Source organism: Methanobrevibacter sp. (genome assembly GCF_045539575.1).
Classification (GTDB): Archaea; Methanobacteriota; Methanobacteria; order Methanobacteriales; family Methanobacteriaceae; genus Methanocatella.
This window is the reverse complement of sequence record NZ_JAZQFM010000049.1, coordinates 1-52,438: the sequence shown is the minus strand read 5'-3', so window position 1 is coordinate 52,438 and position 52,438 is coordinate 1. Positions and strand designations below refer to the sequence as shown.

Sequence of the window (52,438 nt, the reverse complement as noted above, 5' to 3'; positions counted from 1 at the left end):
TTTAATATCGATATTAAATTAAAAAATTTTTTTACTATGACAAATTGTTTTCGAGCAATTTAATTAATGAACTTAAACGAGGATTTTGATGAATAAAGAAACTACTATGACAATAGTTAAGTCAATAATAATCATAGCGATTTTATTAGCTGTTGTCTTTGCATTAAAAGTCCCTGCGGCTGATTTGCATCTTTCCGATGATCTCAAAGCAGAGTACACTGATTCATCCGGTCTTCCTTATTTCAGTGAAATGGATTCATATTATAACTTAAGGTTGACTGAGGACTATGCAGATCATGGTTATGTAGGAGACGAAATGATAAATGGTAGTGAGTGGGATATGCACAGGTACGCTCCTACCGGAAATGAGATTAATTACGAACTGGGTATTGTATACCTTACGAACTTTATACATGACACCTTCTGCGGTGACATGAACTTAAGAGAAGTTGCATTCTGGACAGGTGCTGTAATTTCCACATTAGCGGTTATTCCTGCATTTATCTTTGCAAGAAGACTGACCAACGATTACGGTGCTATTGTAGCAACTCTGATTATTGCGCTTGCTCCGAACTACTTTGCGCACACATTCCCAGGATTTTTCGATACAGATATGTTTTACTACATATTCTCCCTGTTCTTTATATTCTTCTTTGTAGAGACAATAAGGGCCAAAAATATAATATTCAAGGTTATATTTGCTATATTGTCAATTATTGCAATAGGTCTGTTTTCACAGTCCTGGACAGGTTATATCTTTTACATAGGTCTTATGGGAATATTCGCAGTTGTTTACTTGATTGTAAGTTACTTCTTCAATGTCGGAGAAGACACTCAAGACGAATACTCAAACAAGCTCATGTGGTTCCTGCACCAAAATGAATTCCTCTCAATTGTCATTTTGGGAGTTGTAGGATTTGTCGGTCTTGCTATTTTCCAAGGTCTTGAAGGTGTTACAGGAATATTTGGAAACTTACTTGGATTACTTTCCCTGCAATCTGCATCCAGGGTCGTTGGCGGTTTCCCTAACGTTCTTGTTTCTGTTGCAGAGATGCAAATGCCAAGTTTGCTTGGTAAAGGAATGACTTCTGCATTTTTAGCAAATACCAATGGTGTAATAAACGGTATTGGTGGTATTGCAGTTCTATTCACAGGTTTAGCAGTATTGTATGCATTAATTAAAAGGGCATTAAAATTCAGAACTGCTAAAGTCAAAACCCCTGGAAGCACTACTAAAAAACCTCCTAAAGGCAAAAGGTTATCTTCCGCTAAAAAAATCGACAACAGTTTCAGATCCAATATTAATTTTGGCAGTTTCAATTTCGGTTCAGCTGATGAACTCTTGTCTTCAAAACACTTGACAATTCTTTACGCAACCTTATTTGTTGTTTGGGTAGTTGTCACAGCTCTTGCGGTAAGTAGAGGTTCAAGGTTCATTACCACCATTGTATTGCCATTCGGTCTTATGGCTGGTATATTTGTAGGATTTGCAACCGATTACATCAAGAATAAATTGAACAATGACAAATGGATTATTGCAATTGCAGTATTATGCGGATTCCTTGCAGCAGTTCCTTTGGCTCAAGTCAATGTCATATTTGGAGTCCTGCTCTTCATCGCAATTGTTGCATGCGCTTTAATTACAGTTTACGGTATCAAGAATACCGCATCCAAAAAAGTTCCACTTAAAAAGTATGTTATAATCATAGCTATGGTAATTGCATTGATTACTCCAACAGTATGCGGTGCTTATATGACTTCATCCACTGTTGTTCCTGGTACAAGTGACCCTATGTGGAATTCAATGGAATGGATTAATGAAAACACTCCTGAAGACACTGTAATCACATCCTGGTGGGACTTCGGGTACCTCTTTGAGATTGCTGCCGACAGACAGGTAACATTCGATGGGGGTTCTCAATCAGGTGACCGCGCATTCTGGCTGGGTCAGGCGATGACAACTGATAATCTGGAATTGTCTGCAGGTATTTTCAGAATGTTGGATTCAACAGGTACACTTGCTCAAAACACATTGATTGAATACACAGGAGATTCAGGTAAAGCTACCGATATCCTTATTGATATCTTACCGAAAACAGCAAGCGACGCTGAAAAAGACTTGACAAGCAAGTATCACTTGACTGCTGATCAGGCTAAAACCGTAGTCAACTACACTCACCCTGATGATGTGCGTCCTGTAATATTTGTAGCATCTTCAGATATGCTCGGTAAGGCAGGCTGGTGGACATACTTCGGTGCATGGGACTTTGAAAACCAAACTTCCGAAAACTACAACTACTACGTTCCAACACAGCAAGTGGAAGTAAAACCTGGAAGCACTAACAAGTTGTCAATACTTGACGACCAAGGAATGACAGTCAATGCGGTTATTACTCGCGGTACAGGAAACAACACCACTTCAGCTTACACTGAAGCGGTATACACAGAAACCGGTGAGCAGATTATGATTAACGACACTCCATACAACCCATTGAACATTTCTCACATAATCGTAATTGAAGACGGTTATGTCATGAAAAACGAGTCTGTAAGCGGTGTCAAAGACGCTAACTTCACTATGTTCCTTATGGGTAGTGAGAATCAGTACACACCTATCCTGATTAGTAATGAGCTGTCCAATTCAATGTTTACCCAACTCTTCCTCTTAGGTGGAGCAGGTCAGGACATATTTGAAAATGTGCACACCGAAAGCGGTGTAATGCTGTTCAACGTAAACTTTAACAATACAGTTGCCGGTGGAGGCTCAGGCAGTTCCAGCAGCAACTCAACAAACACTTAGATTAGGTTTCACCTAATCTCTATTTTTTTATTTTTTCAATAATTCTTTAAAATTCTGCTGTTTTTTCAAAGTATTTATATGATATTAACAACATAAATTTAGTCATAATATATACTTTTTATTAATGATTATTGTGGCGATTTTATGGGTATAGAAGAGAAAATTAAAGATATTGAAGAGGAAATTCAAAAGACTCCATATAATAAAGCTACTTCACACCATATTGGTAAACTTAAAGCAAAATTATCAAAATTAAAAGAGGAATCTCTGCAGCGTAGCAGTGGAGGATCAAAAGGCCAGGGATTTCATGTAAAAAAATCCGGTGACGCTACCGTTGTGCTTGTAGGTTTCCCTTCTGTAGGTAAATCTACATTGTTGAATAATATTACTAATGCTGAAAGTAAGGTTGGAGCTTATCAGTTCACAACATTGGACATTGTTCCGGGTGTAATGGAACATAAGAACGCTAAAATTCAGGTTTTTGATATTCCTGGAATTATCACAGGTGCAAGTAGCGGTAAGGGAAGAGGTAAGGAGATTTTATCCGTTGCAAGAACAGCAGACCTGATACTGGTTGTTCTCGACACTTTCAATCCGCAGCACATCAAGGTTATCCTTAATGAATTGAGGGCCATTGGAATCAGGCCTAACGAACAGCCTCCGGATGTCACTGTCAAAAGGAAAAAGCTTGGCGGTGTAAAGGTATCATCAACCTGCAAGCTGACCCACATGGACGAAAAGACAATCAGGTCAATCCTAAATGAGTACGGATATATTAATGCGGATGTTCTTTTCAGGGACGACGTGACAATGGATCAATTTATTGACGTTCTTGACAGAAATAAATCATACGTTCCGATGCTGGTTCTTTTAAATAAGGTGGATCTTGTAGATGAGGCATACCTTGAAGAGCTTAAGAAATACATTCCCGATTTCATTCCGATTTCCGCCGACAAGAATACCAATATCGATGAGCTGAAAGACATTATCTTTGACAATCTTGACTTGGTTCGTGTTTATCTAAAGCCGCAAGGCAGAAAAGCGGACATGGAAGATCCGCTGGTTATCAAGAAAGGCTCTACAGTAATAGATGCATGTGGAAAACTCCACAGGGAATTCGTGAAAAACTTCCGTCATGCAAAAATCTGGGGAACCTCAGTTAAGTTTCCGGGCCAAAAGGTTGGTCCCGACCACGTACTTGAAGATGAAGATGTTTTAAGAGTTATTTTGAAAAAATAATTCTTACTTTTTTGATTTTTATGAGCGAAGCTATTTTTATAACAGGCACTCCGTGCACTGGAAAAACCACAGTCAGCGAAAGGTTATCCTCTAAACTGGGCTGCGGACTGATTAAGATTAACGATTTGGCAATTGAAAACGATTTCGTTTTGGGAATTGATGATGAGAAAGGATATAAGGTCATTGACATTCCCAAATTGAATGAAAAGGTCTCTGAAATCATTTCCGGCAGCAATGAGCTTCTTATTTTTGAAGGGCATCTGGCACATTTGTGTGACGGTGCCGATAATGTGATTGTTTTAAGGGTAAGGCCTGAGATTCTGCGCTCAAGACTTGAAGGGCGTGATTATTCAGAGTCTAAAATTCATGAAAACCTTGAAGCTGAAGCTATGGGGGTCTGCACTGCGGAAGCCTATGACATTTATGGTGAAGAAATCTCCGAAATCGATGTAAGCGACTTGACAGTTGATGAGATTGTAGATGAGCTTTCAGGCATAATCTCCGGTGAGAAAACCTATCCTGTCGGTGAAGTTGATTTTATGGACTGGCTGATTTCAAATTCATAATTATTTTTTCACAACAATTTTTTATTATGAAAGCAATTTTCCTAAATAATAACAATTTTTCTTATTTAGGTCAATAATTGATTTATGTTTCTCTTTTTTTATATTGCACACTTGTGCTTTTGCGTATTCCAAAAATATTTATATATGTTGGATTTCAATATTAAAATAATTGTTCTAGCTAGTTCAAGCACTAAAAAAGTTGCAACATTAAATCTTTTAAGTGCTTTAAATTGTAATCATGTGATACTATGGTGCGAATTACATTAGATATTGATGAAAAGCTACTTGAAGATTTGAAAAAACAAGCATTAAATTATAAATCTAGTTATTCAGATTTGTGTTGTAAATTCATTAAGCAAGGACTTGATAATATGTCAACAGTAACTATTAGTGATGAAGTGATGGAAAAAGTTAATATAAAATGTAGACGTTCTAATAAAACTCCATTTGAAGTCATTAATGAAGTTTTATGGGATGCATTGGGCAAAATGGAAGAAATTCCGGATGATATCGATGGAGACAAAATCTGGAATTTGCTTGAACATGACAAACCTGAAGGTGATGATATTTTAGATAGGATCACTGATATGTTTGATTAAAAATTCAAAACACCCCGGAGGATAAAATGATTTTTTTAGACTCTTCATATATTAAAGGTTTGATTCTAAAAAATGATGATTATAACCAAAAATCAGGGTTTTGAAAGGATTGGTTAATAATTCTTTCTTTTTTAGATTTTTGTGAAAAACTATTTTAGTTTGTGTCGTGGCATTATGGTTAAAATATGTTTAGATATTGATGATGAGGTACTTGCAGAGTTAAAAAAACGAATTTCTAAAAATGAATTAAATCTTGATGATTTGATTAAAAAATATGTCAGAAAAGGATTTGAAAAAGAAAAATTGGATGATACTATGTTAAATGTAACTTTAAATGATGCTGTTGTGGAAAAGGTTAATATAATGTCAAAATTAACTGATAGAACTCCTGAAGAGGTGGTCAATGATACTCTTTGGGATAATCTTAGAAAAATAGAAGATGTTCCTGATGAAATTAATCATGAAAAAATTTGGAGCATGTTGGAGCATGACAATCCAGAAGGCGATGACATTTTAGATAATCTCATCCGTCTGGGTAAAGAAGGTTGGGATTAATTATTAAATAAACACCACTTGATGATTTTCTTAGACATTACTTATGTTAATGGTTTAATAATTAAAAAAGATCCATATAAAAGGTTTTCAAATAATATTAAACCTTTTTTAGATAATGAGGCAAAAGCAACCAACATCACTGTTCTAGTTGAGGTATTAAACAGTTTAAAGAGAAATAATTTCACTGGAAATTTTAAGGATATTGTAAATCAGTTGTTAAATGTTCATGTTTTTGATTTTTTGTCCGAAGACGACTATGAAAAAGCTATGAATTTGTTTAGATTTTACAACCATAGTATTAATTTTGCAGATTGTACCATATTGGTATCTATGCAAAAGCATGGGATTACTAGAATAGCAACATTTGATTCTGATTTTGATAAAATCAATTGGATTAATAGAATCTACGGGTTTTATTAACCATTTATTTTTCCTCCAAACTTTATTTTTTTTAAAAATATTGAAAAATCCATAACCTTTATAAATAGTAATAAACATATTTATTCTTAATATTCATATTAACCTAAGGTTAGCTTTTAACTATGGTTTTTGTTTTAATTTGCGCAAATCATTTTAATTCAATTTTGAATATTATATCCTATTTTCATCATTTATGAGGAGGATATTTTGAGTAGAGGAAAACGACCAAAGTGGATGATTGAAATAGCGATTGAAAGAATGAACATTCTTTTTGAGCGTGCCGAGATGGAATTCATCACCCATCCGGAAAGGTCCGATCGCTATGTTGAGTTAGCATTGAAGTTGTCCACCAAATACAATACCAAGGTACCTGAGAAATGGTCCAGAAGATATTGTAAGAAGTGCAAGCGTTTCCTTTATCCTGGCCATAATTGCACCGTCCGGCTAGTTAACTCAGAGGTTAACATTTTTTGTGGTGAATGTGGTCATGTAATGAAAATTCCTTATCACAAGGAAAAAAAGTTAAAGAGGAGAGCTAAATATGAGTCAAAGCAAAAAAGAAATGATGAATAGAGCTCTTGGTGCGATGACAATCAACATTGGTAAAAGCGGTGTCAACGATAATGTTATCGAAGAAATCAAACGCCAGCTCAAGGCTAATGAGATTGTTAAACTTAAATTTGCAAAAAATATCGCTAGAAATAAAGATGATTACATAGATGAAATTGTCTCTAAGACTAAAGCACAGCTTATAGACGTTAGAGGCCATGTTGCTGTAATCTATAAGAAAAAGCCTTAAACATTTTAAATTTAGAGTTACAGGCCCTATTTTTTAGGTCTTAAATTTACAGTGGATTAAGCTACAATTATTTAATAAAATATTGGAGAATTAATATGACTACTGTATTTGATGTACCTGCAGATTTATTAATTGAAAAAGTCGCAGAAGAATTTAAAAACAATGAGAAAATCAATTCCCCTGCATGGTCCAATTTTGTTAAAACCGGTGTTCACAAAGAAAGAAAACCGGAAAATGCTGATTGGTGGTATGTAAGAACTGCTTCTATCATCAGAAGAGTTTACATGGACGGTCCTGTAGGAGTTATGAGTTTAAGAACTTTCTACGGTGGTAAAAAAGACCGTGGTGTACGTCCTGAAAAATTCATGAAAGGTAGCGGATCTATCGTCAGAACCGCTTTACAACAATTAGAAGACGCAGGATATGTGGAAAAAGTTGAAGGTGGAAGAGTTGTCTCCCCAGCAGGAAGATCATTCTTAGATAAAATTTCTGCTGAAATCATTAAAGATATTCCTGAACTTGAAAAATACTAATTATAATTCGGAGAGTTTGATATGAGCGATTTAGATGAAATTCGTCAAAAAAGAATGGCTGAATTACAAGCTCAACAAGCTGCTATGCAAAATCAGGCACAGCAACAAGCTGCTGCTCAAGCTCAACAGCAAGAAGCACAGGCACAATTTGAAGCTCAGAAAAAACAGATTCTAGCTCAAATTATGACTCCTGAAGCTCGTAATAGGCTAGGAAACCTTAAATTAACCAAACCTGAACTGGTCAATAACATTGAACTTCAATTGATTCAATCCGCTCAGGCTGGAAGTTTAAGGGGTAAGGTCACTGATGAGCAATTGAAAGTCCTTTTAAGACAAATTGCCGGTCAGAAAAGAGAAATTAAAATTACAAGGAAATAATGTCAATGAAAGCAGCCGTATTATATAGTGGAGGTAAAGATTCATCTTTCATGGCAGTCATGCTCAAAAGATTGGGTCTTGACGTTGAATTGTGCACTGCGAATTTCGGTGTTTATGATTCATACATTCCGGCTAGCAAATCAGCGGCATCACTCGGATTCGACCATAAGGTTTTGGACATGGACTTTGCTATCCTGGATAAAACCTGTGACATGATTCTGGAGGACGGATTTCCCAATGATGGGATAAAGTTCATCCATGAAAGTGTTGTTGAGTGTGTTGCAGAAAAATATGACATTATTGCTGATGGGACAAGACGTGATGACAGAACTCCCAAATTAACAGTCAATCAGATAAGAAGTCTTGAAGATAGGAAAGATGTTCAATATATAAATCTGGACAGTTTTGGTCACAAATCTGTCAAGCTGATAACCTCTGGCCTGTTTGAAATTTCACATGAAAAGTCAAACAAGGACAATAGCTCAGATTATGAAGTGGAAATCAGGACTTTGATTGATGAGAAAGGGGGAAATTCACTGGATATATTCCCGGAACATTATCAAACTCGTGTTATTGGATATAAAAAATAATTATTATTACAGGTGAGAAAATGAGTAGAAATAAACCATTAGCTAAAAAATTAAGAATGGCAAAAGCAAACAAACAAAATAGGAGAATTCCAATCTGGGCTTATGCTAAAACTAATCGTAAACTTAGATACAGACCAAAACCTAGACATTGGAGAAGAAACAGTCTTAAATTATAAGAGGGGTTAATATGGAAAGAGTTTACACAATTCCACTTAGAAATGTAAAAAATGTCAAAAGGACCATCAGAGCTCCTAGAGCTATCAGAGAAGTACAAAACTTCTTAACTAAACACATGAAAGCTGAAGAAGTTAAACTTGATGAGTCTATCAATCATGCAATTTGGGAAAGAGGTATTCAAAAAATACCTTCTAAAATTACTGTAAAAGCAGTTAAAGATGATGATGGTGTTGTAAAAGCTACTTTAGCAGAATAGGCTATAGTACCTTCGCCATAATATTTGATTAATGTGAGGTAACAATATGTTGAAAAGAGTTGATATTGTAGGAAATCCTAACATAGGAGTCTTCATTCTTGCAACTGACGATATAGCTATTGTTCCTTATAATCTCCTGGACGAAAAGGCCGAAATTATTAAGGAAACATTAGAGGTCGACGTTGTCAAGTCTTCTATTTCCGGCAGTAATCTTATAGGATCTTTAGCTGTGGCTAATTCAAATGGTATCGTTGTTTCCCCACATGTTTTGGATAGAGAAGTTAAACAATTTGAAGAATTAGGATTGAATGTTGCTGCAATTCCTTCCCAGTACACTGCTGTTGGAAATATCGTTGCTGCAAATGATGCGGGCGCTATCATTAGTCCGTTCTTATCCGAAGATGCAAAAAACATAATCGAAAACGCTTTGGATGTCGACGCTGAGGCTCATGCAATAAGCGGAAGCGACATCATCGGTTCACTTGTTAAAGTGACCAACAAGGGATTTCTGATTTCAAGCAATGCAACTTCAAGTGAAATTAACTTAGCTCGTAAAGTATTTGGTGTTGAAGGAGATATTGGTACTGTCGGTAAAGGTATTCCTTTGGTCGGCGCTTGTTCCATTGCAAATTCCAATGGCGCAATTGTAGCTAAAGGTAGTACTGGTCCTGAAATGGCTAGAGTTGAAGAAGCATTAGGCTTTTTGGATGATAATTTTTAATTAATATATCATGAGGGATTTTATATGATAACAAAAATTTACAGAGTTAAAGGTACTTTTGTAATGGGCGATGAATATCATAAATTCACTAAAGAATACAAAGCTACCAGTGAACAAAACGTTGAAGAAAAAATCTACGCACGTTTCGGTAGTAAACATGGTATTAACAGGAATCAAATTTCTATCAAATCCATTGAAGAAATCGCTCCTGAAGATGTTCAAGACCCAATTGTAAAAGAAATTTTATAGACACGTAGGTGTTACTATGGAAGATCAGCAAAGATTAAACAGTCTTCTTAATGAAATCAATGCATACAGACAACAAGCTGAATTAATTCAACAGCAAATTGAAATGATTCAGGCTTCCATCGCTGAAGTTGATTCATTATTTTCCACTTTAGAAGATATTGAAGGTAAGGAATCTGTCGAAGCATTTGTGCCTGTAGGTGCTGGTTCTTTCATTAAAGGAGAACTTAAAAGTACTGACGAAATTATTGTAAGTATTGGTTCAGGGCTCGCTCTTAAAAAAGATGCTGACGGAGCTCGTGAAATACTCACAGGTCAAAAAGAAGATTTAAAAGATAGCTTAGACAAAATGCTGGCTAACTTGCAGCAATGCACCGACATTGTTGGATCTCTTCAGGCTCAGGCTGAGCAAATCGCTGCTGCAGCTCAGGGTGGAATGACCCAAATGAGATAAATATTTTACAATTTTTTCTTTTTTCTATTTTTTTTAAAACATTTTTAATTAATTTTTAGCCTTATTTTGACTTCTTTTTTAAATACTATGAAAAATATAAATATTAATAATTAAATTTTTAACTAACTAACAGGTTGGATTATTTTGTTTGAATCATTAAAGAAGAAATTTTCACGTACAAGTGAAAAACTAGAGGAAGAGCTTATCGAAGAGGCGGAACAGGAGGACAACCTTAAAGAGGAAAAAGGTACCAGGTTCTCATTTTTCTCATTCGGTAGGAAAAAAGAAGAAAAAGAGGAAGAAAAAGAAGAGGATGATTCCAATTTACTTCCTGAAGCAGAAGAAGAAACTGCAGAGGCTCCTGTAGAGGAAATTGAGGAAGTCGACGAGGAAGAGGATGAAGAAGCTCCTGAAGAAGTCGAAGAAGATGAAGAGGACGAGTTGGAATCAGAAGATGATGAGGAAGAAATTTCTGATGACGAAGAAGAGGAAGTCAAGGAAGAGAAAAAGTCTGGTTTACTCTCCAGACTGATGGGCCAATCCAAAAAAGATGAATCCGAAGAAGAGGAAGAATCTGGGGAAGCTGAAGAGCCTGAAAGTGAAGATGAAGAGGAAGAAAAAGAGGAAAAATCTCACTTCTGGAGCAGGAAAAAAGATGAAGAGGAAACTTCCGAGGAAGAGTCTGAAGGTGAAGATGAAGAGGAAGAAAAAGAGGAAAAATCTCACTTCTGGAGCAGGAAAAAGGATAAAAGCGATGTTTCAGCAGACGGCGAAGCTACCGGTGGAATCTTCTCATTCGTTCGTGAAAAAACCATTCAGGAAAAGCACGTTGAAGATATCCTATTCGAACTTGAAATGGAACTCCTCCAGGGGGATGTGGCTATGGAAGTGGCCAGTGAGGTTGTTGACGGTGTAAAAGACAATCTTGTAGGTAAAAAAATCAAAAGAAGCAATGACATTACCGAGCTCACCTTCAACGCATTAAGGGACACCGTAGCAGAAATCATTGACGTTCCTGGAAAATCCATGACTGAAATGATCGAGGAGAAAAAGGCACAGGGAGAACCTTTGGTTGTAATGTTTGTGGGTATCAACGGAACCGGAAAAACCACAACTATCGGTAAACTGGCAAATTATTATCTCAATAAGGGATACACTCCGGTTATTGCCGCTTCAGATACATTCAGGGCAGGAGCAATCGAACAGGTTACACATCACGCTGACAATGTGGGCGTTAAAATCATCAAGCACCAGAAGGGTTCAGACCCTGCAGCTGTTGCATTCGATGCAGTTGAACACGCTAAGGCTCAAGGCAAGGAACTGGTCTTAATCGACACTGCCGGAAGAATGCAGACCAACACTAACCTTATGGATGAAATGAAGAAAATCAAGAGGGTTTCAAAACCTGACCTTGTTATTTTCGTTGGTGATGCTCTAACAGGTAACGATGCAACCGAGCAGGCTAAAAAGTTCAATGAAGCTATTGACATTGACGGTGTAATCCTGACCAAGGCTGACGCTGACAGTAAGGGAGGAGCCTCCCTGTCCATTGGTTACGTAATCCAAAAGCCTATAATGTTTTTAGGAGTCGGTCAAGGATACGATGACATCATGGAATACGATGCCGAATGGATGTTGAACCAATTATTCAGTGAAGATGAAGAAGTTGCAGAGCTAGCGGATTAATATCCAAATAGCTCTAAAAATTCTTTTTTTTAGAAATTACCTATTCTGAATGATTTTTGTAGTAAAGTTTATATGTGTTAAAAAAGTCAAATTAATAGTGACGAGTGATTTAATCCAAAAAAATTAGGGTGATTAATATTAAATACAAATCGGTTTTAATCATTTGCATTTTTTTGGCTGTATTGTCTTTAAATGCAGTCTGTGCAAGTGATGTTAACCAAACAAGTGATCAAATAGCGATAGATAATGATTCAAATATTCAAACAATTGAAAATGGTGCAGATGTTGAAACTGCACAGGATAATGAGATTCTAGCTGTCGATTCCGAGGATAATCCGGTCGCCAGCAGTAAGAGTAGCGTTGTTGCTACTAGTTCTAAAACTTCTTCTAACAGTGTTTTCATTAAGAACACCAACTTTGTAATTCGTATTTTAGATGATAATGGTGTGGGCATTGCAAACAAACAGGTTCAGGTAGACTTCAAGACCGCCACCAAGAATCTGACAACAAATTCCAAGGGATATGCTTATTTCAATCTCTATGCATTGGGAACCTACACTCTCAAATATTCCTTTAAGGCTGACGGATATGAGCCTGTTTCCGGTTCTAAGAAAGTTACCGTTGTCGGAGACTCAACATCCAAGATTACCGGATCATCCAAGTATACTGCATATGTGGGCATAAACAACCCTTACGTCGTCACATTGAAAACCGGCGGAATCAAGATGCAGGGCAAGAAAGTTGTCTTTAAGGTAAACGGCAAGACATACAGCAAGAAAACCAATTCCAACGGTAAGGCAACACTCAACATCGACCTGCCTAAGGGAACATACACCCTTAAATGCATCTTTTATGGAATGAAAAATGCCAAATCCGCAACCAAATCCGTAAAGGTAACCGTCAAGAAGGGCTCACCTACAAAACTGGTATTGCAGAATTCAGTTGAGTATGTCCATCAGGTTTCAGCTCCTTTCATACTCAAGTACAAGGACGCTCATGGAAATCCGATACCGTCCAAGACAATAGTATTTAAAATCAACGGAAAAACTTATACCAAAAAGACAGACAAGAACGGTATGGTAACATTCAACATCAAGCAAAAGCGAGGTATCTACAAGGTCAGCGTCAACTCATACAACACAGAGTATCTGAAACGTACCAGCAAAACATATTCCGTTGCGGTCAAGTCAGATTCAACCAACAACAACGGTTTCTGGCTCTTCGGGTCTGACATGAAGGATGTCGACCTGTCTGAGGTTGTCAAGTACGGTACAAACCACATATTCCTGAACTATTATGCCATTGAGCATTTCGGAAAGAGTGCCGTTGCCGATTTTGCCACTGAAGCCAAATCTTTAGGCATCAAGGTCCATATCTGGATGCAGGCATTCAATGACGGAGGATGGATTTCTCCTGTAAACAGTGACGGAACCTACAAGTACACCCTCTTCAATTCAATAATCAAGAAAGCCAAGGAATATGCGGCCATTGATGGTGTTGCAGGAATTCACTTTGACTATCTGAGATTCCCCGGAACAGCATACAAGCACACAAACGGTGTTGCTGCAATCAATTACTTTACAAAAACAGCATGCACTGAACTGCACAAGATGAATTCTGATTTGATTGTCTCAGCGGCAATAATGCCTGAACCGTCTTCAGACAAGTATTATTACGGTCAGGACATTCCTACCTTGTCCAAATACCTTGATGTTCTTGTCCCTATGGTATATAAGGGAAATTACGGTAAGGATGCTTCATGGATCAAGTCAGTGACCGCCACTTTCGTTTCACAATCCAACGGTGCTGACGTCTGGACAGGTCTTCAAGGATACGTTTCAGACAGTAATGTCAAGAAACTTTCCGCTTCAACACTGAAAAACGACGCAAAGTATGCAGGTTACGGTGGAGCAAACGGTGTCATAATATTCAGATACTCCCTGTTCAACTTCTTCAACTTTGACGAGTTATAGGTGTTAACGTGAAAAGGTCAATAATATTGTTGATGTTGGTGATGGCTCTTCTCTCTATTTCAGCAGTGGCCGCTGAGGACAATGTCACTGACATTGATGATGATTTTGTTGAGACAGTAAATTCCACACTCTCCGAGCCAGTCAAATCCGATTCCCAATTGTCAGCAAACGACACTGTCGGATATGAGAGTTTTTCAACACAGATTAATGCAACATTAAATTCAAATGGCACTGCACTGGCTTCAAAACCCGTAATTTTCAGCATTGATGGAAACAACTATACACGACTCACAGACAGCCTTGGTAATGCAGTTTTGGATATTGCCCTTTCCCGGGGAAATTACACTGTCAATTATTTCTTCCTGGGCGATAACTCCACCAACCCTTCAAACGGGTCCGCCACTGTAACTATCAATGCCCCTACAAAAACAGTTCTGAAGGTTGCAGACAAGGACATCAATTACCGTCAGGGATTGAAATCAGTCTTCATTGTCCGTCTTCTGACAGATGCCGGAAAGGCGGTTAAAAATCAGGAAATCGTATTCAGGGTCAACGGAAAAACATACAGGAAAACTACAGACTCCAAGGGTTATGCGCAGATATTCCTGAGCCTTAAGAAGGGAACCTACAAGGTTTCATATTCATTCGCATCAAGCAGTCCTTATCTTTCATCAAGCGGCTCCCATAAGGTTAAGGTGAAATCCGCCCTGAGTAAGGGAAACGGATATTGGATGTGGGCCAGCGGAATCAAGTCCGTCAGTCTCAAGACATTGAAATCAAAGGGAACCAAGCAGATCTTTTTGAATTCTTATGCATTTAATCTCTACGGTAAAAAGAAGGTAACTTCCTGGATTTCAAAGGCTAACAAGTATGGGATGAAGGTTCACATATGGATGCAGGTATTCTTCAACGGCAAATGGGTAAAACCTTTAAAAAGTGACGGGTCTCCCAATTATGGAATGATGAAAAAGAAAGCCGCAAAGGCGGTTTACTATGCAAAAATCAAGGGAGTTGCCGGTGTTCACATGGATTATGTCAGATTCGGAGGAACCGCCTACAAGTATGACAATGCCATAAAGGCAGTCAACTACTTTGTAAAGAAGGTCTCCGTTGAAGTCAGAAAGGTGAGGCCGAACTGCATTCTTTCAGCGGCGGTAATGCCTGAGCCTGATGCAAACACTTACTATTACGGCCAGGACATTCCGACAATGACCAAATACCTGGATGTCATTGTCCCTATGGCCTACAAGGGCAATTACGGCGAGGGAACTTCATGGCTTAAGAGCGTGACCAAAACCCTTGTTTCACAGTCAAACGGCGCTCAGGTCTGGACAGGCCTTCAGTCATACAAGTCCGACAGTAACGTTAAAAAGCTGACTCATTCCCAGCTTCTAAAAGACGCCAAGGCATGCAAGAGCGGCGGTGCAAAAGGTGTGGTTCTCTTTAGAATCGGTTTAACAAAACTTCTGAATTTCAATAAGGTTTAAAACCTTATCTACCATTTTCTTTTTTTCATAGCTTTAATGCGCTTTTTTTCAATATTTTTCTTTTTGTCTGACTGGTACTGTCTGTTCTGGCGAATGGTTGTTGTTTCGTTGTTTCTCATAACTGTTACAAGGTCAATTGAGTTTCCGCTGCATGCCATTACCACTCTGATTTCCTTATAGTCCTTTGATGGCGGCGCCTTGAATACTGCAGCATACTTTTCCCTTTCTATGTGTTCATAGCTTATAGGCTCTTCATTTAAAAGGCAGTCAACCACATATTCCCTTGAAATTCCATTCTCGTCAAGCCTTTCTATGAAATGTCTGTTTTCAAAACACCAGTTTATGTCTGATGTGTCTCCCATAATAAATTTGTCAAATACATTCATCATAATACAATATGTAAACATTATTATATATCGTTTTATAAAAATTATATCATGTCTGAACAAGCGCAATGGGATTCGTCATTGGCATTCATTTTTGCTATGATTGGAGCTGCTGTTGGGTTAGGTAACATTTGGCGTTTCAGCTATGTACTGTATTCTAATGGTGGAGGTTCCTTTTTCATACCTTACTTTATAGCAATTGCTATTATGGGAGTTCCATTTTTAATATTAGAATATGGTGTAGGATTCAGTTTCAAGGAGTCCTTTTCGAAGATCATGCGGAAAATCAAGCCTGAATTCGAAATAATTGCCTGGATACTGGTTCTTTTCGTGTTTATAGTAACGATTTATTATATGGTAATTCTAAGCTGGGACTTGGTTTACCTTTTAAGCAGTTTCACATTCAATTGGGGTACTGATACTGCACAGTACTTTGTAAGCACTGTTGGCGGAAGCTCAAACCTTTCAAACGCCAGTTTTCTTTTAATTCCAACAACAATTGGTGTTTTAATCTTATGGGTTGTCCTATGGTTCATCTCCCACAGGGATGTCGACAAGGGAATAGGTAAGATTTCAAAGATACTTATTCCGGCATTGTTTGTCATAATGGGAATCATCATTGTCTATGCATTGACATTGCCTGGTGCTAACGTCGGTATCGAAACCCTGCTCACTCCTGACTGGAGCATGCTTGGGGATGTGAACATCTGGCTTGCGGCATTCGCTCAAATCATTTTCTCATTGAGTATGGGTCAAGCTATTGCGCTTACATATGCAAGTTACCTGCCTGAAAACTCAAAGTTAATCGACAACGTATTGATTGTGGTTGCATCCAACTCAGGATTTGAAATCTGTACTGCATTCGGTGTATTCTCAATTTTAGGTTACATGTCAGTTACAGCGGGAACCCCTATGGTTCAGCTGGTTACCGAGGGTACAGGACTGGTATTTGTAGTATTCCCAATGATTTTCAACATAATGGGTCCTGTCGGTCGTGTATTGGCTCCATTGCTGTTTTTAGCAATTCTCTTTGCAGGAATCACATCTGCTTTAGGATTCTTCGAGCCAATGCTGAATTCAACATCCGTCAAGCTCGGATGGTCCCGTAAAAAAACCGCAACAGTATTGTCAATTATCGGTTGTGCATTTTCAGTTATTCTGACTACTGGTATCAGCAGCTACCTTGTCGGAATCGTTGATTCATTCGTCAATGAGTTTGGAATATTGCTATTGATCGGTATTCAATGTATCATATTTGCATGGTTCTACGGTGTCGACAAGTTCCTTCCTGCATTGAATGAAACATCAACATTCAAGGTCGGAACAATTTGGACTTTCGTAATCAAATATCTCTTGCCATTGGTATTGATTGTAATGTGGGCAATAGGTATTATCAAGCTGTTCTCAACAGCAAAAGAATTCGAGATTATAGTCGACCTGATTATTATCGTTGGTGTTTTGGTATTTGCATTTATACTCACCAAACTCAAACCGGCCGGGGATAACTAATATCCCTATTTCTTATTTTTTTCCTTGAATTTTACATATCAAATAATTGCTTTTAGCTATTTTGATATTAATTTTAGTTTGAAAAGTAGTAAGATAATTAATCGTTTCTTTTGATATATTTGTGGTGTGGTAATTTTTACAAAGTTGTTTCGGTGATATCTACATAAAAAAATAAAAAAAGAATAATTTATTAATAAATTATACTATGCTCCGTTGACTGCATTGACTTCCTGATATGTTACATACATCGCATATATCCAGAATATGATGCTTATGATGGAGAATGCCATGTGCACCCACATACCCAGGACGTTCAATACGATTCCGATTGCAAAGAATATCAGTCCTTTTTTTACATCTCCTGCATATGCGATACCGAGTCCGGTGAATATGAAGGAAATGACTAATGCAATGATCATATTTTTTTGAGCCATGTTATCTTCCTCCCATTTTTTTTAAAGCGTTAAGCTAATTTTATATTTAAATGTTATTTTATTTATAAATATTTAAAAAAAGTAATTGAATCATGCCTTTGGGGGAAAATAGTAGAATGAGTCAATAAGTTATCTTGGGGGGTGAGTCCCAAGAAAACTTAAACTAAAAATTTTTTTTAGATAACACGAGAGTGTGTTACAGATTATATTCTTAATTAGATAATATTTAAAGATTTACTTATTTTTATGTGCCTAAATTTACTCATCAGCTTTTTAAAAATTGTTTAGTAAAGTATTTTTGCCCATATGGGTATTTTGTCGGTAATGGGGTTCGGAATGGCATTGGCAATTGCTGATTTGATGATGGGTGTTATAGCCGGGATTTGAATAATTTCTATTTTTCCTGCTTTGGATTGAGATGTTTGGATTCTTTTTTGATTTCACATTCAACGTTGTTCTTTAGGATTATCTGCTGTGTTTTATATCGTCCGCTTTTTGGAACCGGAATTGGATTTGAGATTTTTCTAGCTTCGCATTGAATCTGTTCGCCTTTTAACCTATCTCCTTTTTTAACGTATGTTGCCATTATATCACCTAATATTTAACATTCAATTTTGTACCGTTTTCTTCCAATTCTGTGATGATGTCGTCCACATCAAAAAGCGGGAGCTGAAGATCGTATACAATATCTGAAAAGTTCGGATTTTCGTGAGTTTTACAGTATTCAATAATTTCTGAGATCTGTTGGTCTTTTGGAATATCTCTAAAGCTCATTTCCCTTTGAATTATGCCGTCATTGTAGTTATTGAAATATGCAGTTCTTGCAATGACATTTACGGAGCTGGTATTGCTCATTCTGTCAATATCAATGCCATCGATTTCAGGAAATAGCACAACCGTATTTTCAATTTCATCTATTATTGGTTCAATTTCTGCATATATGGAATTGAAATGGTCTAAAATTCCATTGAAAAACATTTCCTGAGTTACATGAACATTGAGCAGTAATTTGGTTTCTGTTGTCCAACCTAAATCATTACAGACTTCCAATGAGAATTCATTGTCGGGAAAATGTTTGTCTAATTGCATTTCCATTGCATTAAGAATTTTTTGGGTATTTTCATTGGCATTGATGAATTCTGTAACTTTTTCGGGAGAAATTATTTTGAATTTGCCGTCTAAATTTTCCATCATATTTTGCTCTCCATTGATTTTAGTTTGTAAAATTGCAGTCAGTTTGTAAAATTGCTTTGATTTCACTTTAAACTGCTTTATTTTTCTTGTATGGGAAAATATGATTTTTATTGTTTAAATAGTTATGGTAATGGCTTTGAATTTTAAAATCAATATTGATTTTTTCATATTTTGTTGTTTGAATCAATTTCAAGATGATTCAATTTGATCAAGAAGGCTATAATCTGAGGTGTATACTGTGACGAGCTTGTTTGATTCAACGAATGAGAATGAATATGAGTCCTCGAGCTCGTTGTAATAGCCGTCATGTCCAATCATTGTGGCTTTCTCGCCTCCCATGTAATCGGCGATTTCTCTTGCATCGACATACTGCTCGGAATACATCACGTCAATCTGTATGTAGTCATTGTCGCTTTGCCAGAACTTGGACTTGTATATCAGTCCTGAGTCGTTGTCGTCGATTTTTAAGCGGGTGTCCTCCTCAAAATAATCGGGAATTGTGAAAGCTATTGAATCCACATGGACTTCCTGGACTTGACCGGTTCCAAGAGCGCTGAATGCCCCAAATGCAACAATAACAATGGCAAATATCACCGCCAGAATTATTATCGGAGTCCTGTATTTGTCCAGCATGCTTTCTCTTTGGACTTCCGGTTTTTTAAGTTCAACACCACAGTTTCGGCAGAATCTCTCGTCATGGTCTATTTCCTCACCGCAGTTCGGACAGTACCTCATAACATGCCTGTTTCCGGTGGCCTTGCCGCAATCCGGACAGTAAAGCTCATTTTCATCCAGCTGGCATCCGCAGTTTTTACAGAATTTTTTCAACTCAATCCCTCAATAGTATATTTTTTCTCTTCAATGATAATATTTTTTTGCATTTGGATATAATAATGATTTATATTCATTTATTTTCTTTATAAGTTAATATTAATATTGTATTTTAAAAAAGATTAAATTTAAATAAGATTTGGTCTATATTGGATTGTATGAATGGCGAAATTGAAATTTTAGATAGGCAATACTCACAATATAATGATTATGCCTTCAAAAGCATTCTGCTGGAGCGTGCAAATGGGCTTTTGAAATTTGTTGAAATTCCCTATAGAATCAGCAAAACACTAATTTCTGAAGTTACAAATCTGGGGCCAAGCATTTCCAGAATGGATTTTGTAGGTGAGGCTGAAAAGGATGGAAAAACCGTAAGTCTGATAGTGGAATGTCAAACCAAACTTCCTACAGATGACGATATCAAAAGATTTTTCCAATATATTTCATCCATAAGAATTTTTAAGGACAATGATGTGGAATTATACATATTGTGCATTGAAAAAGCACCCTATACAAAAAAGGAATTTGTCATAAAGGAGGGATGTGTATATACAATGCATGTGATTTCCCTTAAAGATTTCAAGGCTAGTGAAATATTTAAAAACGTTGAATACAAATTAAAAAATAATGAGAAAATTACTGACATGGATATTGCATCATTGCAATTGATAGTCTACACTGATTTCGAAGAATCCAAACTGGAAATTTTGAACAGGGCCCGCAATTTGTTTGAAAGAATTTCCGAAAGTTTGGTTTTTGATATAAATGAAAAAATGGCAGTAATCTATTTGTTTGATGTATTGAGTGCAAATATGTTGGATGAAAATGAATATGAACAGTATGTGGAGGAGAATGTCATGATTCTTAATCCTGTTGAAAGATATATGAAAGAAAAAGGTAAAAAGGAAGGTATTGAAGAAGGAATTAAGGAAGGTATTGAAGAAGGAATTAAGGAAGGTATTGAAGAAGGTAAAAAGGAAGGTAAGCTTGAAATTGCTTCTAATTTGCTTGATGATGGGTTTGTCATTGAGGATGTTGTTAGGATAACTGGCTTGTCTAAAGAGGATATTTTAAAAGGTAAATAGTGGTGTAGTTTATTGTTTATGTTCTGGTACAAGTGAGCCTGATGCTATGGTGGGGAGATATCATGATTCTTAATCCTGTTGAAAGATATATGAAAGAAAAAGGTAAAAAGGAAGGTATTGAGGAAGGAATTAAGGAAGGTAAGCTTGAAATTGCTTCTAATTTGCTTGATGAGGGTTTTATCATTGGGGATGTTGTCAGGTTAACTGGCTTGTCTGAAGAGGATATCTTAAATGCAGGATAATTCTGACTAACTTTTTGATAATTATGTTGAACTCTAGTGATTCAAATTGGGACCATATACTGAATATCTCCACCGAAAGCGTTGACTATTCGGATGAGGACAATCAGAATTACGGATATGATCCGACACCATATATAGTTCTGGAAAGGCTGGTTGAACTTGATATTCTAAAAAAGGATGATGTTGTTGTTGATTATGGCTGCGGAAAGGGAAGAATATGCTTTTTTATAAACAGTCAGGTCGGATGCAGAATTATAGGCATTGACCACAGCGAAAGGCTGCTTGAAATTGCCCGTGAAAACCTTGAAAGCTATGGGGATGGTGCAGATATAGATTTTGTCAACTCCAAAGCGGAGGATTATGTTCCGGACGGCGCAAACTGCCTTTACTTTTTCAATCCTTTTTCTTCACATGTCTTTCAGGATGTGCTTAGGAGGATTGGCGAGTCATACGGGAGAAACCCCCGTGAGATACTGATCTTTTTTTACTACTCAACAATAGAATACAGGCTGTACCTGCCGACAGAGCCACGTCTGAAGCTGGTAGAATCGGCGTACTTTTCAGAAGATGAGATAGATAATGACACATCAGCAAAGCTGGATGTATTCAAATTCAATCCGTGAGGTGATAATGTGAAAATCTGTCAGGAATGCGGAAGCGAAGTCAAGGAAGATGAAAACAAATGTCCCAGATGCGGCAGTGATGATATCAAGGAAGAGAAGTTCTGTAGGATTTTGGGTGTGAAACTTGAATAGGGAATAATTTTTGATGGTTTTAAAAAAATAGTTTTTATCGCTCCTATAAATGAATAATCGCATTCATATAGAATTCATAAATGTTATTCTCTTTTGAAAACTTTTTCATATGGTTGTAAAGTTCACTATGGATTGAATCCAGTTCCTCTGGAGAAGCACCATTGACTTTTTCGAAGGAATAGATATAATCCATTGTGTCAATGTCTGGTCGTTCTCGCAAAGTCATTTCGCCTAATGCCTCAAATTTTCTAGCAAAATCTTTGATTTCTTTGGTGTAGATTTCCTTTGCAGGTTCCATTTCCTTTTTGAACCTGTCGAGTTTAGTAGTCATATTTTCCTCTCTTGATTATTATGATATCATCTCCATTTGTATGATATGATAGTATTTCTTGAAAATTCAGTAATGCCGTTGACTTCACAAAATTTGTCCATATGGTCATATAGCTCCTTAAGGGTTTGGTCAAGAACGTCTTCACCAGTACCGTTCAGTTTTTCAAAACGGAAAATGTAATCTTGGGTATCGATATCTGGCCGTTCCTGCAGGCTCATTTCACCTAGAAAATCGTAGTTTTTCGCGAAGTTCTTGATTTCTTTGGTATATATTTCCTTTGCAGGTTCCATTTCCTTTTTGAACCTGTCTAGTCTAGTGGTCATATTTTCACCTCTTTTGATTTGTTGGAAAATTCTGTTTCCATATTAAGTATATGTTCATTGATTAATATAAATTTAACTCGTTTTAAGCTTTTAAATAACAAATTGAAGTCAATTTTACAGTATTAAAGCAATTTTAAGAGATGAATGCAATTTTTAATTTCCAACTTTTGGAGCATTTTGCATATTTAGGATTCTTTGGAAATGTAAAATTCTGTTTCGGTTGATGATGAGGCTTATTTTTTTTAAAAAAAGAAAAAGTTAGTGAGAAAATTTAATCTCACTATTTAATTGTTATTGTTACCTGTTTGCTTGCGCTGTTGTAGGTTTTGTCTCCAGCAAATTTGATAACGGTTTGGAATTTACCTTTCTTGGTCAGTTTGATTGAGAAGGTAGCTTGTCCTTTTGCGTTTGTTTTTGCTGTGTAGGTTTTACCGTTCACTTTAAGAGTTACTTTTTTACCTGCGCTGAGGTAGACTTTACCGTCTGCAGATGATCCTTTGGTTGTTTTTATAGTAACTGTGTATGTTTTGGTTTTTGCAGTTGCTTTGTATGATTTGGCAGCTGCAGTGATTGTGATCGGTTTTTTGACTACATCAAGCATTGCTGAAGCAAATGTTGCCTCATATGTTGTGTTTCCAAGGTAACATGGAGCGCATGTGTAGTAGTTTGCATCCTGCAGGTTGATTTGAAGATGTGCTACACCGTTGGCATCAGTGGTCTTGTTGTGCACCCAGCCGTTGATAGCAAAGTATACAGCTTGGTTTGCAAGAGGTTTGCCGTTGGAATCTCTCAGCAATACGTCAAAGTACGCTCCTCTTTCACCTGCCTTATAATCAACAGCATAAACTTGCAGTCTGTAACCGTTGGTCACATTAAATTGTGTAGCCAATCTCTCAGGGGCCACATTATCTAATTTGATTGAAGTGTTTGTTGCAAGATATGTGTCGTTTCCTGCATAGTTTACAGATATTACAACGCCGCTTGCTCCCTTGATGGTGAATGAACCGTCAGCTTCAGTAGTTGTGCTGCCTGAAACGTCACCAACCATGTAACTAATTTCAGCATCTGAAATAGGGGTTCCGTCAGCGTCAACCAGTTTCATGTAAATGGTTAAATCATCCATTACGGTGATTTCACTGAATCTGGTTGCAACAGGAATCACAACAGGTGTTTCCGGAATGCTGAATCTTGAAACAGCATGTGCAGGTGCATGGGTATCATCACCGGAGTAAATCACGACAACATTGTGGTCGCCTGCAGTGATGTTTTCTATGGATACGCTGGCTTTGCCGTTTTCATCCAAAGGAACAATAGTTTCCTTACCGTCCACAATAACTGAAACATTTCCTGTAGCTCCAGGAATGCTTACTTCGATTGGGATGTCTTCTCCAACTTTAATGTCCTCAGGAATATTGATTGTCACATTGGAGTCCTCTTTTTGCTTATCGGATATTGTAAACTCGGATGAAGTCTCATTTGCATTGAACTTCTTGTCACCCATATAGGTAGCAACTACAGTGTAATCTCCAGCCTTAAGCACGTCTTCAAGGACTGCAACGCCGTTTTCGACATCAACATATAATACGTAATGTTCCGGTCCGCTGACTTCAAATTTGACAATACCTGTAGCGGCGGAGTTAACAGTGGCGGTGAGAGAAACATTATTGTATGTGCTTGTAACGTCCAGGCTGATTGGAGTGTTTTCTTTGATAGGATCGACAACAGTGAACAGGACGTTAGTGCTGTTCTTGTTGAAGTTATCATCACCGAGGTATGTCAAATCAGCATGATAGCTGCCTGCTTGCATAGTGGTGGTGAGTGTGCCTTTGCCGTCGGTTAGAGCAATGTTCATCACGGTTTCGCCTAGTTTGACTTCTACAAATCCGGTAGCTTTTGTATCTACGGTAACATCAATTGTTACTTTGTATCCGCTGACTGTGGCGACTGCGCTGATTGGGGTGTCCTTTTTGACGTGTCCGATGACTGTAAATTCTTCGGAGGTCATGTTAGTGTTGAATCTGGAATCTCCCATGTATGTTGCAATTACGGTGTAGTCACCTGCTTTGAATACGTCTTCGAGTACTGCTTTGCCGTTTGTTACGTCTGCGTATAGTGTGTATTTTTCATCTCCGTTCACTTCGAATTTGACAAGTCCTGTAGCATCTGAGTCAACGGTGGCTGTGAATGTAACGTTGTTTTCGCTGACTTTGACGTCCAGTTCGATTGTTGTGTTTTCTTTAACTGGGTCTGCTACGTTGAATGAGACTGCGGTTGCGTTTTCGTTGAAGTCGTTGTCACCGAGGTATGTCAGGGCTGCTTGGTAGCTTCCCGCTGGCATATTTGTGATGACTGAACCTTTACCTTCATTTAAAGCAATGTACATTACGGTTTCGCCTAAGTTGACTTCGACAAATCCTGTTGCTTTTTCATCGACTGTTACATCAATTGTTACTTTGTATCCATTGATTTTAACGTCTGCAGTTATTGGAGTGTCCTTTTTGACGTGTCCGATGACTGTGAATTCTTCGGAGGTTATGTTTGTGTTGAATCTTGCATCTCCCATGTAGGTAGCTGTGACAACATAGTCTCCTGCTTTGAATATGTCTTCGAGTACTGCTTTGCCGTTTGTTACGTCTGCGTATAGTGTGTATTTTTCATCTCCGTTCACTTCAAACTTGACGAGTCCGGTTGCATCTGAGTCAACGGTGGCTGTAAAGGTAACGTTGTTTTCAGCAACTTTGATGTCTAATTCGATTGTTGTGTTTTCTTTAACTGGGTCTGCTACGTTGAATGAGACTGCGGTTGCGTTTTCGTTGAAGTCATCATCACCGAGGTATGTCAGGGCTGCTTGGTAGCTTCCTGCTGGCATATTGGTGGTGAGTGTGCCTTTTCCGTCTGTTAATGCAACATACATTTCTGTATCGCCTAAATATACTTCTACAAATCCGGTTGCTTTTGTGTCTACTGTAACGTCAATTGTTACCCTGTATCCGTTGACTTTGACTTCTGCAGTGATTGGAGTATCTTTCTTGATATGTCCGATGACTGTGAATTCTTCGGAGGTAATGTTGGTGTTGAATGCGGTATCTCCCATGTATGTTGCAAATACGGTGTAGTCTCCAGCACTCAATACGTCCTCAAGAACTGCCTTGCCGTCTTTTACTTCTGAATATACTGTGTAATTTTCAGCGCCTGTAACTTCAAACTTGACAAGTCCGGTAGCGGCAGGATCGACATTAACGGTTATGGTCACGTTGTTTTCAACCAGTTCCACGTCTGCAGCAATCGGTGTGTTTTTGCGGTAAATCTCATCAACTTTTATTTCAATTTCTGTTGCGTTTGCGTTAAAGTCGTCGTCTCCAAGGTAAGCTGCAGTAGCAGTGTAGCTTCCGGCCGGAAGCAGCATGTTCATGACAGTTTTGCCTTCACTTACTTTAGCGTAAATGGTATTGTTGTTCAATGTGAACTCTACAAATCCGGTAGCGTTTTCATCAACATTGACGGTTACTGTAACGTCATATCCGTCAACCACAACGTCAGGGATTATTGTAGTGTTCTTCTTGATGTGGTCTGTTACTGTGAATGCTTTGGAGGTTCTGTTTGAGTTGAATTTGGAATCGCCCATGTATGTTGCAACTACGGTGTAGTTTCCGGCAGGTAAAATTGTGCTGTAAATTGCCTTGCCGTTATTGACAGCAATGTAAACCGCTTCACCGTCAATATTGAACTCAACAAGTCCGCTTGCGGCAGGATCAACTGAAGCAGTGATTGTCACATCGTTTTCGTTAGTCTCGACATTAACGTCTACGGTTGTGTTTTTCAGTTCCACGGTCTCCTTGATTACAGTGAATGCAGCATTAGTGGTTGCATTGTTGAAGTTGTCATCGCCTAAGTAGGTTACGACTGCACTGTAGGTTCCAGGTTCGAAATCGTATGTGAATACTGCCTTGCCGTTTTCTACAGGAACAATGAAGGTCTGTCCTAAAACAGCAATGGTGACATATCCGGTAGCTTGTGAATCAACGGTGGATTCGATTGTAACGGTATATTTGTCAACAGTAGGAACTGCTGTTATTGCGGTGTCCTTTTTGATGTGGCCTGTGACTGTGAATGTTCCGGCGGTTGAGTTAGGGTTGAATCTGGTATCTCCCATGTATGTTGCAACGACGGAATAGTCTCCTGCGGTCAGAACATCTTCAAGAACTGCCTTGCCGTCTTTTACTTCTGCGTACAGGTTGTACTCCTCTGCACCGGTCACTTCAAACTTGACAAGTCCTGTTGCGGCAGGATCAACACTTGCAGTGATTGTAATATTGTTTTCAACAACATTGACGTCCAGTTCGATTGCTGTGTTTTCTTTTGCAGGGTCAACAACATTGAATGAAACGGAGGTTGCATTTTCGTTAAAGTTATCATCACCGAGGTATGTCAGGTCAGCCTGGTAGCTTCCTGCAGGCAAAGTGGTAATTACTGAGCCTTCGCCATTGGTCAATGCAATATACATTACGGTTTCGCCCAATTTGACTTCAACAAATCCGGTAGCATCAGAATCCACATCAACTGAGATGACTGCACGGTAACCGTCGACAGCGACATCAGCACTGATTGGTGTGTCCTTTTTGATGTGTCCGATGACTGTGAATTCCTTGGAAGTTGTGTTGGTGTTGAATATGATATCTCCCATGTATGTTGCAACAACTGAGTAGTCTCCTGCGGTTAAGACCTCTTCAAGAACTGCCTTGCCGTCAGCTACTTCTGCGTATAATGTACGGTCTTCAGCGCCGGTAATTTCAAATTTGACAAGTCCGGTAGCCTGAGGGTCGACATAAACGGTAATTGTCACATTGTTTTCATTAGTTTCCACATCTGCAGCAATTGTTGTGTTTTCACGGTTAATTTCAATAACTTCTATTTCAATGTCTGTTGCGTTTGCGTTAAAGTCGTCGTCTCCAAGGTAAGCTGCAGTGGTTGTGTAATTTCCGGCTGGAAGCATCATGTACATGACTGCCCTGCCATCTTTTACTTCTGCTAAAGCCTCATTGCCTTTTGTGATGAATTTAACAAATCCGGTAGCATCTTCATCAACATAAACGGTCATGATCACGTCATAGCCGTAGACATCAACTTTGGAGGTTATTGTAGTGTTCTTCTTGATGTGGTCTGTTACTGTGAATGCTTTGGAGGTTCTGTTTGAGTTGAATCTGGAATCTCCCATGTAGGTTGCAAAGACTGTGTAATCTCCGGCAGGTAAAATTGCGTTGTAAATTGCCTTACCGTTATTTACAGCAATGTAAACTACTGTATCCCCGTTAATGTCGAACTCAACAAGTCCGCTTGCTGCGCTGTCGACAGTAGCTTCAATGGTCACATTGTTTTCCATAGAGGTAACGTCCACGGAAATTGTTGTGTTTTTCAGTTCCACGACCTCTTTGATTACAGTAAATGAAGTGACAGTGGATGCATTGTTGAAATCATCATCGCCCAGGTAAGTGACAAGTGTACTGTAGGTTCCATGTTCGAAATCGTATGTGAATACCGCTTCACCGTTGTTTACAGGAACAATGAAGGTCTGTCCTAAAACGGAAAGTGTCACGTAGCCGGTTGCAGTGCTGTCTACTGTAGTTACAATGGTTACAGTGTTTTTATCAACGCTTGAAACGGCAGAAATTGGAGTGTCCTTTTTAATGTGGCCTGTCACTGTGAATGTTTCAGCGGTTGAGTTAGGATTGAATTTAAAGTCTCCCATGTAGGTTGCAACTACTGAGTAGTCTCCTACGGCCAAAATGTCTTCAAGAACTGCTTTGCCGTCTTTTATTTCTGCGTATAATGTATAGTCCTCAGCGCCGGTTACTTCAAACTTGACAAGTCCTGTAGCTGCAGGATCAACAGCAGCAATCATGGTTACGTTGTTTTCATTCACTAAAACCTCCACTGTAATTGGAGTGTCATTTAGAGGAATTTCAGCAACGCTGATTGAAATGTCGGTAGCGTTAACGTTGAAGTCTTCATCTCCGAGATATTTGGCGTTCAATGTGTAGTTTCCGGCAGGAAGCAGTGCATTGAATATTGCTTCGCCTCCATCTACTTTAGCATAGACGCTGTTGCCGTTCAATGTGAACTCTACAAATCCGGTAGCTTCACTGTCCAAGCTGACAGTTACGGTAACGTCATAGCCGTCGACAGTTACATCTGAAGTCATTGAAGTGTTCTTTTTAACATGGTCTGTTACTGTGAATGCTTTGGAGGTTCTGTTTGCATTGAATCTTGAATCTCCAAGGTAAGTTACCAGGACATTGTAATCGCCTGCAGCTAGGTCAGTATTATAAACAGCCTTACCGTTGGCAACTGCAATGTAAACTGCTTTGCCGTCAATGTTGAATTCAACAAGTCCGCTTGCGGCAGGATTGACAGTAGCAGTGATTGTCACATCGTTTTCGTTAGTCTCGACATTAACGTCTACGGTTGTGTTTTTCAGCTCAACTGTTTTTTCAACAACTGTAAATGAAGTGGTTGTTGTTGCATTGTTGAAGTTATCGTCGCCTAAATATGCTACATCGACATTATATGTGCTAGGGTTGAAGTCATATGTGAATACCGCTTTGCCGTTTTCTACAGGAACAATGAAGGTTTGTCCTAAAACGCTGAGGGTAACATAACCTGTAGCATTCGCATCAACTGAAGCGGTAATTGTCACGGTATAATCCTCAACATCGGAAACTGCAGAGATTGCAGTGTCCTTTTTGACGTGGCCTACAATAGTGAATGTTTCGGCTGTTGAATTAGGATTGAATTTTGAATCTCCAAGATATGTTGCAACAACTGAATAGTCACCTGCGGTTAAAACGTCTTTAAGAACAGCCTTGCCGTTTTCAATTTCTGCGTATAATGTGTAGTTTTCAGCGCCTGTAACTTCGAACTTGACAAGTCCGGTAGCTTTAGGGTCAAATGAAGCGGTAATTGTCACGTTGTTTTCAAATATTTCAATGTCCAAATCAACCGGAGTGTCATTTAGAGGAATTTCAACAACGCTGATTGGAATGTCGCTGACGTTTATGTTGAAGTCTTCATCTCCGAGATATTTGGCTGCCAATGTGTAGTTTCCGGTTGGTAAAACAGCATTGTATACCGCTTTGCCGTCAGTCACTTTTACATAAATGGTATTGTTGTTCAATGTGAATTCAACAAATCCTGTTGCGTCATTGTCCAGATTGACAGTTACAGTGATGTCATGTCCGTTTACAACAACGTCTGAGGTTATTGTTGTGTTCTTTTTGATGTGGTCTGTTACTGTGAACGCTTTGGAGGTTCTGTTTGCATTGTATCTGAAATCTCCAAGGTAGGTAACAGCAACATTGTAATCGCCTGCCGGCAGGTTAGTGTTGTAAACAGCTTTTCCGCTGATGACTGCAACGTAAACAGCCTTTCCGTTAATGTTGAATTCAATAAGGCCGCTTGCTAAAGGATTGATGCTGGCAGTTATTGTCACGTCATTTTCAACTGAGGTGACATCAGCAGAAATTGTTGTGTTTTTAAGCTCGACAACTTGCTCGGTTACGGTAAATGAAACGGAAGTGGAGTTTGAATTGAAGTCATTGTCGCCCAAATAGGTTATCTCAGCGCTGTATGTTGCCGGAGCAAAGTCATATGTGAAAACAGCTTTTCCGTCTTCTACCGGAACAAGGAACTTCTGACCTAAGACATCGACAGTAACGTTGCCTGTAGCGTCGGAATCCACATTGGCGGTAATTGTTACTGTATATTCTTCAACTTTAACATCTGCAGTTATTGGAGTGTCCTTTTTGACGTGTCCTCTGACTGTAAATGTGCCTCTGGTGCTGTTGGAATTGAAATAGACGTCGCCTCCATAAGTTGCAGTGACGCTGTATTCCCCTTCAGCCAGCACGTTGTGGGAAATTGCCTTTCCGTTTACGATTTCTGAATATGTAGTGTATTCTTCAGGGCCGCTTATTTCGAATTTGACAAGTCCTGTCGCATTAGGGTCAACATCAACGGTGATGTCCACGTCATTGTCTGCAATTGTCCAGTTAATGTCCATTGTGGTATTGTCCTTTACGATGGATATTGCAGCTATGAGACTTGACTGGTTGTAGTTTTGAGATCCCGCATAGCTGATGAATACCAGATAATCGCTAGGGTCAAGACCAGCTGTTGGAACTTCAATAGTACCGTTTTTATCTGTGGTGTAAGTTTTAACGCCATAGAAGTTAACGGTAACAGGAACGTCACTTAAAGGTTTTCCGAAAGCGTCCAATAATGTTATTTCAAGATTTTCACCGCTGTTGTAAGTTGTAGTTATATTGTCTGAGACAAGTTCGGTAGGCTGCTTGTAAACTATCACTCTTATGTAGTTTGTTGTTTCGGTGTAGTTTTCATCTCCGCTGAAGCTTAAGGCAACCCAGTAGTAGTCAACAGGCAAATCGGTAGTGTATATGACTGCAACGCCATTCTCATCGGTTGTGTAATTTTCAATTATGCCGTCAAAGTCGGCGATGATTGTGTTGTTTGCTTTAATCGGATTGTAGTTGTTGTCTTTTAATGTTACGTTGAATGAGTTTTCAAAGCCGTATATTGTTTTAATCAGATTGGTGTCGAATGTGATAATCGGTTCGGCCTTGTTGACGGTAATGTTTACAATCAGGCTTGATTCTTCATAATTGTCAGTGCCGTCAAAAGTGATGTTTGCTGAATGCTCGCCTGCAGCCAGTCCGCTGACCGGTATTTCTATTTGACCGTTTTCATCAGTTACATAATCTTTTTTGCCGTTGAAATCAACAGTCAAGGTATAATTGCTTAAAATTTCTCCCAAACTGTTTTTAAGAGTTACAATTAAATTTCCCTCATTGTTGTAGGTTATAATCAGGTTATCTGATGTCAGTTCGGTAGGCTGCTTGGCCACTATGATTCTGTGATAATTTATTGCACTGGTGAAATTTTCGTTTCCGTCGTAAGTCACGGTTGCCACATAATACTCATTTGCAGGAAGATCTATAGTGGATATGGTGAGTGTACCGTTTTCGTTTGTTGTATAAGTTTTAACACCATTTAAATTAACGATAAGTACATGATTTCCTTTAACAGTATTGTAGTTTCCGTCTTTTAAGGTAACATTAAACAGGCTTTCATAACCGTATACTGCTCTTGTCATATATTCATCAAATGAGAGATGAGGTTCGCATTTATTGACTGTGATGTTTGCAGTCAGGTTGCTTTTTTCATAATTGTTATTGCCATTAAATGTAATGTCTGCAGTATAATTGCCCGCAGCCAATCCTTCAACAGGAATCCTGATCTGGCCGTTTGCATCTGTTACATAATTCTTTTCAACGTTATTCATATTAACAGTCAGATCCGCACCGCTGACAGGCCTTCCCTGACTTCCGGTTAAATTAACAATCAGCTCTCCGGTTTCGCCGTAAATTGTAATCAGGTTATCTGAAGACAGCACGCTTGCATCCTTGTCAATTATAAGTCTTGCGTAAGTTTTTGAACCGGTATAGTTTTCATTTCCATTAAATGCGATGTTAACACCATAAAAGTTCACTGACAGGTCCTCGGTAGGTATTTTAAGCAAACCGTTTTCATCTGTGATGTAAGTTTTTGCAACACCATCCAAATCAACAGTAACGATGTTGGAACCTTTAATCGGATTTCCGTCTTCGCCTTTGAGGGTAATGTTGAAGTAGTCTTCAATACCGTAGTTTACATGCATGATGTCACTGTCACAATAGATTTGGGATTGCGCCTTGTTGATTATGATTTCTGCAAGATAATTTTTTGCACTGATAAACTCGTTTCCTTTGTAGGTCACGTTTGCAAAATAACTTCCGGCCGCAAGTCCGTTGGTGGATACGTATGCAACACCGTTCATATCAGTAATGTATGTTCCATTAATTCCGTTCAGTGAAACGGAAATCTCTGCATCCCTTAATCCCATATATACATCACCGTTGGGATTAATTGATAATGTAATTCCCATGTAATTTCTTCTTGAATCTTCTTCCTGGTTATATGCTCTTGTCATGCCTCCGGAAATTGTGACATCAACCTTGGTAACGGTCACAATTGTTTGTGCATATGCATCTGCATAGATTTTATTATTTAAAGAGAAAAGTGCAGAATATGTGCCCGGTGTGAGTCCCAGTGTCGGCACAAATACGTTACCGTTTTCATCAGTGACATAATCCTTTTTGATTCCGTTTAATTCAACTGTTAATGGAACATTGCTTACAGGTCTGTTCAAGTAGTCTAAAACTCCTACTGGTATATTATAGTTGGAATTGTTGTAGTTGACTGTAATTGCAGGTACTCCAATAATCATGGTTGGAATTTTACTCACAGTAACAGTGGCCTTGGCAGCTGATTTGGAATATAGTTCATCGCCGTCAAATGTGATGTCTACATTGTATGTTCTTGGAACCAGATCGTTTAAAGCAACTCTTATCATACCATTCTCATCAGTTACATTCGCCATCAGTTTGCCTTTGAAATCGAAGATTACTGTTCGGTTGGCAACTGGTCTGTTTTCATCGTCGTTTAATGTAATTATCAGTTCATTATCGCCTTTGCAAAACATGGAAATGTTATTGTTGTCCAATGTGATTGCAGTTCCCATTTTAGGTATGGTTATTATTACAGAAACTTCATCGGCCGGATAATCAATACAGTTTATTTTCACCCTATAATTGCCAGGTGTCAAATTCACAATCCATTTTTGACCTGATAAAATATTGAACTCGTATAAGTCATGCCATACTCCGTCTTCAGCCTTTTCCACATGAAATGTCATGTTTACATCTTTAAATTCAATGCTTCCAGCGGTTAATTTGAATGGAAATGCGCTGCTTGAATTATATTTGCAGGTAAAATCATCCGCATTTATTATCATTTTCTCATAAACTGAAGTGCGGTAATTTTTATTCTTATCATCGAATGTACAAAAAATTGCTTCTCCTTCATAGAGTGTAAGACCATCACCTGATCCCTTAATATGATTGCCTTCGAATGTACAATTGACATAAGTTCCCTTATAACCTGCTCCTCCTTGATTAGTAACCCAATTATCTTTAAAATAACAGTTATAACAGGTACTCTCATATGCTGCACCACCTTTGGCAACAAGATCTGTGTCACCGCCATGGGATGCTTTATTATTGTAGAAGGTACAGTTTTCAGCATAACTTCTAGAAATTGCTCCACCATACGTTGCGGTATTTCCATTAAATGTACAATTTATAGCACGTCCTTCACGCATCGCAGCACCACCAGCATTGTTACCATAACTAAGACATTCTTCGAAAAGACAGTTTATTGCTGTGCCTTTATAAACTGCAGCATTATTATCACTTGCACATAATATAAACTTACAGTTTATATAAGTACCTCCAGTAACTGTCGGACCATTAAAAGTATTAATTGTCAAATTTTTGACTACAACATTTTTTCCCTCAGCTACTCTTAACATAGGAGAAGAAGAATGATGGCCATTAACATAGTGTCCCTGTCCGTCAATAGTCACATCACGATTAAGTTCAATCACCTCAAAACTATCACCGTCGTCCGCCTTAAATTCATAATCACAAGTTAAATTAATAACTGAATTCTGATTGTTTACAATATAGCTCCTAAATTCAGACAGCGGAGCCGCATTGGGGTCATAATCACGTTTCGATAATTTTTCATCATATTCGTCTTCCAAAATTACTTCTTCGTTTTCATCCGTGCTAATTGCATTCGCTGACGTGTCTTCAGCACCTACAGCGTCTGCAGTGTTGTCGGCTGCACTTGCAAAGCCAACAGCCGATAGACATATCAGCAAGATTGCAAATATCAGGATTTTCCTTTTTCCTATCAAAAAAATCAAACTCCATTTATACGATTGCGATATAAATAATATATTATATATTCGTGCGTATATTTAATGTTATGTTGTCTGAATAAAGTTACAAAAGGTTAAAAATGCTGTTTTTTATAGTTTTCAGAGAAAAGCTTGAACCATATGCGTGACAAATTCATATTACATGTTGATGCGGGTAAAAAATTTTGCGACATCTGAATATTATGTCAGTTTTAAAAATTGAATCATTTTTAATTTTCAGCTTGCGGTGGCATTTTTGCCACATTAACTATTTATTTAAAAAAAATTAGATTTCCAACTGGTGATAAAAAATGCCAGTAATTAGTTTTGATATAGTAGAATTGACAAAAGAGCAAAAAGAAACTTTAGCAAAAGAATTCAGCGAATCCGCTTCAAGGGTCACAGGCCTTCCGATAGAAATGATTTACGTTCTATTCAATGAAAGGAAAGCAGACAATGTCGGTGTCGGCGGAGTCCTTTTAAGCAACCAGGAATAGATAGATTTTTTTTTAAAATCTATTTCAATTCCAGAATCTCCAGATACATTTCCTTCAATTCCTTTTTTTCATATTCGTTGTAGTGTTCGTTGTCAACGTCAGTGTCGAGTGCGAACAATAACAGTTCATAAAACACTTTATTTAGAGATCTCCCCTTTTCGGTGAGGAAGTACTGTGTGTTTGCAGAATCGTCAGTCTTGTAAATCAGCCCGTTTTCCTGCATTGTCCTGAGGCATCTTGAAAGCGCCTTGTTGTCCAGTGACGGCCGGTTGGTTTTAAACTCATTGAAATGACTTTTTCCTAAAAACAGGTCCCTTAAAACGTGCAGCGTCCACTTGTTGCTCATGAACTTTAGCGTGTCCTCAAGGGGGTTTCTCTCATATTTCTTTTCATAATATGCAAGTTTTTTGGGATTCAGACTCATAGTAATAATTATGTGACTTTCGGATAATTAAGTTTTCATTCAGTGTCACGGATGCCACTTTACACTTAAATACTCGTCTTTTGAAATATCTGATTAGACATTTGGTGATGGCATGAGAGATGATAATGTAGTGATGACTAAGTTTTTGGCGATACTCTTTGCAATATGTTCCGGCCTTGCAATAGGCAACCTCTACTGGGCACAGCCCCTGCTTGTCCGCATCATGGAAGGTTTCGGACTTTCTGCGGCAAACGGAGGACTTCTGGTTACGGCAACCCAGATCGGGTATGCAATGGGAATCTTTTTCATTTTGCCTTTGGGCGATTTTGTCCGCCGCAAACGGATGATAGCTATTGTGATGGGCATTTCCATAATCGCTTTGGCATCATGTGCTCTGGCCCCTTCATTCACCATACTGGCGCTCTCACTTTTCTCCATGGGGGTTGTGACAATTTCCGGCCAGGTGATACTGCCTCTTGCAGGGGATTTGAGCCGTGAGGAAGAGCGTGGACACATTGTCGGAATCGTGTCTTCAGGAATAACAACAGGAATCCTGTTCTCAAGGTTTGCAAGCGGAATCATTGCAGGATTTTGGGGATGGAGATCAGTTTACGTCATTGCGGCCGTTTTAAATCTGATAATGGTTCTGGTCATGATATATGTGCTTCCTGAAATTCCTGCCAAAAACAAACTTGAATCATATAAGGGGTTACTTTTAAGCGTTTTCACAACATTCAAAAGGCACAGGACACTGCCATTGATTCTTCTTCACTCCGGCCTGATATTCGGTCTGGTCTTCAACATCTTCTGGACTGCACTGACATTTTTACTGTCAGGCGCTCCCTACAACTATGACACCTTCCAGATAGGTCTTGTAAGCCTTGCGGGACTTGCGGCTGCAGTCTTCGGCATCGGCATCGGAAAGCTCCAGGACATGGGTCTGAGCGTGCCTGCACTCGGTGCTTTCATTTTGCTGGGCCTTGTCACAATGATTTGCGGGTATCTCTTCAGCTATTCAATAGTTGCAATCGTGATTGTTGCTGCGGTTGTTTCAGTTGCGGTTCAGGGCATAAGCGTGCTTACACAGACAAGGCTCTTTAATCTCTCCCAGGAAGAGAGAAGCAGGCTAAACACGGTATTCGTTGTAAGCAACTTCATGTTCGGTGCTGTCGGAAGCGCCCTTGCATCACTTCTCTGGTCACTTGGCGGATGGGCATATGTCATGACGGCGGCAGGCGCAGCATGTGTTGCGGCACTCGCTGTCTGGACGATTTCAAGAGGGCCGTTTAAAAAGACCGATGATGCCTTGAATAAAAATGCTTAATACCCATCGCTTACAAAATGTAATATATTTGATGTATGCATTCGATGGGGGTTAGCTAAGATGAGGTTATTAGGTAATGAGGAGAAAATCGGAGTGTGGTACAACAGGATTCTGCCGTATCTCATAATATTCGACTTTCTTTTGATAACAATCTCACTCATCCTTGACATTTCGGAAAATACCCTGTACGTCATTGAAATCTTTGACTTTTTCGTCTGCATAATCCTTCTTTTCGAATACTTCTACGGTTTAATTAAAGCTCCGTCAAAGAAGCGATTCATACTCGACAAGGACAACATACTGCTTCTTGTGGCATCACTGCCTCTGGATTTCATAATATATCTGTTCGTGCCGGTCAACTATCCGGGGTCCGTTTTCGGATACCTGAGGCTTTTGAGAATGATAAGGGTTATAAGCTTTGTTCGAATGGGCTCCTTCGGCGAGTTTTTTGAAAAGACTGAATTTCACAAAATCATCATTGCGATAGGAATAATCATACTGACATTCACTGCTTTGTTTTTCATATTCGGAACCAGCTACAATCCGTTTGACTATTTCTATTTCGTTGTTGTAACACTGACCACCGTCGGATACGGGGACATCACCCCTCAGACATACAACGAGAAGATTCTCACAATGATACTGATTCTCATAGGGATAGTGATTTTTTCAACAATCACTGCATCCATCTCATCGTATCTCACAGACCACATGATGGAGGGCGACGGCGACGATATCGAGGAGGTCAGAAAAAGCGTTGATGATAACTCAAAGACTATTTTAAGCGAGCTTGAGGAGGTAAGGCGTGAAAACCGCAACCTTCAAAAGCAGATTGACGAGCTGAAGGAGCTCATTGAAAAGAAATAGCTTTTCATTTTATCTTAATAATGCAAGAATACCACAACTTCTGTAAGTTGTGGATGAATTGTAAGTTGGGTATACTATTTTTTTATTAACTTTTAAATTGTTATTTAAAAAATCTATTTTCACGATCGACATTTTTTAATAGGATTTTATATATAAATTGTATTGATTATGTTAAATTGCCTTCAGTTTGTAAAATTGATAGTCATTTAGTAAAATTGTCATGGTAGGTTTTATAATGTCAAATAAATCAGAAAGTGGATCATTCTATAATTATTTAATTTCTAAAGGATATTATTTTGATAAAGATTTAATAGAGAATTATCTTTTATCTTTAAAAGTTAAACCTTTTGAAATATTAACCGGAAATTCAGGTACTGGAAAAACAAAATTGTCACAACTGTTTGCCCAATTTTATTTGGAAAACATGTGTCACCCCACAATTAAGATAAATTTGACAAACTCTGTTTTAAATGAGAGTCGTTGGGCAACTATTGGCAGGGAGTCTATTAAGGATTTATTTCCATTTGAATATTATGAAGGGAATTATGACTTAACTATTGATAGATTTCCTGCAAAAGGTTCAATTTATTTATTATTTCAATTAAGATATGATGATGATGAATTAAATGAATATTTTAAGGAGTTATTTGAAAAAAATCAGACTGAAGCATATTTTAAGATTAATTCGAATTTTGTTAAAGATTTTAAAAGTAATTTACCAACTCCTATTAATGGTAAAATTTCGATTCAACAAACATCAAATTCATGTTCTTATGATAACAACGGAAAGAAACCTGAATGGAATCTAACAACTGATTTTTATAAATATACTGTATTTCCAAAAAGTTATCGTGAAGGGTCTATAATAGTTAATGGTAAAGAATATTGGGCTAAGATTCGTGTAACTGGGAAACTTTATTATGAAAAAGATGAAGTAATCCAAAATCACCTTAAACAAAAAGCAGGTGAAAAAGTAGATATTGAGATTGATGTAGGAAATTCATTTGAAGATTTGCATGATTTAGTTGAGCAATCTAATGAATTATATAATATTATTCCAATTGGCGCTAACTGGACTGATAACACAAATATTATAGGGTATTACAATGTAATAACAGAAGATTATCAATCAACACCTGCATTTGATTTGATTAAAAAAGCTCAAGAAGATCCAAATAATCCTTATTTCTTAATTTTAGATGAAATGAATCTTTCACATGTTGAAAGGTATTTTGCAGATTTCCTATCTGCAATTGAAAGTGGTGAGGAAATTCCATTGTATGGTGAGGATAAAACCCTAAAACTTCCCGAAAATCTTTTTATAATAGGTACTGTCAATGTTGATGAAACAACTTATATGTTTTCACCAAAAGTTCTAGACAGAGCTAACACTATTGAATTTGATATTTTAGCCGCATGGGATTACATGGTCTCTGACCCAAATGCTACTGATTTTAATGGAAATATTGAATATTTGCAATCTCCACTAATCGATTCAGATATATCTAAATTAAATATTGAAGATTTAAAAGAAATCTTCAGCGAAATTTCCTGTAATGGAGATAGTTTATGGGATACTTTAGCAATGGAGCTTACAGCATTTCAAGAAACTCTTAAAGGGTCCGGATTTGATTTTGGTTTCAGGGTAATCAATGAAATTTTAAGGTTCATGGTCGTTGCATGGAGATATGAAAACTCTCCAAGCGAATGGAATAACTGGGAGAGATATTTTGATGCTCAAATAAAACAGAAAATCCTTCCAAAGCTTCATGGATCTGAAAAAGCTATTGGCAATGTCTTAACCAATTTATTTAATATCTGTCTGGTTGAGAGAAACAATAATGAAAATCCTAAAAACTTTAACATTATCAAAGAGGATTGCAGATATTATACTTCTGCGGTTAAACTTCAAAACATGTCCAAAGTATTATCTGATCAAAGATATGTTTCATTTATTAATTAGAGATTTAAATGATTGAACAAGAAGTTATTATCCAACTAACTGATGAGAATTCAAATGAATTTGGAATTTTAAAGGTCATTGCGATTAATTATTCATCTAATTTTGAATCAAACTGCAATATTTCAAGCTCAGTTACATTATCCAATGTTCCGTTAGTCGATGAACCTGATAACATGACTCCTATTCAATATTGGCAAAATCCAACATCCAACTTCGCTAATCTAATGTTTTTAGAGGAAACAGAGTATCAGATATTATTTGAATCCAGTGATGTTAATGCAACATACGATGTTTTATATTCTCTAACAAAAATGAATGACAATCATTTTAAGGAATTCAGATTTGATTTGGGTGAGAATAAAGTTGCAGGAACACTAAACTTCAGAAGCTATGTTGGAAAATCATTTTTGGATGTCAGAAAAGATGGCATTAATTCAATCAAGATTCCAATTGAAGTTAGGTCTAAAAAGATTGATTATTTCAATCAATACTCCTCAATGATTGCTGATCTATCACAGCAGGCATTAAGTCTAATATTTGAGGTTAATTCTCCTTTGTATCAGGAATTTGAACTGGATTTGCGGTCAAAAGAAACATTATATGAAGACTTTATGTTTTTGGAATATCTCTTCAGGCAGGATAATCTGCCATCAATATTTGAATACTTATCTAAAAACCTGCATTCACAGCTTAAAAATCATGTTGAAACAGTTCCAATTTCCTTTGCTTCAAATGTTAATCAGAATACCTTAAAAAATATTGTCACAAAACCAAATAAGCTATTTAAAACAGGTTCTGATTTAATGATTTCAAAAAAATTAAATGGATACTTACCTTATGAAATTGAGCAAATAAAACATGAGGACATCATTGACATTCCAGAAAACCGGTTTTTCAAATACTTTTTAGAGCTGATTCAAAGTCTTGTTGAAAAATTGCTGGCTAATTCAAAGGAAGGATACATTAACGATAAGCTATTGTATTTCAGGGATGAAATTGAATATTATTTATCAAACAAGTTCTTTAACCACATCTCAACAATGGATTATGTTCCATTCAATTCTCAGATTTTGCAGAAAAAAGAAGGTTACCGGGAAATATTCCATTACTTTTTGATGCTTGAGTTTTCATTCCGCTTAAGTTGGGATGAAGTCAATGATCAATTTAAAGGATTTGAGAAAAAATTATCAGAATTGTATGAGTATTGGTGTTATTTCAAGCTTTTAAAAGTTTTAAATGATTTGAGCATTAATAAAATTAGTTTTGAGGATGTCTTTGAAATTAATGAGGATAATTGGTCAATTAAAATTAAAAAAGGTGTTCAATCTCGTAAAAGATTTATATTGTCAATTAAGGATCAAAAAGTTCAAGCTGACCTATTTTATAATTTAAAATTTTCAGATGATTCTAATTATAAGTCATATTCTCTTGCATTTAAGCCAGATTATACATTGCTTGTTTCGATAAAAGGTGAAACTCACTATATTCATTTTGATGCTAAATATCGCTCAGAACTGGAGATTGGTAATTTTTACTCAAAAATTAAAACAATTAATGACCTTGATGAAGAAATTGATAAAAGAGATTCTCAAGAAGAAAAAGATTATATTTTCAAATATGGAGACATTTACAAAATGCACACTTACAAGGATTCAATTTTAAAAACTGAAGGATCTTATGTTTTATATCCTGGAAGTATTACCAAACGATTTAAAGAATCCGAATTGATTATTCCATCTGTTGGTGCATTTTCGTTAACTCCTGGAAATGATGATGTGGAAGAGGATAATTTGGAAGTTTTCATTAAAGATGTTATCAAAACTCTTTTACTTAGACATGGTTTAATTAATTATGAATTTAGAAGTATTAATTCTTAAGTTGGAGGGGTAATTTGGACCAAAGAAAAATAATAGTAATATTAATAATTGTTTGCATACTCCTTGCAGGAGTTGTATGTTATTTAGCTTTTTTAAGTAATTCAACTGAAAAGGTGGTTAACAATACCACTAATATAACAACAAATTCAACTAATGAAACCGCTAATGCAACGTTGGTGTCTAGTGATTCCTCAAATAATGAGGATTATTCAAGTTATAGTGAACCTTCAAGCAGTAATTCGGAGCCGGAATATGGTAGTGATGAATATGTTCAGAGATGGGACGAATCTAATTTAAATGGCGATAACTGGGCTTATACTCATGACCAACCTGTAAAAACTGATGATGATGGGCATAGCTATAAACGGATGTATGATGAAGATACTGGTGAAAATTACTGGGGTCGGATGGATTAAATATATTTTTACATTTGATTAAGAAACATTAAGTATTTAACAAGTTAGTAAACAAATATAATATTATGAATAAAAGTAAATTAATTTTGTCATGTTTATTTGTTTTGTTTGTAGCATGCTTGTCTTTAGGATCAGTATTTGCTACGGATAACTCAAATTCTACTGATACTTTAAAAGTTATCGATGATGAGCAAGATGCGCTGAGTATTCCTGAAAATGATGTTGCTTTAAGTCAATCTGGTGATGCTGATAACTTGACTGTTAGTGAAAGTGATGCTAATGAAACATTATCATTAAGTTCTGATTCTTCTAAGGAGGTTTTGGCCTCTTCTGTAAGTGTCTCTAGTGGTCATACTTTTAAAAAATGCGGATATACATTTAAGGTTTCAGATAGTCAATATAAAAAAATTAAAAATGCTATAAGTGCAGGTAAGAAACAAAAATTCCTTGATTGGGGTTTTGAATTTAAAGTAAAGACTAATAAAGTTATTAAGGTAAAAGTTTTGGTTAAAACTAAAACATATCATAAGAAAGTTCGCTATGAAGGTTTAACATATTATCCGTATAAAGCAGTTAAGCTTGCCAATTTGAAATATTATTATAAACATGGTTGGAAAAAATATGATACTGGGTTTCAATCTTCTAATGGGAAATCTAAAAAATATCTGGGATATAATTATGTGAAACTAAAAAAGACTGTAAAAACATACAAAACAGTTAAAATGAGAGTTTATGCAACTATTTATTATGAGGGAGAATATGATTATGTTGCTGGGCCACATGTTTATTATCCTGTTGTAAATTTTGATGCAATGAAAAAAGGATATTCTAGTAGATATCTTAATTGTGCTTTATTAAAGTAATCAATTTGATTACTTATTTTTTTCTTTTTACATAATTTTTATTACTTATCTAATTTTTATTAAACTATATAACGTAAGCTGCTAAATATTAAACCAGAGGAAAAACTTATGAAAACTTTAAATGTTGTAGCAGCTATTATTAAAAAGGATAACAAGATTCTCGCCACAAAGAGAGGTTACGGCGAGTTCATTAACATGTGGGAGTTTCCTGGCGGAAAAATAGAGCCAAACGAATCAAAAGAGGAAGCTCTTATAAGGGAAATCAAAGAGGAGCTTGACTGCACAATCAAACCCATAAAATTCGCTCTGGACCTAGAATACCAGTATCCTACTTTTTATCTCAAGATGAGCTGCTTTGAGGCCGTTATCACAGAAGGCACTCCAAAACTTCTCGAACACAATGATGCCAAATGGCTTACAAAAGACCAATTAGACGAAGTCAACTGGATTCCAGCAGACATCGAAGCCGTCAACTACCTAAAAGAAACCATGGATGATTAAAATGAACCAGGATGAAATCTTAAACGGGGCTAAAACTGCTTTTATCAACCAATTCAACGCTTCAAATTCAGATTTCACACCAAAACTTGTCTACAACAGCGCAGACAGCAAGGTCATTAACTCAATAATTGACGAGCTTAAAAACTGTGACGAGTTCATCATGTCATCGGCTTTCATCACCATGGGCGGTCTGATGCATCTTCTAGAGGAGTTTAAAAGACTGGAAGCCAACAATATTAACGGAAAAATTCTCACAACTGACTATCTGTATTTTACAGAGCCTAAGGCCTTAAGAAAGCTTCAAAGCTTTAAAAACATTGAGGTCAGGATGTACTCTCAGGAAAATGAGGGTTTCCACACCAAAGGTTATATCTTTAAGGAAAACGACACATCAAAGGCAATCATCGGAAGCTCCAACCTGACAATGAATGCTCTTACGGTCAACAAGGAATGGAACGTAGAGTTCACCTCTTTGGATGAGGGTGAAATGCTAACATCAATCAAGAATGAATTCAACGGGCTCTGGAATCAGGCAGACGAACTGGAAGATGTCCTTCCTGCATATGAGAAAATCTACAACGACAACAAGAGCTTCACCCACATAAGGCAAATCACCGAAGAGCTGAAAGAAAAGCATATAAAAGACCTGACTCCAAACATCATGCAGGAGGAATTTCTGGAAAACCTGAGAACACTTATAAAACATGATGAAAACAGGGCAATTCTGGTATCTGCCACAGGTACAGGTAAGACATACGCTTCAGCTTTTGCGGTAAAGGATTTCAAGCCTAAACGATTTTTATTCTTAGTTCACAGGGAACAGATTGCAAAGCAGTCAATCGAGGCATATAAAAACGTCTTCAAGGACCATGAAAACTTCGGTCTCGTTTCAGGTAACTCCAAGGACTTTGACAAGAACTATATTTTCGCAACAATCCAGACAATGTCAAAGGATGATGTATACAAAAGCTTCGATGAAGGCCATTTCGACTATATCGTCATTGACGAGGTTCACAAGGCCGGTGCATTGAGCTATCAAAAGATTTTCCAGTACTTCAAGCCAAAGTTCTGGCTTGGAATGACAGCTTCGCCTGAGCGTACTGACGGCTTTAACATATATGATCTTTTTGACAATAACATTGCCCATGAAATCAGGCTCCAGGAAGCACTGGAAGAGGATCTTTTATGTCCGTTCCATTATTTCGGAATAGCTGACGTTGAGTTTGAAAATGGTGAAATCGATGATGATTTTACAGATTTCAACTTATTGGCATCTGATAAACGTGTGGATTATCTAATAGAAAAGTCAGAGTTTTACGGCTATTCAGGAAGCAGAAGAAAGGCGCTTGTGTTCTGCTCAAGAAAAAGGGAAGCCGTGCTTTTAAGTGAAAAGTTCAATGAAAAGGGCTACAAGTCAGTTGTCCTGACCGGTGACGATTCACAGGAAAAGAGACTTGATGCAATCGACAGGCTGACAAATGACGAAAATCCGGACAAGATTGAATTCATTTTCACAGTCGACATCTTCAATGAGGGGGTTGACATTCCCGAAATCAACCAGGTTCTATTGGTCAGACCGACAGAATCCCCAATCATTTTCATCCAGCAGTTGGGAAGGGGTTTGAGGAAATACAAAAACAAGGAGTACGTTGTAATTCTCGATTTCATCGGAAACTACAAGAACAACTTCATGATTCCTATTGCGCTTTCAGGCGACAGGTCATATGACAAGGACAAAATCAGGAAATATCTCATAGAGGGAAACAAGATCATCCCTGGTGCATCTTCAATAAACTTCGATGAGATTTCAAGAAATCGTATATATGACTCAATCAATAACGCCAGATTTAACAAGAAAGCTCTGTTTAAGGAAAAGTACATGAATTTAAAATACAAGTTGGGAAGGATTCCTTCATTATATGACTTCGCAATCAATGCAGAGTTCAATCCTGAACTGATATTAAATCACAAGGATTTCCCTACCTATCACAATTTCCTTGATGAAATCGATGACGACTATAAATCCCACATTGACAATCTCGATCATCTCAAGTTCATATCCAAGAAACTTTTAAAGGGAATCAGGCCTCATGAGCTGATTATTTTAGAATGTCTTAAATACAACAAGTATTTTACAGTTGAGCAAATCGTGAAATGCCTGAAGGACAATTTCAATCTGGAAAATCAGTTCGATTCCATCAGGGGTGCCATCAACTTTTTAAGCCTCAACTTTTATCTTAAGGAAAATGGTGAGGGCTATCAGGCAAATACCATTGAAAAGCTTGTTGCGAATCCCAAAAACCTGTTTTTCAAATTCAACGGCGATGCTTTCAGGGATTTGAAAAACAACAGGGATTACAGGTTTGAAATCTCCGATTCATTCAGACAGGCCATATCAAGCCAGGTATTTGTAAATCACCTGAATGACGCTTTAAAATACGGATTTTTCAAGTATGTTAATGTCTATTCTTCTGATGATGACTTCAAGCTTTATGAAAAATACTCCCGTGAGGACGTCCTGAGGATAATGAACTGGGAGCGCTTCATGAACGGTCAAAACATCGGAGGATACAAGATAAAATACAATACCTGTCCGATTTTTGTAACCTACAACAAGGCGGAGGACATCTCAGAGACAATCAACTACGAAGATCACTTCATCTCAAAAACGGAATTCAACTGGATGAGTAGAAACAACAGAAAAGTCTCATCACCTGAACTTGAACCTTTGGTTAATTACAACGGCGTTGACACTCAACTGTTTATCCAGAAAAGCAATGATGAAGGTATTGAATTTTATTATATCGGTAAACTGACTCCTTTAAGCTACAGGCAGGTTTACAGGACAATCAATGACAAGGAGCAGCCGATTGTTAATTTCCGCTTTAAAATAGAAAAAGAAGTTAAGGAAGAAATATATTCTTATTTTGTAAATGATTAGAAAATGGGTTTTTCAACCCATTAGATTATTCTAAATCAACCACAGTTTCTACGCTTCCATCCGAGGATGAGGATCCGGATGAACTGGAATCTTCATAACTGTAGTCATCATAATCATCATAATAATATGAATCATCATATCCGTCTGAATAACCTGTATAATACCCTTCCTGAGCAGCCAGCATCAGGTCCTCTTCGGAATACTTGTTTTTGTTGTTGTCATTGGTCTTGTTGACAGGAGTCGGATTTGAGGTTTGGGTCTGCTCAACTGTCGCATTCAAGACGCCTTCACCTGGAGGTCCAAGAATAAGGCTGTCAAGCATATGTTTTAGGATATCAAGCTTTTCACTGCCGATGACGATGTTGTCGTGGGTTTCATTGCTGCTGATGTAGGCAATGTAGTAGTGTGTTCCGTTGACGCTATTCTCTTTGATTTGATAATTTTTGTAGACTTCAACGTCTTTTGCTCCATTAAAAAGTGCATCACGAACTCCGGCGAACGCCACTGCACCTGCAAGGTTCAAATCTTCCTGACTGTTGAATGTCATCATTATGGTATGTTTGGACTGGCAGGTATATGTCCTGATTCCGCTCGCATCACTTGTCCATGAAGCGTCGTTTGCCTTCGGAACGTCTATTGTGGTCCCGTTGCTTATGTTGATTTTCTCATATTCCACATGCGGGTTCATCAGCGCATAGCCGACACAGACGGCAAGCACTGCAACCACTGCAATCAATGCTATAATAATAATCTTATTTTTTTCCATCTTACTCACTATATTCTCACTTGTTGTGAATATATCTGTAAGTGGAATTATATAGTATTTTTTACATTTGAAAATAAGTCTGTTTTTAAGAAAAATAGCTGTCGGTGAGGTTTGCCAATTTAATAATATTTAAAAAATAAGAGTTTAAATATACGGAGGATACTGTGTGTTTGTACCGTATAGAGGAACTATGTGAACTTTTTCTTTCTTGCCGGTTTTTTTGTTGGTTTTTTCGAGTGTGTATGGTTCTGCATGTCTGTCCATCACATTCATAATCTCCCTGACGGTTTTTCTGATATTCATTTTTTCACCTTCGATTCGTTTGTTTTTACAGTATTGAAAACATGCGTTGGGTGGGAGTTTCTACTCCCGCATGTCTAAAAAGGGTTTAGGGTTAATGATGACTTCGGGTTTCGTTTTCTCAAAGTCATATTAATGTATAAACTGCTCAATATATAAAGTTTTTCGACTGCAAGTGCTTGCTTGCATTGTTATTTTAAAAATAAAGCATTAATTATGATTATTTTTATTTTTTAAAAAATTTAAAATCTTTTCAAGACTTTTAAGCATGAATCATGAGGGTTTTGATAAGCTGAATTTGGATCTCTCGGGCTGTATTTCCCAAAACCGAATTTCCATATTTTTAAATAGGCGGAAAACATATAATTATCCACAGGTGATTTGATGGCAGATGCAGACAATATAAATTCAAGAATCGAACAGGCTGAAAAGTTGAAGGAATCCCTCGTGGCAAAATTCGAAAAGGTTAAGGGCTCTCCAAGAGAGGAGGAATTTGCACTCCAAATCGAAAAGGTCGATGCGCTCATAGCACATCTAAGACAAGAACTTGAAGAATAATTCATATATGGGCAATTTTTCACGGTTACTCGAAATGATTTTTTTGACAGAAAATCGATGAGAGTGCCATAATCTATTTTTTTCAACTCAGTTATGGCTGTAAAAATCAGCATTTATTTTTTATTATTTCATTTCAGGTGGTGGCCCGACAGGGTAATGTGAACTTTACATGAACCTGTTTCACATTTGTATCGGGTAATTAGAGTGGAAACTCTCACCTATAATTTAATTGAAGAGGGCTCCTTTTAAATCATACTTTTGCATGTAATGTTATTATTAATCGCACAGCCGTGACATTAACGTGATGTAGGGTGATTTTTACACTTTCATTAACGCAGGGATATATATCATTCATTTTAAAAATTGAAGTTTCAATTTTCAAAACGTCAATGTTAATGTCGCCAGGCCATTGCACCGGTCGAAAGGGCAACGTTTAATGAGTTTCTCGAAAAATTTTTCATTATTGAAAATGGAATTTTAGTCGTTAATATAAGTTTAAAATATTTTCCATTGGGTTTTGTGAAATCTTGAGTGTGTTGTCATTGCCGTCACCATGAATGGCATCGTGAGTGATATTTCAATTTTTGATGTGATTTTTTCAAAAATTTCCCGCAGCTGTTTTGTCATGAAATTTCACAGGGATCCCGCCTGCCGTCACAATGTAAAAATTATGTCTGAAATGTCGGACATTTCTTACTCCAGTAACTGAATTTTATTCGAAAAATGGCCAATTTCAGTGAAAAATCACAATTTAATATAAATCTTCCTTTTAAATTTCAGCTCATAAATAAATACTTTTTTAAAAATATTCACTTCGAACGCCAATATTTTCAAATAACAGCAATTATTCAAATCAAAATCTCCTGTCCAAGGAAATCCCGCCTGTTACTGTATGGGGACATCCTGCCAGTAAGTCGGAATTTTTCACATGTTTCACATTTCACCTCATTAACAGTTAGATTTTACAAATTCAAGAGTATTCTACTTTAAATTTGATTTTTAAGATTGATTTAGGTTGTATGGTCAATTCAGGCAGTTACACTTGAAATACACCTCTCACTATGCGGTTTAAGGCATTTTCAAATCCGATATTTTTTCAATGTTAATATACTACTTTCGACAAATATATGTTATATATAAAGTGGTGTTAAGATGAAAAGGATAATGTTAATTTTTATATTTATATTGGCAATATGCCTTATCGCTCCGATATCAGCATCTGACAACGCTACGGCTGCAGATGACATCAAGGTATCCTTCAACGATACGGTATATAAGGATGATTTGGGATCCGTTTATGTTTCAATCCCTGAAAACGTCTCAGGAAACCTTAAAGCAACAATAAACGATGTTGAATTTTACAACGAAAACGTCTCATCATCAGTAAGCATTCCGATAACAATTCCTCAAAAGGCTATTCCGACAATCGTTCCAAACAGGATTACAGACCACACTACATACTACATCAACATCCTATTCAACAATACAATAGTAAACTCAAATCACACCCTGAACGTTATGAAATCCGCTCCGGACTATGTCATTCAGTCATTTCCGGCAGAGATTCTAAAGGATGACCCTGAAGGATATGTCACACTCTACATGCCCGAGTCAGCGGATGGTGAGTTAAAGGTATACATTGACGGCGAGTTTGCATTCAACATGACCTCCCATCAATTCAATTTCGTAAATGCGACACACTTCAACACACTTGCGCTCGGCGCTCACAATGTCACCATAATCTATTCGGGAGACTCCTACTACAGGAAGTTCACAAAGTCATTCAACTTCACTGTCGTTGACATGAAGATTGACATCCCGGTCAACATGCTTCTTGACCACGATGACTGCATATATGCAAAAACCATTGAGCACCGTGACGGAACAGTAACAGTCTATGTTGACGGAAAAGCTGTTTACAGTGAAAAACTCGACAAGTACGGTGAATTTTTACATTCAATGTTTGAAAACATAACCTGCGGCGAGCACAAAATAGATGTCACATACGCTGCAGGAGACTTCACAAGAAACAAAAGCGCAATTGTGAACGTGACATATGACGTTGACATATGGGAGTTTTACTCATTCATATACGGCGAGGACAACAGCATTATAATTACAGTTCCGGCAGACTATAAGAAGAACCTAGTTGACCTTAGAATTGACGGGGTTAAAATAACCTATTTTACAATTGATGATTCCGGTTGGATTGAGATTGACGCATCAGGACTTGATGAGGGAAACCACACCCTTGAGTTTGGCTACTCTGGTGACGACAAGTACTATCCATACACCGAATCCAGAAACTTCACCGTGAAATATTCAATCATGTATCCTGTGATTTTCGATGAGGGAAGCACTGTTTATCTGACCCTTCCGCCATCAGCAAAAGGAAACCTTGAAGTGTATATCAACGGCAAGCTATACAAGTCCGCTAAGCTCTCCGGTGGTGCTGCATCAGTAGACATCAACACATTATCTCCCGGCAGATACAACATGTCTGCAAGATACACAGGTTCAGACTATAATGTCAGTGATGTTGAGGATACATTGAGGGTATATCCGACCATCATAACCCCGGGCGAGATGTACTGCGGTGATGACAAGTCAATAGTTGTCAGGATGGTAAGCACAGCAAAAGGCAAGGTCATATTCGACGTAAACGGAAAGAACTATACAGTTGACGTTAAAAACGGTAAGGCTGCACTTTCCCTTAAAAACTTCAAGAAAGGCTTGTATGATGACGTTCAGGCAACATATGTAGGTGCTGACGGACAGAAAGTTACCGTATACAGCGGCGTTGACATTCTGGCATCTAAAATCGCACTTAAAAACATGAAAGTTACAACCTCAGGCGTCAAGGTTAAAGTCGCCATCAACGGCAAGGTTGCCAAAAACACATATGTCACCTTCAAGATCGACAAGAAGACCAAAAAGGTAAAGACTGACAAGAACGGATATGCAACAATCAAGCTGAACCCTGGAAAACACACAATAACTGCAACCTTCAAGACTGCAAAATCAACAAAGACCTTCAAGGTTCCTTCACTTGCCCTAAGTTCAGTTAAAGTCAAAAAGTCAGCCAAAAAGGTAGTGCTCACTGCCAAACTTGCCAAAAAACTTAAAAACAAGGTCATTAAATTCAAGTTCAACGGCAAAACACTGAAGGTCAAGACAAACTCAAAAGGTATTGCAAAGGCAACCTTCAAGACTTCCTCACTCAAGGTCGGAAAAAAGGTGACCTACTCTGCAACCTACAGCAAGGACACAGTCAAAAAATCAGTTACTGTTAAAAGATAGGGAAATTCAATTTTCCTATTTTACTATTTTTTCAAGGCAATTTTACGAAGTTAAAGCAATTTTAAGCTATATGAATCGCTAATTTTATATAAAAGTAATTTCATATTCTATATTAGATGTTCTAATTAACTATGAATTTTAATTTTCTTAATAGGCTATTAAAATTGGTTTATTTTGATTTAATTGTTGTTAATTGGGACTATTTTTTAAAAAACCACAATGGAGATATGTTATGAATTTTAATAAGAAAAAATTCAAAAATGTATTGCATTATATAATATCCGAATGTGGATTGAAAAGTAATGTGGGAAAAACAGTAATCTTCAAATTATTGTATTTTTCAGACTTTAACTTTTTTGAATTGTATGAGAAATCATTAACAAATGAATCCTATAGAAAATTACCGCGTGGTCCAGCACCAATTCATTTTGATATTGCAATAACTGAATTAGAAAATGAAGAAAAAATTGAAGTAAAAACTAAAAAATTACCATTAGGAAGAGTAATGTACAATTACATTTCTTTAAAAGAACCATCATCCGATTTGACCTTGGAAGAAGTTTCAGTAATTGATGAAGTTATTTCAGAGTTAAGTGGTATGAACGCTTCACAAATAAGTGAATACTCTCATGGGGACATGCCTTGGAGGGCAACTGAAGATGGTGAAATAATCGATTATGGATTTGTATTTTACCGAGATCCTCAATATGTGAAAAGAGTATACGATGAGTCAAATTGAAGTTGGTTATGATAAGAAATTTCTTAAGGAAAAAAGAAAATTCAAATCAAAGTGCCCTTCAATTGATAAAGATTTCAAAAGATTTGAAATTGCACTAAAAATTAGAATTCAAGATAATGAATTTACTGTTCCTGTTGACAATAAACAGATTTTTCAAATTTCTGGATTGGATAAATCGGTATTTTTACCTGCATTTGTTGTTAAATCATTTTACTGCGAAAAAATGAATAAAGGGTCAAATTCGGGATTTAGAATTACATTTATTTGGAATCCTAAAGAAAAATCCATATATTTTGTTGAATTCTATTTTAAACAAAAGAAGGATGTTGAAGATAAAGAGAGAATCAATAATCTATTTAAATGAATTTTTTTCTTAAGACTAAATTGATATTTTCAGAAGTTTTTAAACTTCTGTTCTTTTTTTTTAATTTGGCTTTGCAAAAATCAAATAGGATTTCTACAAAGCCGAATTTTTAATAAATAATGCTGAATCGTTGGTATTTTTAAAAATAAGATTGTTTATGGTGACATTTGAATCTTCAATATCAAAAATTATGGCACTTTTGTTAGCGTCAATTGTCTTGCTGTTACCGTTAATCACCAAGGTCTGGTTTTTAATCTTTATCTTAATAATGCAAGAATACCACAACTTCTGTAA

At 37.3% G+C, this 52,438-nt stretch carries 48 protein-coding genes and 1 pseudogene; 37 read left to right on the top strand and 12 right to left on the bottom strand.

The window, feature by feature from the left end:
* Window positions 1–88: 88 nt before the first annotated feature.
* The 19 genes from ACKI30_RS06230 (at window position 89) to ACKI30_RS06140 (ending at window position 15,479) form a co-directional block, all read left to right on the top strand.
* The gene (locus ACKI30_RS06230; RefSeq protein WP_407410830.1) at window positions 89–2,800 is read left to right on the top strand and encodes an STT3 domain-containing protein; all 2,712 of its coding nucleotides are present in this window, start codon (window positions 89–91) and stop codon (window positions 2,798–2,800) included.
* A 144-nt stretch (window positions 2,801–2,944) separates the two neighbouring features.
* Entirely contained in the window at window positions 2,945–4,039 is a 1,095-nt protein-coding gene (locus tag ACKI30_RS06225) for an OBG GTPase family GTP-binding protein (protein ID WP_407410829.1), read from the top strand.
* Window positions 4,040–4,059: 20 nt separating this feature from the next.
* Window positions 4,060–4,605 carry an adenylate kinase family protein gene (locus ACKI30_RS06220; RefSeq protein ID WP_407410827.1) on the top strand — a complete coding sequence of 182 codons (546 nt, stop codon included), beginning with the start codon at window positions 4,060–4,062 and terminating at the stop codon, window positions 4,603–4,605.
* Between the two features lie 248 nt (window positions 4,606–4,853).
* Window positions 4,854–5,204, top strand: a complete 351-nt coding sequence (locus tag ACKI30_RS06215) for a hypothetical protein (protein WP_295163001.1) — start codon at window positions 4,854–4,856, stop codon at window positions 5,202–5,204.
* Window positions 5,205–5,378: 174 nt separating this feature from the next.
* The gene (locus ACKI30_RS06210; protein WP_407410825.1) at window positions 5,379–5,759 is read left to right on the top strand and encodes a hypothetical protein; all 381 of its coding nucleotides are present in this window, start codon (window positions 5,379–5,381) and stop codon (window positions 5,757–5,759) included.
* 21 nt (window positions 5,760–5,780) lie between these two features.
* Window positions 5,781–6,179: a type II toxin-antitoxin system VapC family toxin gene (locus tag ACKI30_RS06205; RefSeq protein WP_407410823.1), complete on the top strand. Its 399-nt coding sequence runs from the start codon at window positions 5,781–5,783 to the stop codon at window positions 6,177–6,179.
* A gap of 207 nt (window positions 6,180–6,386) precedes the next feature.
* Window positions 6,387–6,752: a ribonuclease P protein component 4 gene (locus ACKI30_RS06200; RefSeq protein WP_295163009.1), complete on the top strand. Its 366-nt coding sequence runs from the start codon at window positions 6,387–6,389 to the stop codon at window positions 6,750–6,752.
* Window positions 6,721–6,978 (top strand): YhbY family RNA-binding protein, encoded by a 258-nt coding sequence (locus ACKI30_RS06195; protein WP_295163011.1) that lies wholly within the window; start codon window positions 6,721–6,723, stop codon window positions 6,976–6,978. The genes ACKI30_RS06200 and ACKI30_RS06195 overlap by 32 nt, the downstream gene beginning before the upstream one ends.
* A gap of 95 nt (window positions 6,979–7,073) precedes the next feature.
* On the top strand, window positions 7,074–7,511 hold the full coding sequence (locus ACKI30_RS06190) for a 30S ribosomal protein S19e (RefSeq protein ID WP_407410821.1): 438 nt from the start codon (window positions 7,074–7,076) through the stop codon (window positions 7,509–7,511).
* Between the two features lie 21 nt (window positions 7,512–7,532).
* Window positions 7,533–7,889 (top strand): DNA-binding protein, encoded by a 357-nt coding sequence (locus ACKI30_RS06185; RefSeq protein WP_407410819.1) that lies wholly within the window; start codon window positions 7,533–7,535, stop codon window positions 7,887–7,889.
* 5 nt (window positions 7,890–7,894) lie between these two features.
* Window positions 7,895–8,479 carry a hypothetical protein gene (locus tag ACKI30_RS06180; RefSeq protein ID WP_407410817.1) on the top strand — a complete coding sequence of 195 codons (585 nt, stop codon included), beginning with the start codon at window positions 7,895–7,897 and terminating at the stop codon, window positions 8,477–8,479.
* 20 nt (window positions 8,480–8,499) lie between these two features.
* A complete protein-coding gene (locus ACKI30_RS06175) occupies window positions 8,500–8,655 on the top strand; it encodes a 50S ribosomal protein L39e (protein ID WP_004032463.1) in 156 nt (51 codons plus the stop codon).
* Window positions 8,656–8,666: 11 nt separating this feature from the next.
* Window positions 8,667–8,912, top strand: a complete 246-nt coding sequence (locus ACKI30_RS06170; protein WP_292741864.1) for a 50S ribosomal protein L31e — start codon at window positions 8,667–8,669, stop codon at window positions 8,910–8,912.
* A 46-nt stretch (window positions 8,913–8,958) separates the two neighbouring features.
* Window positions 8,959–9,633 (top strand): translation initiation factor IF-6, encoded by a 675-nt coding sequence (locus ACKI30_RS06165; RefSeq protein ID WP_407410815.1) that lies wholly within the window; start codon window positions 8,959–8,961, stop codon window positions 9,631–9,633.
* 24 nt (window positions 9,634–9,657) lie between these two features.
* Entirely contained in the window at window positions 9,658–9,882 is a 225-nt protein-coding gene (rpl18a, locus tag ACKI30_RS06160; protein ID WP_407410813.1) for a 50S ribosomal protein L18Ae, read from the top strand.
* Between the two features lie 16 nt (window positions 9,883–9,898).
* Complete coding sequence (gene pfdA, locus ACKI30_RS06155) at window positions 9,899–10,333, top strand: prefoldin subunit alpha (protein WP_292741858.1); 435 nt, start codon at window positions 9,899–9,901, stop codon at window positions 10,331–10,333.
* A gap of 144 nt (window positions 10,334–10,477) precedes the next feature.
* The gene (gene ftsY / locus ACKI30_RS06150) at window positions 10,478–12,019 is read left to right on the top strand and encodes a signal recognition particle-docking protein FtsY (RefSeq protein ID WP_407410811.1); all 1,542 of its coding nucleotides are present in this window, start codon (window positions 10,478–10,480) and stop codon (window positions 12,017–12,019) included.
* A 173-nt stretch (window positions 12,020–12,192) separates the two neighbouring features.
* Complete coding sequence (locus ACKI30_RS06145; protein WP_407410809.1) at window positions 12,193–13,992, top strand: putative glycoside hydrolase; 1,800 nt, start codon at window positions 12,193–12,195, stop codon at window positions 13,990–13,992.
* A gap of 8 nt (window positions 13,993–14,000) precedes the next feature.
* A complete protein-coding gene (locus ACKI30_RS06140) occupies window positions 14,001–15,479 on the top strand; it encodes a hypothetical protein (RefSeq protein ID WP_407410807.1) in 1,479 nt (492 codons plus the stop codon).
* A gap of 8 nt (window positions 15,480–15,487) precedes the next feature.
* Here ACKI30_RS06140 and ACKI30_RS06135 read toward each other — a convergent pair whose 3' ends face one another.
* On the bottom strand, window positions 15,488–15,865 hold the full coding sequence (locus ACKI30_RS06135) for a DUF4258 domain-containing protein (RefSeq protein WP_407410805.1): 378 nt from the start codon (window positions 15,863–15,865) through the stop codon (window positions 15,488–15,490).
* Between the two features lie 51 nt (window positions 15,866–15,916).
* Between ACKI30_RS06135 and ACKI30_RS06130 the strand changes: the two genes are divergently transcribed.
* Window positions 15,917–17,374 (top strand): sodium-dependent transporter, encoded by a 1,458-nt coding sequence (locus ACKI30_RS06130; protein WP_407410803.1) that lies wholly within the window; start codon window positions 15,917–15,919, stop codon window positions 17,372–17,374.
* 203 nt (window positions 17,375–17,577) lie between these two features.
* Here ACKI30_RS06130 and ACKI30_RS06125 read toward each other — a convergent pair whose 3' ends face one another.
* From ACKI30_RS06125 to ACKI30_RS06110, 4 genes are all read right to left on the bottom strand, one after another.
* Window positions 17,578–17,808 carry a hypothetical protein gene (locus tag ACKI30_RS06125; RefSeq protein WP_407410801.1) on the bottom strand — a complete coding sequence of 77 codons (231 nt, stop codon included), beginning with the start codon at window positions 17,806–17,808 and terminating at the stop codon, window positions 17,578–17,580.
* Window positions 17,809–18,202: 394 nt separating this feature from the next.
* Window positions 18,203–18,394: a hypothetical protein gene (locus tag ACKI30_RS06120; RefSeq protein WP_407410799.1), complete on the bottom strand. Its 192-nt coding sequence runs from the start codon at window positions 18,392–18,394 to the stop codon at window positions 18,203–18,205.
* Between the two features lie 8 nt (window positions 18,395–18,402).
* The gene (locus tag ACKI30_RS06115) at window positions 18,403–19,002 is read right to left on the bottom strand and encodes a hypothetical protein (RefSeq protein ID WP_407410797.1); all 600 of its coding nucleotides are present in this window, start codon (window positions 19,000–19,002) and stop codon (window positions 18,403–18,405) included.
* A gap of 189 nt (window positions 19,003–19,191) precedes the next feature.
* Complete coding sequence (locus tag ACKI30_RS06110; protein ID WP_407410795.1) at window positions 19,192–19,830, bottom strand: zinc-ribbon domain-containing protein; 639 nt, start codon at window positions 19,828–19,830, stop codon at window positions 19,192–19,194.
* Between the two features lie 161 nt (window positions 19,831–19,991).
* Between ACKI30_RS06110 and ACKI30_RS06105 the strand changes: the two genes are divergently transcribed.
* From ACKI30_RS06105 to ACKI30_RS06090, 4 genes are all read left to right on the top strand, one after another.
* Window positions 19,992–20,918 (top strand): hypothetical protein, encoded by a 927-nt coding sequence (locus tag ACKI30_RS06105; RefSeq protein WP_407410793.1) that lies wholly within the window; start codon window positions 19,992–19,994, stop codon window positions 20,916–20,918.
* A 62-nt stretch (window positions 20,919–20,980) separates the two neighbouring features.
* A complete protein-coding gene (locus tag ACKI30_RS06100) occupies window positions 20,981–21,160 on the top strand; it encodes a hypothetical protein (protein ID WP_407410791.1) in 180 nt (59 codons plus the stop codon).
* Between the two features lie 23 nt (window positions 21,161–21,183).
* The gene (locus ACKI30_RS06095; RefSeq protein ID WP_407410789.1) at window positions 21,184–21,783 is read left to right on the top strand and encodes a methyltransferase domain-containing protein; all 600 of its coding nucleotides are present in this window, start codon (window positions 21,184–21,186) and stop codon (window positions 21,781–21,783) included.
* Between the two features lie 9 nt (window positions 21,784–21,792).
* The gene (locus ACKI30_RS06090; protein WP_292741835.1) at window positions 21,793–21,915 is read left to right on the top strand and encodes a double zinc ribbon domain-containing protein; all 123 of its coding nucleotides are present in this window, start codon (window positions 21,793–21,795) and stop codon (window positions 21,913–21,915) included.
* Between the two features lie 43 nt (window positions 21,916–21,958).
* Here the strand turns inward: ACKI30_RS06090 and ACKI30_RS06085 are convergent, their stop codons facing one another.
* The 3 genes from ACKI30_RS06085 to ACKI30_RS06075 form a co-directional block, all read right to left on the bottom strand.
* Window positions 21,959–22,246 (bottom strand): hypothetical protein, encoded by a 288-nt coding sequence (locus tag ACKI30_RS06085; RefSeq protein WP_407410787.1) that lies wholly within the window; start codon window positions 22,244–22,246, stop codon window positions 21,959–21,961.
* Between the two features lie 26 nt (window positions 22,247–22,272).
* Window positions 22,273–22,569, bottom strand: coding sequence for a hypothetical protein (locus ACKI30_RS06080; protein ID WP_407410785.1), 297 nt, complete (start codon window positions 22,567–22,569; stop codon window positions 22,273–22,275).
* A gap of 280 nt (window positions 22,570–22,849) precedes the next feature.
* Window positions 22,850–34,441, bottom strand: a complete 11,592-nt coding sequence (locus tag ACKI30_RS06075) for an Ig-like domain repeat protein (RefSeq protein WP_407410783.1) — start codon at window positions 34,439–34,441, stop codon at window positions 22,850–22,852.
* A gap of 314 nt (window positions 34,442–34,755) precedes the next feature.
* On the opposite strand from ACKI30_RS06075, the gene dmpI reads away from it, so the two are divergent.
* A complete protein-coding gene (dmpI, locus tag ACKI30_RS06070; protein ID WP_407410781.1) occupies window positions 34,756–34,941 on the top strand; it encodes a 4-oxalocrotonate tautomerase DmpI in 186 nt (61 codons plus the stop codon).
* Between the two features lie 19 nt (window positions 34,942–34,960).
* Here dmpI and ACKI30_RS06065 read toward each other — a convergent pair whose 3' ends face one another.
* Window positions 34,961–35,365 (bottom strand): helix-turn-helix domain-containing protein, encoded by a 405-nt coding sequence (locus ACKI30_RS06065; protein ID WP_295161859.1) that lies wholly within the window; start codon window positions 35,363–35,365, stop codon window positions 34,961–34,963.
* A 112-nt stretch (window positions 35,366–35,477) separates the two neighbouring features.
* Here ACKI30_RS06065 and ACKI30_RS06060 point away from each other — a divergent pair, with 112 nt between their 5' ends.
* The 8 genes from ACKI30_RS06060 (at window position 35,478) to ACKI30_RS06025 (ending at window position 46,117) form a co-directional block, all read left to right on the top strand.
* Window positions 35,478–36,689, top strand: coding sequence for an MFS transporter (locus ACKI30_RS06060; protein ID WP_407410778.1), 1,212 nt, complete (start codon window positions 35,478–35,480; stop codon window positions 36,687–36,689).
* 60 nt (window positions 36,690–36,749) lie between these two features.
* Complete coding sequence (locus ACKI30_RS06055) at window positions 36,750–37,556, top strand: ion channel (RefSeq protein ID WP_407410776.1); 807 nt, start codon at window positions 36,750–36,752, stop codon at window positions 37,554–37,556.
* 235 nt (window positions 37,557–37,791) lie between these two features.
* Complete coding sequence (locus tag ACKI30_RS06050; protein WP_407410774.1) at window positions 37,792–39,519, top strand: hypothetical protein; 1,728 nt, start codon at window positions 37,792–37,794, stop codon at window positions 39,517–39,519.
* 8 nt (window positions 39,520–39,527) lie between these two features.
* A complete protein-coding gene (locus ACKI30_RS06045; RefSeq protein WP_407410772.1) occupies window positions 39,528–41,396 on the top strand; it encodes a DUF2357 domain-containing protein in 1,869 nt (622 codons plus the stop codon).
* Between the two features lie 14 nt (window positions 41,397–41,410).
* A complete protein-coding gene (locus ACKI30_RS06040) occupies window positions 41,411–41,812 on the top strand; it encodes a hypothetical protein (RefSeq protein ID WP_407410770.1) in 402 nt (133 codons plus the stop codon).
* Window positions 41,813–41,877: 65 nt separating this feature from the next.
* Window positions 41,878–42,675: a hypothetical protein gene (locus ACKI30_RS06035; RefSeq protein ID WP_407410768.1), complete on the top strand. Its 798-nt coding sequence runs from the start codon at window positions 41,878–41,880 to the stop codon at window positions 42,673–42,675.
* Between the two features lie 108 nt (window positions 42,676–42,783).
* Window positions 42,784–43,176 carry a (deoxy)nucleoside triphosphate pyrophosphohydrolase gene (locus tag ACKI30_RS06030; RefSeq protein ID WP_407410766.1) on the top strand — a complete coding sequence of 131 codons (393 nt, stop codon included), beginning with the start codon at window positions 42,784–42,786 and terminating at the stop codon, window positions 43,174–43,176.
* Between the two features lies 1 nt (window position 43,177).
* The gene (locus tag ACKI30_RS06025) at window positions 43,178–46,117 is read left to right on the top strand and encodes a DEAD/DEAH box helicase (RefSeq protein ID WP_407410764.1); all 2,940 of its coding nucleotides are present in this window, start codon (window positions 43,178–43,180) and stop codon (window positions 46,115–46,117) included.
* 25 nt (window positions 46,118–46,142) lie between these two features.
* Here the strand turns inward: ACKI30_RS06025 and ACKI30_RS06020 are convergent, their stop codons facing one another.
* Together ACKI30_RS06020 and ACKI30_RS06015 are read right to left on the bottom strand one after the other, a co-directional pair.
* Window positions 46,143–46,883 carry a hypothetical protein gene (locus ACKI30_RS06020; RefSeq protein WP_407410762.1) on the bottom strand — a complete coding sequence of 247 codons (741 nt, stop codon included), beginning with the start codon at window positions 46,881–46,883 and terminating at the stop codon, window positions 46,143–46,145.
* A gap of 144 nt (window positions 46,884–47,027) precedes the next feature.
* Complete coding sequence (locus tag ACKI30_RS06015; protein ID WP_407410760.1) at window positions 47,028–47,186, bottom strand: hypothetical protein; 159 nt, start codon at window positions 47,184–47,186, stop codon at window positions 47,028–47,030.
* A 381-nt stretch (window positions 47,187–47,567) separates the two neighbouring features.
* On the opposite strand from ACKI30_RS06015, the gene ACKI30_RS06010 reads away from it, so the two are divergent.
* The 4 genes from ACKI30_RS06010 (at window position 47,568) to ACKI30_RS05995 (ending at window position 52,144) form a co-directional block, all read left to right on the top strand.
* Window positions 47,568–47,741, top strand: coding sequence for a hypothetical protein (locus tag ACKI30_RS06010; protein WP_330009988.1), 174 nt, complete (start codon window positions 47,568–47,570; stop codon window positions 47,739–47,741).
* Between the two features lie 1,152 nt (window positions 47,742–48,893).
* Entirely contained in the window at window positions 48,894–51,041 is a 2,148-nt protein-coding gene (locus ACKI30_RS06005; protein WP_407410758.1) for a hypothetical protein, read from the top strand.
* 232 nt (window positions 51,042–51,273) lie between these two features.
* Complete coding sequence (locus ACKI30_RS06000) at window positions 51,274–51,780, top strand: Panacea domain-containing protein (protein ID WP_407410756.1); 507 nt, start codon at window positions 51,274–51,276, stop codon at window positions 51,778–51,780.
* On the top strand, window positions 51,767–52,144 hold the full coding sequence (locus tag ACKI30_RS05995) for a hypothetical protein (RefSeq protein WP_407410754.1): 378 nt from the start codon (window positions 51,767–51,769) through the stop codon (window positions 52,142–52,144). The genes ACKI30_RS06000 and ACKI30_RS05995 overlap by 14 nt, the downstream gene beginning before the upstream one ends.
* Before the next feature lie 93 nt (window positions 52,145–52,237).
* On the opposite strand, the pseudogene ACKI30_RS05990 reads toward ACKI30_RS05995, so the two are convergent.
* Window positions 52,238–52,438, bottom strand: a pseudogene (locus ACKI30_RS05990) (hypothetical protein); the annotation flags it as partial.

What these genes read in the sequence shown, in the direction of transcription:
- ACKI30_RS06230 (WP_407410830.1), top strand. Translation starts at nt 89, where the DNA reads ATGAATAAAGAAACTACTATGACAATAGTTAAGTCAATAATAATCATA.
- ACKI30_RS06225 (WP_407410829.1), top strand. Translation starts at nt 2,945, where the DNA reads ATGGGTATAGAAGAGAAAATTAAAGATATTGAAGAGGAAATTCAAAAG.
- ACKI30_RS06220 (WP_407410827.1), top strand. Translation starts at nt 4,060, where the DNA reads ATGAGCGAAGCTATTTTTATAACAGGCACTCCGTGCACTGGAAAAACC.
- ACKI30_RS06215 (WP_295163001.1), top strand. Translation starts at nt 4,854, where the DNA reads ATGGTGCGAATTACATTAGATATTGATGAAAAGCTACTTGAAGATTTG.
- ACKI30_RS06210 (WP_407410825.1), top strand. Translation starts at nt 5,379, where the DNA reads ATGGTTAAAATATGTTTAGATATTGATGATGAGGTACTTGCAGAGTTA.
- ACKI30_RS06205 (WP_407410823.1), top strand. Translation starts at nt 5,781, where the DNA reads ATGATTTTCTTAGACATTACTTATGTTAATGGTTTAATAATTAAAAAA.
- ACKI30_RS06195 (WP_295163011.1), top strand. Translation starts at nt 6,721, where the DNA reads ATGAGTCAAAGCAAAAAAGAAATGATGAATAGAGCTCTTGGTGCGATG.
- ACKI30_RS06190 (WP_407410821.1), top strand. Translation starts at nt 7,074, where the DNA reads ATGACTACTGTATTTGATGTACCTGCAGATTTATTAATTGAAAAAGTC.
- ACKI30_RS06185 (WP_407410819.1), top strand. Translation starts at nt 7,533, where the DNA reads ATGAGCGATTTAGATGAAATTCGTCAAAAAAGAATGGCTGAATTACAA.
- ACKI30_RS06180 (WP_407410817.1), top strand. Translation starts at nt 7,895, where the DNA reads ATGAAAGCAGCCGTATTATATAGTGGAGGTAAAGATTCATCTTTCATG.
- ACKI30_RS06175 (WP_004032463.1), top strand. Translation starts at nt 8,500, where the DNA reads ATGAGTAGAAATAAACCATTAGCTAAAAAATTAAGAATGGCAAAAGCA.
- ACKI30_RS06170 (WP_292741864.1), top strand. Translation starts at nt 8,667, where the DNA reads ATGGAAAGAGTTTACACAATTCCACTTAGAAATGTAAAAAATGTCAAA.
- ACKI30_RS06165 (WP_407410815.1), top strand. Translation starts at nt 8,959, where the DNA reads ATGTTGAAAAGAGTTGATATTGTAGGAAATCCTAACATAGGAGTCTTC.
- rpl18a (WP_407410813.1), top strand. Translation starts at nt 9,658, where the DNA reads ATGATAACAAAAATTTACAGAGTTAAAGGTACTTTTGTAATGGGCGAT.
- pfdA (WP_292741858.1), top strand. Translation starts at nt 9,899, where the DNA reads ATGGAAGATCAGCAAAGATTAAACAGTCTTCTTAATGAAATCAATGCA.
- ACKI30_RS06135 (WP_407410805.1), bottom strand. Translation starts at nt 15,865, where the DNA reads ATGAATGTATTTGACAAATTTATTATGGGAGACACATCAGACATAAAC.
- ACKI30_RS06130 (WP_407410803.1), top strand. Translation starts at nt 15,917, where the DNA reads ATGTCTGAACAAGCGCAATGGGATTCGTCATTGGCATTCATTTTTGCT.
- ACKI30_RS06125 (WP_407410801.1), bottom strand. Translation starts at nt 17,808, where the DNA reads ATGGCTCAAAAAAATATGATCATTGCATTAGTCATTTCCTTCATATTC.
- ACKI30_RS06120 (WP_407410799.1), bottom strand. Translation starts at nt 18,394, where the DNA reads ATGGCAACATACGTTAAAAAAGGAGATAGGTTAAAAGGCGAACAGATT.
- ACKI30_RS06115 (WP_407410797.1), bottom strand. Translation starts at nt 19,002, where the DNA reads ATGATGGAAAATTTAGACGGCAAATTCAAAATAATTTCTCCCGAAAAA.
- ACKI30_RS06105 (WP_407410793.1), top strand. Translation starts at nt 19,992, where the DNA reads ATGAATGGCGAAATTGAAATTTTAGATAGGCAATACTCACAATATAAT.
- ACKI30_RS06100 (WP_407410791.1), top strand. Translation starts at nt 20,981, where the DNA reads ATGATTCTTAATCCTGTTGAAAGATATATGAAAGAAAAAGGTAAAAAG.
- ACKI30_RS06095 (WP_407410789.1), top strand. Translation starts at nt 21,184, where the DNA reads ATGTTGAACTCTAGTGATTCAAATTGGGACCATATACTGAATATCTCC.
- ACKI30_RS06085 (WP_407410787.1), bottom strand. Translation starts at nt 22,246, where the DNA reads ATGACTACTAAACTCGACAGGTTCAAAAAGGAAATGGAACCTGCAAAG.
- ACKI30_RS06080 (WP_407410785.1), bottom strand. Translation starts at nt 22,569, where the DNA reads ATGACCACTAGACTAGACAGGTTCAAAAAGGAAATGGAACCTGCAAAG.
- dmpI (WP_407410781.1), top strand. Translation starts at nt 34,756, where the DNA reads ATGCCAGTAATTAGTTTTGATATAGTAGAATTGACAAAAGAGCAAAAA.
- ACKI30_RS06065 (WP_295161859.1), bottom strand. Translation starts at nt 35,365, where the DNA reads ATGAGTCTGAATCCCAAAAAACTTGCATATTATGAAAAGAAATATGAG.
- ACKI30_RS06060 (WP_407410778.1), top strand. Translation starts at nt 35,478, where the DNA reads ATGAGAGATGATAATGTAGTGATGACTAAGTTTTTGGCGATACTCTTT.
- ACKI30_RS06055 (WP_407410776.1), top strand. Translation starts at nt 36,750, where the DNA reads ATGAGGTTATTAGGTAATGAGGAGAAAATCGGAGTGTGGTACAACAGG.
- ACKI30_RS06050 (WP_407410774.1), top strand. Translation starts at nt 37,792, where the DNA reads ATGTCAAATAAATCAGAAAGTGGATCATTCTATAATTATTTAATTTCT.
- ACKI30_RS06045 (WP_407410772.1), top strand. Translation starts at nt 39,528, where the DNA reads ATGATTGAACAAGAAGTTATTATCCAACTAACTGATGAGAATTCAAAT.
- ACKI30_RS06035 (WP_407410768.1), top strand. Translation starts at nt 41,878, where the DNA reads ATGAATAAAAGTAAATTAATTTTGTCATGTTTATTTGTTTTGTTTGTA.
- ACKI30_RS06030 (WP_407410766.1), top strand. Translation starts at nt 42,784, where the DNA reads ATGAAAACTTTAAATGTTGTAGCAGCTATTATTAAAAAGGATAACAAG.
- ACKI30_RS06025 (WP_407410764.1), top strand. Translation starts at nt 43,178, where the DNA reads ATGAACCAGGATGAAATCTTAAACGGGGCTAAAACTGCTTTTATCAAC.
- ACKI30_RS06020 (WP_407410762.1), bottom strand. Translation starts at nt 46,883, where the DNA reads ATGGAAAAAAATAAGATTATTATTATAGCATTGATTGCAGTGGTTGCA.
- ACKI30_RS06015 (WP_407410760.1), bottom strand. Translation starts at nt 47,186, where the DNA reads ATGAATATCAGAAAAACCGTCAGGGAGATTATGAATGTGATGGACAGA.
- ACKI30_RS06010 (WP_330009988.1), top strand. Translation starts at nt 47,568, where the DNA reads ATGGCAGATGCAGACAATATAAATTCAAGAATCGAACAGGCTGAAAAG.
- ACKI30_RS06005 (WP_407410758.1), top strand. Translation starts at nt 48,894, where the DNA reads ATGAAAAGGATAATGTTAATTTTTATATTTATATTGGCAATATGCCTT.
- ACKI30_RS06000 (WP_407410756.1), top strand. Translation starts at nt 51,274, where the DNA reads ATGAATTTTAATAAGAAAAAATTCAAAAATGTATTGCATTATATAATA.
- ACKI30_RS05995 (WP_407410754.1), top strand. Translation starts at nt 51,767, where the DNA reads ATGAGTCAAATTGAAGTTGGTTATGATAAGAAATTTCTTAAGGAAAAA.